Origin of the sequence: Vibrio profundi (assembly GCF_043642225.1) — a bacterium.
GTDB lineage: Bacteria > Pseudomonadota > Gammaproteobacteria > Enterobacterales > Vibrionaceae > Vibrio > Vibrio profundi_A.
In genome coordinates this window covers 461371-519041 of sequence record NZ_JBHZSF010000002.1, presented here as the reverse complement: position 1 = coordinate 519041, position 57671 = coordinate 461371, and the positions used below count along the sequence as shown (strand labels likewise).

Genomic DNA, 57671 nt, shown 5'->3' with positions numbered 1-57671 from the left:
GTATGGGTATTGTGCCTCAATCAGATGCCAACCCATTGGAGGTTGCTGCACTCGTTCACGAAGAAGTAGAAAAAATTCAAAAGTTCCTGCCTGATGGTACTCGCTTAGCAATCGATTATGACTCCACAGTGTTCATCGATCGTTCGATTAGTGAAGTATATAGCACTCTATTTATTACCGGTGGTCTGGTGATATTGGTGCTGTATGTCTTTATTGGTCAGGCGCGCGCGACATTGATACCGGCTGTTACGGTTCCGGTTTCCTTGATTTCCTCTTTCATTGCGGCTTACTACTTTGGTTTCTCGATTAACCTAATCACCCTAATGGCGCTTATTTTGTCGATTGGTCTAGTGGTCGATGATGCCATCGTGGTGGTCGAAAATATTTTCCATCATATTGAGCGAGGCGAGTCGCCGTTACTCGCGGCCTATAAGGGAACCCGTGAGGTTGGGTTTGCTGTAGTTGCGACGACGCTTGTACTTGTGATGGTTTTCTTGCCGATTTCGTTTATGGACGGAATGGTGGGCCTACTCTTTACCGAGTTTTCGGTATTGCTAGCGATGTCCGTTATTTTTTCTTCTTTGATAGCGTTGACGCTGACACCGGTTTTAGGAAGCAAGATCTTAAAAGCGAACGTGAAGCCAAATCGTTTTAATAAGCTCGTTGAGCGTGTTTTTTCAAAGCTAGAAGGCGGTTACCGTGGGTTGCTTCGCCGAGCGATATCTTGGCGTTGGGCTGCTCCCATCATCATTATCGCTTGTTTAGGTGGTAGCTATGGTTTGATGCAACAGGTGCCGTCTCAGTTGACGCCTCAAGAAGACCGTGGGGTTATCTTTGCCTTTGTGCGTGGAGCCGATGCGACAAGTTATAACCGCATGTCAGCCAACATGGATATTGTTGAAGACCGACTCATGCCATTGTTGGGAGAGGGCTTTTTGAAGTCCTTTAGTATCCAATCCCCTGCATTTGGTGGACAAGCGGGCGACCAAACTGGTTTCGTAATTATGATCCTCGAAGATTGGGATGAACGTGAAGCGACCGCGCAGCAGGCACTTGGTCAGGTGAGGAAAGCGCTTGTTGGGATCCCTGACGTTCGTGTCTTCCCATTCATGCCGGGCTTTAAAGGTGGCTCGAGTGAACCCGTGCAATTTGTGTTGGGCGGCTCTGATTACCCTGAACTGAAACAATGGGCCGAAGTATTAGAGCAAGCGGCGGAAGACTCTCCATTTATGGAAGGCGCCAACATTAACTACTCAGAAAAAACACCTGAACTGGTGGTTACTGTAGACAAACAACGTGCGGCGGAGCTTGGAGTCAGTGTTTCTGAAATCTCAGAGACGCTTGAAATTATGCTAGGCGGCAAAACGGAAACGACCTTTGTTGAGCGTGGTGAAGAATACGATGTTTATTTGAGAGGTGACGAGAATAGCTTTAACAACGCTAATGATTTAAGTCAGATTTACATGCGTACTCAATCGGGTGAACTGGTGACATTAGATGCGTTGACCAAAATTGAAGAAGTCGCATCTTCGATTCGATTGTCGCACTACAATAAGCAAAAATCGGTGACGATTACCGCCAATTTATCAGATGGTTATACACTTGGTGATGCCTTAGATTTTCTTGACCAGCAAGCCATCGAGCAGCTTCCAGGTGACATATCTGTGAGTTACTCGGGTGAGTCAAAAGATTATAAAGAAAACCAGTCGAGTATCTTGATTGTGTTTGCGTTAGCGATGCTTGTGGCATACTTGGTGCTTGCGGCTCAGTTCGAGAGCTTCATCAACCCGTTAGTTGTGATGTTCACCGTACCAATGGGTGTATTTGGTGGCTTCTTAGGGCTGGTGGTAATGAGCCAAGGGCTTAATGTATATAGTCAAATCGGCATGATCATGTTGATCGGCATGGTGACAAAAAACGGCATTTTGATCGTAGAGTTTGCCAACCAATTGCGTGACCGTGGTATTGAGTTTGAGAAAGCGATCATCGATGCATCTGCAAGGCGTTTACGTCCGATTATGATGACCGCATTCACCACATTGGCCGGCGCTATTCCTTTGATTACCTCTACAGGAGCAGGCTACGAGAGCCGAGTGGCAGTGGGTACCGTGATCTTCTTTGGTATGGGTTTTGCGACTTTGGTTACTTTGTTTGTTATTCCTGCAATGTACCGATTAGTGTCAGGTTCGACACGCGCGCCAGGACATGTAGAAGCAGAGCTAAACAAAGCGCTTCAACATGATACGGTAGGCCGAACCACTCATGGATAACAACATTTAATAGAAAAAGCCTGCGTTTGCTAATAGCGAATAGCAGGCTTTTTTTGTTATAACAGCTGAATAACAAATGATGGTGACACCACCAACAATGAATAAGGAAAGTAAAGTGGCTGAATTTAAATACAAAAACCTTTCTCAAGAAGAACAAGATAAGCTTGATGCAGCGACGTTTCGTCGTTTACTAGCACACCTGGATTCTAATAAAGATGTGCAAAATATCGATTTGATGATTCTAGCGGGCTTCTGCCGTAACTGTTTCAGTAAGTGGTACAAAGCAGAAGCTGAACAACAAGGTTTAGATTTGGATATTGATGACGCTCGCGAGCGTGTCTACGGCATGACTTACGATGAGTGGAAACAGAACCATCAACCAAAAGCGACACCAGAACAGCTAGCAGCTTTTGAGGCCCGTCAGAAAGCCAAATAAGAAGCATAGATTACTAGAAAAGCGCCCTCATAAGAGGGCGTTTTTATTTACAATGTTGCACGATTAACGGTGTGCATGGAATATGTCTAACTAGAACTTTTTTCGCCATAGATCATTACGCATTGGTGTCTATTTTAAGTGGTAGGGTAATAGTGAACTCGGTACCGACGTTAGTTTCGCTAATACACGATATAGTGCCGTTAAGCTTTTGCGTAATGAGGTTGTAGACGATATGCATGCCAAGCCCAGTACCACCTGCATCCCGTTTCGTGGTGTAGAAAGGCAGAAAAATATTGTCTCTCACTTCATCGCTCATACCACTGCCGTCATCTCTATAAACGATAAGCACATTACCGCCATCGAGTCTTGCAGCAATACTGATTGTGCCAGAATGTGCTTCGGCATACCCATGGATGAGGGAGTTCATGACTAGGTTGGAAAATACCTGCCACAAAACGCCAGGGTAATTGTGTAGCATAATCTCATCTCCACATTGCCAATCAATCGACACGTTTTTTTGCTTAAGTTTAGGCTGTAAGCTAAGCACGGTATTTTCAATGTATTCATTGAAAGAGAAGGTTTGTGGCTCTTCGATATGTTGGTCGGTTGCTACGGTTTTGAACGTTTTTACAAGCTTGGAAACTCGATTAAGATTACTCAAAGAGATATCGAGCCCTTGTTTATTCGCTTCTATAAACTGTTCAAAATCAGCACGTGTCATGGTGTTGTTGGAAAATAGCCCTTCCAAGTTGCTAAGCTGTTCTTTAGAAAAAGTTAATGAAGTAAGGCTTATCCCTAGTGGAGTATTGATTTCGTGGGCGACGCCAGCAACAAGCTTACCTAAAGCCGCCATTTTTTCACTTTCAATGAGCTGATTTTGAGTATGTTGGAGGTGCTCGTATGCCTCACGCAGTTGCACTGCCTGTTGGTTTCTGTGCTCGACGACTTCAACATATTTGTTGTACCAATAGACCAGCTCTCGTATTTCCTTTAGCTCGAAGCTTCCTTGATATTCACTCACACTTGGCTCGTTGCTGCGCATGGCAACGCTGAGCGATTGGAGCGGTAAAAGAACTCGCCGTTTCATGTTGAACCAAGCAAATAGGATGACGATCAAAGAAAGGATCACGAGGCCGCCTGCGATGGACAAGGTTTGGTACATACCTTGAAGGATTTGTCTTTCCGGGATCATCACGATAAAGCGCCACCCTGAGATATTCGAACTGTGGCTTACAAGAAAGTAAGGTTCTCCGTTTATGGATGCGTTGTAAGGGGAATCATCTTGAGGGGGCAAGATACTAGAGTCGGCGACTAACCCTGCCATTGCTGGGTTATCACTAAATACTACTCGATTGGCTTGGTCTATGACGATCAAAGGCATCTTGTCATCGCTTTCTTGTTCTAACATTCTACGGTATGCGAGAGGCGAAAAGGCCATATAGATATAGCCTACATGTTCATCTTGCATAGACTGCTCATTGAGGCGATAGATTTTTCGAATCGCTGGAATGATTAAGGTATGTCGCGAGCTTTGGTTAATGTTTGATTGAATGCCCGGCCAGCAAATTTGGTTTCCTGAGAGCTTAGGGCAACGGTCGACTTGGGCTTGAAAGAGAGTGGGGTTGATGCTGTTGAACTCTATCTCGATACTTAACGAATAACTACGGCCATCATTGAGAACAAGAGAAATGGCAGTTAATCCATCCAAACTAAAATAGTGTGCGAGATTACCTTCAATCAGCGCGTTGACTCTGATTTCGTTGATGGGGGAATGGAATGAACTCTCAAACAAGGCATCAAGCATATTGGAATCAGAAGCAATATGATGACTGACAGAAACGACGGGCTTTTGCAGGTTGATGACCGATTGAGCTTTCTCTTGGACAAGATCTCTGGCAAAGCGCGTGGCTTGTTCTTGAACATAATAGCCACTAATAAACGCGGTCGTTCCACCAAGTAGAGTCACAGGTACCAAGCTGCCTACCAACCAGAAAAAAATTAGCCGTCCATTAAGGCTGTTAAACCATTTAGTGAAGAAGCTCATTGAATGACTAATCGCGATTAATGATCAGTTCAGGGGATACCCAACTTTCTGCATCGACGGTTTCACCATTGAGTAATTTCACTGCGGTGTGTACGCCGATTTCACCTTGTTGGTAAGATTGTTGATCGAGCGTTGCTTCCATTTTACCTTGTTGAACGAGCGATTTGGCTTCTGGGATCGCATCGTAACCAATGACTTTGACATCCGTTCGACCTTTGTCTTGAAGCTGCTGCGTGATGGCGAGTGCCATCACATCGTTGGCACAAAAGAAAGCGTCGATGTCGGGGTATTCGCGAAGTAACCTCTCACTCAATTCATAAGCTTCTACGTATTGCCAATTTGCGGTTTCTTCACCAAGCAGCTGGCGCTGATGCTTTTGTAACGCGGCTCTAAAGCCGTTGGCTCTTGCATGCGATACCGATGATGATTGAGGACCTAAAATGATATAGGCAGAAGCCATGTCCGGGTTGTGTTCCAGTACGCGTTCTGCCATTTCTTGTGCCGCAGCTTCATTATTAATGCCGACAAATGGGATCGGTTCAAGGCTCACTTTGTTTGCTTGCTCGGCATTGATTTGGTCGTCCAAGTTGACCAACACCATTCCTTGATCTTGGACCTTCTTTAAAATCGGCAGAAGTTGAGTGGTTTTAGAAGGCACAAATACAATGGCATCAAACCCCTCGTCGACCGCACCGAGTAGCATTTTCTTTTGAAGCGCGACATACGTTTCATTGGGAGTGCCTTTGGCGATAAGTGTTATGCCTAGCTCATCGGCTGCTTTACGTGCGCCTTGCTCCATCATTACGTAGTAGGGGTTACTTTGAGATTTGGTCATCAACAGTATTTTGACCGGGTCATCTGAGGCTTTACTAGGCTCTGGAGAAGGGGAAAGAGATGTGGGCTCTTTGGGTTCTGGCGAACAGCCGAGCAGAAATATCACAATGAATGTAGAGATTGAAACAACCAAATGCTTGAAAGCCACAGTATCTTCCTCACTTAATGAGTATTCATTTGATACTAGGTTAGCCCTTTGATATACGCCAGTGCTGGATGGTGAGGTGAACTTAGAGTTTCACTTTGTCGGACGTGAAGTCTGTTATGAGATAAAACAGAAATTAAGCGCGCTAAAGCGCCCTCAGATTAGAGGGCACTTTATAGGAAATTATCATTCAGTTATGCACGTAATATTCCCGTTTTTTCAAAGGATTCAAGCAGCGATTCATACGCTTGTAAGTCACCAATGTTATCTTGAACCCATTGAGGGTTGAAATAAGTGTCTAAGTAACGTTCGCCACTATCACATAGCAAGGTGACGATAGAGCCGGTTTCTCCGCGTGATTTCATTTCACTGGCTAGCTGCAAAACACCATACATATTGGTGCCAGTTGAGGCGCCAACTTTTCGTCCTAGTATCTTCTCTAACCAATGAGCGGTCGCTACACTTGCGGCATCGGGAATACTGCGCATTTCATCAATGACACCCGGAATAAAGCTCGGCTCTACTCGTGGGCGACCAATACCTTCAATTTTGCTGCCGTTCTCACCCGTGATACTAGGATCACGGGTCTTAAAGAAATCATGGAATACAGAATTTTCCGGGTCGACCACACATAGCTGAGTCGTGTGTTGTTGATAACGAATAAAGCGACCAATTGTTGCGGATGTACCGCCGGTTCCTGGGCTCATTACCACCCATGATGGAATTGGGTGATCTTCCATTTCCATTTGACTAAAAATGGAGTTAGCGATGTTGTTGTTACCACGCCAGTCCGTTGCTCGTTCTGCGAAGGTAAATTGATCCATGTAATGACCATTTAGCTCTTTTGCTAAACGATGGGATTCAGCATAGATCTGATCTGAACGATCAACTAAATGCGCCTGACCGCCATAAAACTCAATTTGATCAATCTTTGTTTGAGCGGTCGACTTTGGCATAACGGCAATGAAAGGCAAGCCAATTAAACGAGCGAAATAGGCTTCTGATACCGCAGTGCTGCCCGATGAGGATTCAATCACAGTGGTTTCTGGGCCAATCCACCCATTACAAATCGCGTAAAGGAAAAGTGAACGTGCCAATCTATGTTTTAGGGAGCCAGTCGGGTGTGTGCTTTCATCTTTTAGGTAAACATCTATTCCCTCGATGCTAGGTAAGTCGAGTTTGATGAGGTGAGTATCGGCTGAACGTTGGAAATCAGCTTCAATTTTACGAATCGCGTTGTTTATCCATTGATGGTCGGTACACATAGTCAGCTCCATTTCAGTATTAGAATATTTGAACAGCATGTTTTGTCGATATACTTATAATTTATCTACCAAGCACGAGAAAAGCTTTGCTAATTTTGCTTTAATTTACTTATATTGTAGAAAAATTTTCTACTTAACTTTGGTTTTAAGAATGCTGGATTCAACCGATAAAAAAATTCTGAGTTTGCTTCAACAAGATAGCACCTTGTCTTTAAATGATATTGCAGAAGCGGTTAACTTGACGACCACGCCTTGCTGGAAAAGGTTGAAACGCATGGAAGAATCAGGGGTGATTGAAAAGCGCGTTGCGTTACTTAACCCTGAAAAGTTGGAGCTGTCTTTTACAGCGTTTGTGTTGGTAAAAACCAGTGATCACTCTCATGAGTGGTATACACAATTTGTGGATACAGTGTCGGAGTTCCCTGAAGTCATGGAATTTTACAGAATGGCGGGTGAGTACGATTACATGATGAAAGTGCTGGTTAAAGACATGAAGTGTTTTGATGAGTTTTATAAGCGGCTAGTCAATAGTGTTGATGGGATTTCTAATGTGACATCGACCTTTGCAATGGAACCATTAAAATACACAACGGCTTTGCCTATCTAAGTGAGAAAGGAACTCTCTATGTTTGCGAAAATTTCGACGGGGGTGCAATTTCTATTGGCTATCTCTATCTTCTATCTGGGCTACAGTATTCATAGCTTTACTTCAAAAGTGGGAGAGGTGGTCGACACCTACCCACAAGTGATTACTGATTTAAGTTCTTTTACAGACGATTTGCAGGTGAACGAATGGTTGTTGTTTGCTGATACGGTTGAGGCACTAGCGCCGCAATTGCTCACCACAGTGGAAGAGGTACGTAAGACGGTCGATGCTGTAAACAGCACGATGGCTTCTGTAGATAGTAAAATCCCAAGAATTCTTGATGAGGTAGAAGGCATTCGAACGGTCACTCTACCAGAAGTGCTCGATGAAATAGAAAAAGTTCGAATAGGAGTAATTCCACCAACGCTATCTGAGCTCAAGCGTTACAGGCTTGATGTTATTCCTCCGGCGCTGGTTGAGAGCAAAGCCTATCGCTCACACACGATTCCAATGGTTGTGACAGAGTCTGAGTCTTTACGACAAGATATCCCGGTTATTTTATCGAAAGCTGACCAAGTTGTTGAGAAGAGTAAAGTTTTGGCTCAACAGGCGACACAAGGTGCGGTAGAAGGCACGGTAAAAGGTGTGGTGCTTTCGCCAATTAATCTACTCCGCGATGCCGGAAATGAAATAAAGTCAAAGGTACAGGAGTAAGGCACTTATAAACGTAAAAAGGCTCTGAAAAGAGCCTTTTTATGTACTAGCTTTAATTTGGCTGGCAAGTCTATTTCGTAAATCGCATTACGCCCTCTTGAACAGCGGTCGCGACCAGTTCACCTTTTTGATTGTATATTTCACCACGAACTAAGCCTCGAGTGTTACTGGCTGTCGGGCTTTCAATAGCATAGAGCAGCCACTCATCCATTCTGAATGGACGGTGGAACCAAATGGAGTGATCGATGGTTGCCACTTGGAAATTTGGGGTCATCAAAGAGACTTCATGAGGGTGCAATGCCGTCACTAAAAAGCCCCAATCAGAAGCATAGGCCAATAAATATTGGTGAATGAGCTGATTGTCTGGCATTTCTCCGTTTGCTCGCACCCAAAGGTATTGTTTAGGTTCGGTCTTTTTCGGTTTTAGTGGGTTTACGATGGTTACCGGGCGCATTTCAATGGGTTTCTCCCCACAGAATGTTTTGCGTAACTTTTCAGGTAAGAACTCGGCGATATGGCTTGCGAGTTCGGTTTCGGATGCAAAGTTCTCCGGCCCTGGGATATCAGGCATGGTGTTTTGGTGTTCGAAACCTGGAGAATCACCATGATAAGAGGCAGTGAGGTAAAAAATTGGTCTGCCATTTTGGATGGCTTTTACCCGGCGAGTACTGAAGCTCTTGCCGTCTCGTAAATTTTCCACATCATAAATGATCGGTTTTTCCGGATCTCCCGGGTACAAAAAGTAACTATGGAACGAGTGAACGCTGCGTTCATCTTCTACTGTGTATCTAGCGGCAGACAATGCTTGTCCTAAAACTTGGCCACCGTAGACTTGTGGTAAACCAAGGTTTTCGCTTTGTCCTCGGAAGAGGCCTTCTTCAAGCTTTTCTAGTTGAAGTAAACTTAATAGTTCTTGTAGTGGCTTACTCATAGCCAGAAACCCTCATAATAAATACATAGATTAAATTGTTGTTTTTCTAACTTAGTCAAATATCTGTCAATAAATCATAGGGATTCAAGACAGATTAATAAAGCGCTCTTATACTTAGCCAAGTTTAATTATATGACTCCATTACATTTTATGAGAGAGACTTTATGAAAAAGGTACTGTTTTTAATGATGGCTGCTGTTATGGGTAGTGTTGCACTGGTTGGCTGTCAGTCGGCGGATCCACAACCGCAACTTCAAATTAGCACGGCTGAAACGATTAGCGGTACGGTTAGCTACAGAGAGCGAATTGCTCTGCCTGAAGACGCTGTAGTGACAATAATACTAGAAGATATCTCTCTCGCAGATGCACCTGCAAAAGTCATCGCGAAGCATCGCTTTATGCCAAACGGTCAGCAAGTACCACTGCCATTTGAACTGTCTTATGACCCTCGTAAAATACACGACAACCATCGTTACAATGTAAGAGCGAAGATAGAGATTGATGGGCGTTTACGCTTCACGACGGACACCATTGCTCCTGTTGTGACAGATGGGAACAAGACCAATGTTGTCGACTTACGTTTAGTTGGCGTTCGTTAATCAATAAGTCTGTCGAGTACAGATATTATTAACATGTCGAATTGATTAAAATGGCAGCGTTATGGCTGCCATTTGTATATTCTCAGCTTTATTTTTCCTACTTCTGAAACATCGACCTCTTCGGCTTCTAATAGCCGCTTTTGGCGTTCAAAAGACTCCCCCTTCAAAGAGATCTCTCCTTTACTGTTGATGACTCGATGCCAAGGCAGTTTACTTCCCTCTGGCAAGTTACCTAATGCTCTTCCTACATGTCTTGCGTAGCCAGGGAAACCTGAAAAACGTGCGATATCTCCATAAGTTGAGACTTTTCCATATGGAATTTGGTGAATTACAGCAAAGATTTGCGATAGAAATTGGTCCATACTAAATCGTCCTAGTTCAAAAGTGCCACGGAATGGTAGAAGGAGAGAGCTATGGTATTTTCAACATTTCAGTTTTTAATCACAACTCTCTTAGCAGTAGTTTGTGCTCGGGCTATAAGTTTAAGTGAAGGGGATATCCCAGTGCTGGCTTTAGTCATCCCCGCATTATGGATACTTCCTCAAGGGGGAATCGCAGGGTTATCGTTGTTAGCAGCGATGACCGTCTATGGACTCACCTTGCCGTTGCAACCCATTACCCTATCTGTCAGCGCTTGGGTACTGTTTCCACTCCTAATGGTCGTTTTTTCACGGCGTAGCAGTATCGGTGTACTGCTCACCGCAGGTCTCATTGTGATGACTTTACAAGTGGGGATCATGGTGACCCAATCGGCTGGGAAGTTGGCCGGTACGCCGTGGGTAACGATTCTACAAACATTAGCAATATGTGTAATTTGGTGGTCGGCGAATCATTTAAAACCGGTTAGTCGGCACAGCTGGTGGTCTTTAGGCCTGATCTTACCGTTATGGATCGCAGACTTGCCATATGCAGCCCTTATAGCATTGAGTATTACTGGCATAATGGCGTCTATGGAAGCGTTAACTAAATTGAAAACGTTTCGCTGGAACAAACTCCTTTGCTGGACTTTACCCACGGTCGCTTTTGCAGCCTTGGTCGTAACACCAAGTATTGAAGTACCTAGCCCTGTATTTGTGGTGTGGTTATGCTTGCTTGGAACAGCATGGATGACAGACTACATCATTAGAACTGAAGACGAACAAAATACTAATTAAAGATAACGTGCCTAGATATCAGGCACTTGTTCGTTGCTCAACAAATAAAGAGAACTACCTTGCGTCAATTAGTTAGGCTGACATGGCTTGCTGTCACGATTTTATTGTGCGGCTTGTCATTGGCTGTAAGTGCAAAAAATACGTCCTATATTGTAGCGACAGAAGCGGATGATATTGTTACTCGAGTTTTATTCGATTCAATTTCTAAAGAGTTTAATGTCGAAATCATTTATCAGGAATACGATAGCTTCGATGCGATCCTGAAATCCGTTGAGCTTGGCAAGAGCGATTTTGCTGCAAACGTCACTCACACCAAAGAGCGTGAGAAGCGCTTTGACTATTCCCACCCAACCAACATTGAATATACATTTCTTTATAGTTATTCAGGCAGTCATTTGGATCAGGTGGGTACCATAGGTGTCCCTAAAAACACGATCTATGGTGAACTGATCCAAGCGTTGTATCCGGAAATGCTTTTGATTGAGTACCAAGGACACGATGAAGCAAAGCAGCTTTTAAGCTCGAAGAAAGTTGACGGTGTTGTCGATGCCATTAATCAATTGAAACCAATGTTGATGGCAGGCTTTAGTTCACAACTGCTCAATGATGAGATTGCGATTAAGCCTGTCTCGATCGTCTCACCGAAAGGGGAGCATTCCGAGCAGTTAAAAGAGTTTACCGTCTTTGTTCATACCGAAAATGTGCAGAAGCTTCTTCGAGAAACCGTCAGTCAGTATCAATATGATCTCAGACGAGATGCACTTAGGAAATCAGCGAAACAGAGTGGTATTTCTTTTGAAACACCGGTCACGATTAAGATTGAGAGCGTTTTCCCTTTTGCTCAATATAATGCGGATGGAAAACCTAACGGGCTAACCGCGGACACGGTTTTTGAGGCTTGTGAATTACTCACGCTTAATTGCCAACTCGCAAGTACCGCTCACGAGACATGGGAAAGCATGTTCCACGAATTTGTAGCGCAAGATGTCGATCTTATCGCCCCTATTGTGATGTCTGAACCTAGAAAGTCGATTGCTTACTTTACTTCCCCTCATTTTGTGTCTGAGTCCATTTTAGTGAAACGAAGCGGCTACAAGGATAACGTCTACAAAAATATCTCAGAGTTAATTTCAGAAAGGATAGGTGTCGTTAAAGATGACTTCTTTGATGAGCTATTGAGCCAGTTGTTACCAAATAAAACCCTGGTTTATTTTGATAACAGACAACAGATGATTACGAGCTTATTGAATCATGAGATTGATTATTTCCCTGCAGGGAAGGCAGGGCTCAGTCATATATTCACTAATCAGGGTTTGTTACAGATTACTCAAGACTATGCGATTGGCTCAATTCACGAGACGGCGATTTCAATTGGTATCGCTAAAAATGAACGTGGTGCCATCTTAGCCCCTTTGTTTGAAAGAGCGCTGCAGATGATTGATACCGAGAGTATTAACCATCGCTATGTTCAGTTTCCTGATTGGAGAGAAACGTTACAAGCTGAGCAGAAGTTTGCCAAAAGAATTCAAAGCATTTTTATGTTAGTGCTTGGTTTCTTGGTGGTTGTGGCGATGTATTTACACAGTCAATCAAGGACTGATAGTTTGACTCGGTTAAGGAACCGACGCAGCTTACATCAAAAATACCGAAGAAAAATAAAGCCATGGCATACGGTGGTTTCACTAGACATTAACCACTTTAAGCAAATCAATGATACTTATGGGCATGAGGTCGGGGATCTGGTACTACAGCAATTTTCCAATAAGATTAGTTCTTTGTGGCGAGGCAGAAGCTATCGAATTGGGGGAGATGAGTTTGTATTGATTGGTGAAGTGAAAAGAACTGAGCTTGAACATATTGCAGAAAAGCTTAGTGAGTTTACTTTTATGAGCGATGACCATCAGCTTTACCTTAATATCACGGTTTCCGTTGGTATATCCACGGAACGTAAATCAGAAAGAAACTTGCGAGATGTACTTTCTAATACGGATTATGCAATGTATCAGTCTAAGAAAGACATAGGACGAATGTGTACTTTTGTTGATGAATCAGGGAACTGCATTGCGGTAATTAATCGTGATGAAGTAGAGGAACGCAGCAAATCGGCCTGATGCTGGTGGTTCACTAAACAGATTGTTTGAATAATCAACGTTTAAACAAAAAAGATCTGAATACGCCGCGTCAGCCCTTGCAATCCCATAAGGTATGCTTGATAATCCTTTCACTCTTTGAGGCAAGCCTCTCAGAAACAGAATCTATGGAGGCCCTGGTCCTCCCGCAACACTAACTTGTGAACTCGGTCAGGCCCGGAAGGGAGCAGCCGCAGCAGGCGACGTGTGTGCCGGGATGTGGCTGGGGTCTCCGCCCATTAAAAAAGCCGCTTATCATAAGCGGCTTTTTGCTATCTGAACGATTAGTATTTAGTGCGTTATTTGCGTGGGCAAACATTTTGAATGTGGCTAGCAAGCCCCCACCATTCTTCCTCATATTCCTAACTATCTATTTGGGCTGACTATCTTCTTTCACCCAGATGTTTTGCGTCATTGGCACGCTTGATTTATTTCCTATCAAATAGTTCGTCAATATTTTCTGCCTTTTATTGTTTCAGCTGCTTTTATCCAGTTGAGCAGTCACTAGCCCTAAGCAAAGTTATCCACAGTCCCCCCCCACCAATTCCATGAATGACATCAGGTGAACAAACTAATCTAACTCGCAGTTTTTAGATTGAAATTGACGCCTAATGTTAAGGTCTTGTGTCAATGTCATGGCCTTGTGAGTCTTAATTGATATTTATATAAATTATTAGAAAGCGAGATAAATAAAAGAGGTGTTTACAGTCAAAAAACCTAAATAAGGTGCTTTACGTTGTTGCCAGTAACGGTGGTGGGTATCGTTTGTTTCGCTCATTTAGGGAGTGAGCATTCAAATTATTGTCCATTTTAAAATGCACCTTAGGGTTAAAAAATGAAGAAAATTAGTTTTATAAGCGCTTCTGTTCTAATCGCATTAGCGTCTCACGCAAACGCAACTTCCATTGAAGTATATGGTGATGAGAATGATGTAATTGGTATTTATGCTGATTACAACTTTGGAGAGGAAGGTAAGCATTCCGTTACTGGTGAAGTGACGAACGATAGCTTTGTCGAACTTGGTTATGATTACAGCGTTAATGAAAACGTAGACCTAGGTGCTTCTTATGTTGAAGGTGGCTATGGCGGTTCGGATGAAGTACGAATTAAGGCGTCGACAGCATTCTCGGTTAGCCCTTCTCTAACCTTGTCGGGTGGTGTGGAGTATCACCACGGTTTAGATTTGGTAGGCGCTGATTACTGGAAGCCGACTTCGGGAGGTAATTCGGATGGTAATACTTTACCTGACAACGGTATTGATCCACATACATTACCGGATATTGGTATTGACCCGGAACCAGTTCCGCTCGCAAACAATTCTGATAGTGAGGTTATTCTTCCTGCTCCACCTCCTGAAGGCCATGTCTTGCCGGACATCGGTATTGACCCACATGTTCTTGGTGTCACGGTTAACGGTAACAATGAATCTCAAGTGATCAAAGCCAATTTAGGGATTGATTACAACATCGCGAGCGCGGTAGTGGTTTCTTATGACCTTGATGCTTATTCTCAGCTAGCTGATGGCATTTATGTGGATGGCGAAGAAGTTGATAGCGAATGGTCTACTTCTGCGCTTAAAGCAACTTACGTAGCTTCTGGTGAAGTTCAACCTTATGTAAAAGTTGCTGCTGACAACTCCGATATTGAAGATACAACTTTCTCTGCTGGTGTGGTGATTGCACTTTAGTTTTTGGAAACTGTTCTTAATTATTTATCGTTAGTAAAACTGTCTTTTGAGCTAGAAAGCTTGTTTTTAGGAAGAGTGACCAATGGTTATCTCCCTAAAACCTAAGAATTAAGTTTAGGAAGCCACTCAGGGATGAGTGGCGTTTTTGATTTCTGCATTCTAATGAGCTGCTACTTAGCTACGCTATTATGGGTAATCGCTGACTATATACAGAGTGCAATTACTCCCGTTATCATCAAGGCGATAGTGGCGTACCAAAAGTATTGAGTGACGTTTTCTCTCACATGCACTTTGATGTAATTGATTTCTTCGTTGGCAAACTCGACAAAATCAGCGTAGTTAATTGAGGTGCCTCGGTTTGCTCCCGCTAATTTTTGCTGGAGTTCATTAAATAAGTTGTCTATGAAAGTTTTGATGTCTGATGCGTATGGTGATTGCAGTGCATCCCAAACGCTCATTCGCGATTCATATTCGCTTTCGCTGACTCTATTCATTGCACGCAAGTCGTACTCACGTCTAATTCGCTCAGCTCCCATTTTTGCCGGAAGAACGCGCTTTAAACTTTCCACGGAAACACTCCAAAAATACATATAGATATAGGTTGTACGCTTAACGCACAAAAACTGTGATGAGCTAGGATAAAAAGGTAATCTAGTGATAGTGGGTGCGGAGAGGTATGTTAGACAGCGTGTGAATCTCCGACAACTTAGAGAATTTATCTAGACGATAAATAGTATTCATATCATGTCGTCTATTCTGGCTATTTTCGAACCGACAGAAAGTAGGGGTGTTTCTAGGATTGTATAAATGCTTTGTCTCGTCTTTAGTCGGCTTACTTTCTATTAGAACTTATCTTTTTATCGTCACTTCCCTCCTTAAGCGTTTAACTCCTTCAGCATAATATGCTGAGCGACTTGCTCTGAGTGTTCGCAATTCAATCAGTTAAATTAACAACTTCATCACTACCTCTTTGGTAGTATTAAATTCATCACTTTCTCATACTTAACATTACTTTCCCTGCTACGGTTAATTGATAAAAATAAATGCAAGTAAATTCATATTATTTGTGAATGAGAGCATGAAGTCAGAATCACTTAAAACTCATGGCTAGGAGAGACAGTTATGTTGAATACTCCGTTTAAAGAAATATCCATTGCAGTAAGGGCCTGGTCCATTCTTGGCTTATTCGCACTGGCATTATTGGTTAATACCTACCTGAACATTGATAAATCTCGAGAAAACATGCGCGAGAGTTATGAGCGGGGGGTGGCGACATTAGTCGAAAGTGCCGTTGGCATTGTTCAGTATCATTATGATTTAAGCCAAAGAGGACAACTTTCTGAAGGTGAAGCTCAAAGTAAGGCTCTGGCGGCCATTTCTGCGATGCGCTTTGATGGTGATAACTACATCTTTGCTGGTGATGAAAATGGTATTCAGATAGCGACGGGCGTGATTTCATTTTTAGGTACAGAGATCATGAACCTGCAAGATAGCACGGGGAAGCTTTTCGTTAAGGACTTGTATCGTGTTGCCGCGAATGGTGGTGGATTCGTAGACTATTACTGGCACAACCCCGAAAAAGGAACCAATGATCCAAAAACCAGTTACGCACTCATGTTTAAACCTTGGGGGTGGATGATTGGTTCTGGCATGAATATGAACGCGTTACAGGCGGCAACGTATCGTTCTGAAGTTGCATCGTTTAGCTATGCGGTCGGGATCCTCGGGGTGCTGTCTTTGGTAGTCGGCTATTTCATCAAAACGATCACTTCCCCTTTAAAGCGCACCGTAAAAGCGATGAGAACCCTATCAAAGGGTGAAGGCGACCTGACACAGAGGTTACCCGAAGAAGGGAGTAAAGAGTTGATCTATCTTGCTCGTTATTTCAATCAGTTCGTCGCTTCAGTCCAAGGGATAATGCTCAATATTAGTGATGTCGGTGCCCAAGTTTCCTCTTCTGCCACCCAACTTTCTACCTCAGTTCACCATATTGATGACAGCCTCAATCAACAACAAGACGACGTGGACATGTTGGCGACAGCAATGACAGAAATGCTAGCGACAGTCGAAGAAGTCGCAGGGCGAACCGTTGAAGCGAATGATGCCAGTCGGTTAGCGGCAAAAGAGACCCAAAATAGTCACGTGATCATGGACAAAAATGTGATTGAGTCGAATGCACTGAAAGAGCAGATTGAATCAGCAAGTTGCGTGGTTCGTCAGTTAGCGATGGACTCAAAGAATGTAGATACAGTCTTAGAGGTGATACGTGGGGTCGCTGAACAAACCAATTTGTTGGCACTCAATGCTGCTATTGAAGCCGCTAGGGCAGGGGAGCAAGGCCGGGGTTTTGCGGTTGTCGCCGATGAAGTTAGAACTCTGTCATTAAGAACCCAAGAATCGACATTAGAAATTCAGTCCATTGTAGAGAAATTGCAATCAGGGGCGGAGAACGTGGTCGTGGTAATGAAGCAAGGAGCAGAAAAAGCGGTGAATGCTTCTCAAATGTCGACAGAGGTTGGGGAAGTATTGAACCGAATCAATAAGGAAGTTCATACGATTGAAGAAATGAACCAGCACATCGCGACGGCCGCCGAGCAGCAAACTGTCACGGTTAATGATATAAACCGAAACGTGGTGAGCCTTAGCGATATGGCCAGTTCAGTGTCTTCTGAATCAGCGCAAATGGCCTCCTCTGGCAAAGAGCTAAGAAGAGTGTCAGACGATCTTATGTCTATGATTAAGCGCTTCAAGTTGGCATAAATGGGATTTGGCACTTGCTGGATTTCAGGTATTACCAATCCGGCAAGTGCCATGCTCTACAACTCAAGTTCTTGTGAAATAAAGTCGATGCAGGCTTTGAACTCTGGAATTTGATACTTGGCTTTTTGTTATTCAATTGGCACGACGAGTATATCGATCGGAGACTTATCAATTAAATGTTTGGAGTAGGAAATGATACGGCTCCAAAAGTCGTGGTGGTGACCACATATTAATAAATCAAATCCGTTTTCTGAAATAGTACTCTGTAATTTGTCGCCTAGGTCCCCGGTTCCGACTAGGAATCGATGTATTGGGTAATCTGGGTACTGTTTGAACGTGAGAAGCATTTCATTATTGTGTTCATTGATTGGGCTTTTTTCTGGTTCCTCCTGAATATCGATGAGGTCAGGATAAATTTCACCATGGGTGCCATCAATGTGAATGAACGAAACCTTAGCGCCAGTTAATTCCGCTAATGAAATCGCACGATCTATTAATGATTTACTTTCTTCAGTCAGTTCTAGTGCCACTAAGATATGTTTGTATTTCATGACCTTTCCCTTCTGCTTAGATGACTATTATTAGCATACGACGACATAAGAAAATAAGTGTCGTATTGCTCTCAAATTGTCTAAGTTAAGGTTTGATTTTGGTCAAAATCCGCTCAATTACTCTTCACCGCCTCAAACCTTTGTAGATTAACTTGAGGCGGCTAGGATTAGGTTGAATACGGCTAACCAATAAAGACTATCGACTAAAGTTAGTTCAGTTGATATTTGATCGCTTGAGATTTGACGCCATGATACTTAGTGATTAATTCAGGTTGAGATAAATTTTCATCGCCAAAAAACAGCGCTTGATTCTCTTTTAGAGAAGTGAAGCTGTTATTGATCATTTCCAAGACTAAATCAGCTTTTTTAAGTGTTGTTTTTGTGCAGGATTTACCGTGAACATCATCAAGGAGATCTAGCACGTTTGAGCGAAAAGTCTCAGTTTTCAATAGGGAATACAGCGCAGCGTCATTCTTCAGTGCGGTTTCCCAGGTGTGGTTAATCATCTCTTGTCGCTCAATTATCGGCGCATCAGCACCAAGGCTTTTTAGCTTGGAAAGTTTCACTTTATAAGCGGAAAGCGCGCAGCTCTTTTCTATTCGGTACAATTCAAATAGTTCGTCTTCACTCAACCCCAAAGGGTTCTTCAACAGGTAATCGAAAAAGAATCGAGTTTCAAACCTTTCAATACTGTGGAAAAGGGGAGTATCCAGTCCATTACTGTTAAATTGCGTCTTTGGATCAAATTGATACATATACCCAAAATCAAACAGTTTTATTTGTTTCTCAGGAGTTTGCAGGATATTGCCTGAACACAGATCCCATTCAAAAAGCCCATGAAGTTCTAAGTTGATCAGTACATCAAATATTTGCTGGAATGTGTGCTGGTCTAAGACCTTGAGCGGCTCGCCCACAATCCACGGAGAAAGCATTAATCCCCCTTGGTAGGAGGCGTAGTGTGTATCGACAATATTTCTAAAGGCGTCTGGCTTGGATTGCTTGAGCGCAGAGAGTTGGCTCCTACGCTGCACTTCATTCAAGAAGGAGGTCTCTCCATCGATGTTTTTGACAAGGCTTTTTGGTCGTTTGCATTTCAAAGTCCACTCTTTATCAGCAACTTTGATGTGATAAACCATAGCGGTTAGCCCAGACTCAAAAGTATGCACCACATAAGTTGAATTTGGCGTGGTGGACTGAAGTTGTTTTAGCGGAAGAGGTAGGCTGCTTTCATCCCCAATTTTTATCTCTTGTCCACTTTGCACGAACTTTAGTTGGGAAGCTTGGCGTTGTTGTTCTAGGTTCACATCGGTCATCCATTAACGATTAATCGCCTGAATATATAGATAGCTAGCCTCTACATACTGTGATGAATTTTTGGTTTTATAAAATCAGAGGGTGAAGGGCAACAAAAAAGGCTCCTAGGAGCCTTTAATAAAGTTAACATTGCGCTGTGGTTTATCTAGCTAATGGCTTCAAAACATTACGGATTTTGAAAAACTGTTTAGGTGTTTTCGTGAGTAATATCCCACCTAACAGAGGAAGCATTAATAATAGCGATCGTTCAGAAAGCATTTCACCGTTGATTGAAGCGGAAATCACCAATGCCACAACAGGGAAAATTAAAAAGCAGATTGAAGCTTGGAAAGGCGTCGAAACCTGACCAAGTTTGAAGTACGCCACGATACCGCCTACGCTGGCAACAAACCCTAAGTACAGCACAGCGGTAATTGAGTCCCAAGTGAATGACTCTATATTAATGTTCTCGCCGACAGCGGATACCGCGAATAGAAATAAAGAAGCGACAAAGCAAGGTACCGCGTTGTAGGTAAGCACTTGAATATCTTTGCAATGCTTTTGTACCAACACATACATCACAGCATGAATCGCGACCGCTAGCCCCAGTGCCACGGTACCAATAAGGTAGTCTTGGCCACCCATCTGCATTTCATTGCCAAGAATCAAACATAAGCTGATCACTGCGGTTACCAAGCCAACCACTTGGTGTGGCGCGAGTCGTAAGCCTAGGAAGAGCCCGGACATCAGCATCACTGCGACAGGCATGTTAGCGAAAATAATAGAGGCCAATCCAGATGAAATGTATTGCTCGCCATAAATCATCAAAGTAAACGGAATGGCGAAGTACATTAGCGCGACGATCAAGATCCACTGACGTTTCCCTTTAGGGAAAAGCAAAGGTTGACCAAAGGCTTTTGCCAAAATGACTAATAGCGGAGCGGCAAGAAAAAAGCGCATTGCAGTAGCAAAAATGGGAGGAATGGAATGGAGAGCAACTTCCATTGCAAACCAAGTGGTTCCCCAAATCAGGCAAACCGATACAAATAGTAAGAAAGTTAAAGACTTCGCATTCATGGTGACTACTCATTAATAATTATTGTAATTCATAGGCTTGTGGAGCCTTAATGATGTGCCACAGTATAAGGAAGAGTTTGGAGAAAATGTTTGCTTTGTTATCTACCTTTCTATTAATTTGTGGAAAATTGATGTGCCAATATGTGTATTTGTGGAAATAATTTTCTATTCAATATTGGCTTGGTAATAGCCTTGTTCTTTGTGGGGGAACGTTTAGATGTTTTCGCCAAGGCTGAAATAGGCGAGCACTTCGTTTTCGTTGTTATAGGTAATATCCATGCGTACGTTGATTCTTTCTTGGCGCATCAGACGATAGCGTAAGCCTACTTCAATCATAGAAAGCGTATCGCTTTCACTGAAACTTTTATCTGGACCTATTACCTGATTACCAAATACCTTACCGACACCAGCGAGCGAAACGATAGATAAATTGTTTAACACTTGGCTAGAAGTATGTTGAATAGAATAACGGTACTCTAGCTCAAGGTTGGTCATATGAGAGGCAACATAATCGCCAACAACAAACCCACGTTGTACATCTCGTCCTTGACGACCATAGGTTGTATACGCACTACTTGGGGCGTTATCGGCATCGAGTAAGTAGCGTTCTACCCACTTGCTGGCGAGAATGTGGTTGTCGTCTTGGCTTAAGCTATAAAAGATCCGATAGTCGGAAAACAAGGATGAATAGGTGTCTTCTTTGTCATTGCCTAGCCATGCCCCATGATCTTCATAAGAAAGCTCGAATAGGAAACCATGGTAGGGGTAATAGTAGTGTTCACGAGCATCCCAAAGAAAAGAGATTTTTCCACCAGTATCTGATTCAAATTCACCGTTGAACCCAAGGATTCTGAGCAAGGCTCGATCAAGCCGAGTTTCAGCGGTATAGCGGTTTGAACTGTAGTTGAGCCCAAGCCCAAGATACATGTCTTCTTGGATCGTATCTATGGTATTAAGTAGTTCGAACTTGGTATAGGAATAACCGAATTCACTAACCAACCGAATAGAGTCGTTATTCAGAAGTAAGTCTGTATTTCCTTTCAGGTAATAGCTTTCGTTACGTGTGTATGTGAGCGTTGCAGACAGAGTGGAAGAGGTCTCGCTGTTCTCGTCGGCATAGAAGCTGTATATAGGCACCACCGACGGTCCCGCATCTACGCTTGGGTCATAAAATGGAATGGCAATGACTTTCCACTGAGCCTGCTTATTATTTTCAGACTGTGTTTTTGCTTCTACGTCGAATGCGACACTTTCAAATGAGGTAAGTACAAAAAAGCAGTAGATGAGAAAGGCGGTTTTCTAAACAAGCGTATCCTAATGAATAGCATGAAGTGATCTTATAAAAAACTATTATAGAACATATCAATGTATGCGTACACCATACCTTTTTTGTGGGGGATCTATTCATAGTTGAGTTCATGCCATAAGTGTTGCTGTTTGCTTAGGCTATAAAAAAGCCCTAATGGGTATTAGGGCTATATGTGATTGGGAAGTATGGCGTTATAGAGTGAGCAAGTAATTCACAAGTTGGTTGTATTCGTGATAGCTCTTAATGTTGTCTGGCTTCACGATGTATTTATTGTTAACTAATACCCCAGGTACACCAGTGAGTGTGCTTGCTTCAAACTGTTTATCGAAGCGTTTTTGCATTGAGTTCACGGCAAAGCTGTTATAGGCGGCGTCGAATTTTTTTGCATCAACACCGTTATCGATGAACAGTTGGCGAAGTGCGGCTTCATCTTTAGGCGCTTTACGCAGCTGGTGGATTTGACTAAACATGGTTGGCACCATTGTTTTTTCAACATCTAAGGCAATCATTGTTGCGTAAGACTTGGCCATCGGTACGGCCATATTGTTTCCCATGAAGGCTACGTGTACTTTCTCGAAGCTCGCGTTCTCTGGTAAAGATGGCTTTAAGTTTTCCACCACTGCCTCAAACTTAAAGCAATGTGGGCAGTAGAAAGAGAAGAACTCCGTCACGGTTGGTTTTTTCGCTTTATCCACGTCTAACACTTGGTAGTGCGTACCTTCTTCAAACTGAGCGGCGTGAGCAGCGAACGATAGAATAAGGGTGCTAAAAAGAGTAATGAGTTTTTTCATTGTAAATTTCTCGTAAATTCAAAGTATTAAAAAGCTCGCCTTCCTGAAGTCAGGCGTAATTAAATAAGTAAAATGTTTGAATTGTTAAGAGATAGGAGGGCGGTAAAGCAGCTGGGCTCTAATGACAGGTTTGGAAGAGTTGTTAGATTGAATGAGTGCCAGTGACTCAGGTTGCTCGATAGGGTTCACTATTGAGCGGATCGACGGCATTTTTAATAAGCAGCTAGATCCGGAGCAGTGCGGGTCTACTTGAGCTTCTTCAGAAGACACTTCATGTTCAGGACAAGTCGTATGCAGGTCAAGATCTTGATTAGATTGAGTAGTGCGTACTTGAGCTTGTTGCGCTTTCAATAATGCACGGCTATTCGCATCGGCATCCACAAAACTTGTGGTTAGCATGGCGAAGAGCGTGAATACAGTAATCCAAATTGTTTTTATCAATTTTGGCATTGCGCAGTACTTGAGATTAATGAATGCCAATCATACATCAACTTTATCGTTTGATATGGATTGAAACGAAATTATTTGAACTGCTTTACAGACCAACGAAGATTCAGTTATTGCGATTGATATTGTTTCAAAAACATTTCTACAGCGGATTCGACAATTTTTCGCTGCTCTTCTTGGTTTGGGAAAGGGGCGTGTCCCATAACTTGGGGCCAGAATGCGAAAGCCTTTATCATGCTAATGAATTGCGTTGCGGCGAAGTCAGGACAATCAACATTTAGTCGTTTGGCGTCAGTGGCCGTTTTTATCCAGCGGTTCAGGCCACTTTCAGCTTGAGCAAATTTTTCCATCCCTTGCTTAGCGAGTGCTTCGTTATGAAAATATTCAGCAAGCAATACACGCGATAAACTCAAGAAACCTTCAGAACTGAGTAATTCCAACTCTTGATAGGCGATGGCGGAAAGCTGAGTAGGTAATGGCTCATCATCATTGTAAGCATAGTTTGTTGCGGTTAAGCCTTTGTTCCACATTTCGGTTAGGATGGTGTTGAACAGAATATCTTTACTTGAAAAATGGTTGTATACGGTTCGTTTTGACACTTCAGCACTAAGAGATATTTTATCCATGCTGGTATTTTTGAACCCATTCTCTTTGAACTCAGCGACGGCCGCACTCAGTATGGCTTCGCGTTTTTTTTGGCTTAAGGTCTTTTTTACAGTCATGATTCTGCTCATTGGTAAGATACGAGTTTATTTTACACCAACAAGTATACTTTTTAATGCCTTTGCTCTCATTTGCGGTGAACCATTTAGGGGAGATTAATATGATTACTATTAGCAATTACCAAGAATCGGATGCGCCCGCTCTTTGGGAAGTCTTCTTTAATACCGTCAGGTATGTCAACGTGCGAGATTATTCTCAGGCGCAAGTTGAGGCGTGGGCTTGTCAGTCGATCTCCCTCGAACTGTGGAAAACGCGAACAGATCGCATAAAGCCATTTGTTGCACGTATTGATGAAGTAGTCGTGGGCTATGCAGATTTACAACCGGACGGGCTGATAGACCACTTTTTCTGTCATTATCAGTATCAAGGTAAAGGTATCGCGAAAGCTTTGATGTTACACATATTGAGCGTAGCTGATCAAAAGCAGATACCGGTGTTACGCTCTGAGGTGAGCATTACGGCTAGGCCTTTTTTTGAACACTTTGGATTCCATGTCATCGAAGAACAAACCATTCAAATCAGAGGTCAATCGATGAAAAACTTCAAAATGGAGCGAAGCCTAGTTAAATGAGCGGCAGGCTACATCCAACGCTACTCGGCTTATTTTTAATCTGAATTCATAGATTTATGAGATGAATACTTTGCTGTTACCCGACATAAAAATCACGTATGGCTGACATGGTTGAACCGTGAGTTGTCAGACTAGTAGTAATAGCAATTTTCGAGAATCAGATTATGGAATTTACCGAGCAAGATAGAGAAGCACTGTATGATGTGTGGATGTCTCAAAAAGCCAAAATGCACATGACGCAAATGGAAATGGCAAAAAAGATGGGTATGACTCAGATTGATTTTTCTAATTTGATCCGAGGCTCTGCCCCAATCACTATGGGTTTTATTGCAGAGTTCTTTCGTTTAATGCGTATTGACCCTGCCCATCACCTCCCTTCTTTGATGCGCAGTGCGTCTGGGGCTCCTCAAGTTGTCTATTTGAGCAATCGAATTGCAGTAGATGGCGAGATTCAAAACGTATATGTAGACGGCAATCAAGTGGTGATCGAGTATGTTCACGCCTTACAAGCTTAACGGTTTTGCCTTTGATGTGTCCTCTTCTATGAGTTAACACTCGGGCCGTTTGTTAAAGATATGCACTGTGCCCCGTTCAAGATTTTTGGCATGGAATAGAGCTTGATCAGCGATCGCTATGAACCGTTCAATATTGATGTTCTCTGGGATCTGCTCACAGTGTTCTATGCCAATAGTTATGGATAGCCTTTCTCCCACTTCTGAATTCTTGTTCGGGATGTTGAGGTTCTTTACTGCTCTAGATAGCTCCCAGCCTAACTTTAAGCACTCTTCACGAGCTAACCCTTGTCGAAAGACTAAAAACTCATCACCGCCGAACCGAAAGCAATAACCATTGCTACCACACCAGTTCATAATCGTGTGTGACACTTGGGCTAACGCGTCATCGCCTTTTAAGTGACCGTATAGATCGTTGAGATCTTTAAAGCAGTCAATATCGATCATAAACAGTGACGCGCTGATATTGTTCTTTTCAGTATCAATAAGAGCTTGTGGCAATAACTTTTCGAGCGCAAAGCGATTATACGTTTGAGTGAGGTGGTCAATGGTGCTTAAGCGTTCAAAGCGTTTTTGTTGTTCGACAAGCTCTATTTGTGAAAGCTTGTATTCGGTGATGTTTCTTACTGTCCATAGGACATGGTTATAGCCCGCTAAAGGTACGACAAAAGCACTGAAATATTGAACTTGAGTAGGGCCTTCAATGCCTTTAAAGCAGGGAAGTTGTTTGGGGTCGAGCTCATACTCCAATTCGCAAGCTTCATGGGTTTCAAGTGCTTGCTTAATGACTTGGCTAAACCACTCGATTTTGTCCGCGGGTAAAATATCGCTAAGGTGGAGCCCAACGAGTAGCGAAGGATTGTGATGGCGTTTGGTGTCTGTGCCACCCCATGTTTCGACATAGTACCCTTCATGGTTGATTAAAAAGGTGGGCTCAGGCAAAGACTCAAAAACCGTTGCAATGATTTCTGGGTGCTTCGTGATTGCTTTGAAAAAGATCGAATCCAAACCCCTGACCTTAATATTGAGTAATTTGTCATTACTTATAGATATAGCGCATTTGTAGGTGTAAAGCATAGAAATGGGGTAGGGTCATAGGAAGATCAAATTGGTTACCCTTTTCGTTTGATTTGAAATCGAGACCGTTGCATAGTGTTGCGCAACCATAAAGCAGGGATACAAACGCTTGTTTATAGGTAGAACTGATTACCTAGATAAACCGTCGATAATGTAGAGAGTTAGGATTAATGAGTAGTATTTTAGATTGTATTCGCACAGTTGGTCGCGGAGAACGTGGCCGCAAACCGCTCACGTTTGAGCAAGCACGCCGAATCATGGAAGAGTATTTGGATGGGCAAGTGGGCGACGATCAAATGGCAATGCTGTTAATGTTGATCCGAGTACAAAATGAAACGAATGAAGAAATCGCAGGCTTCGTTAAAGCATTTCAATCTCGTGTGCCGGACTTAGGTGCGGATATTGACTGGCCTTGTTATGCCGGCAAGCGCAATGATAAGAGTAGTGGTAAGCCTTGGAATCTATTAGCCGCTAAGATTTTATCCTCGAATGGTTACAAGATCTTAATGCATGGTTATATGGATAAGCCGAGTGGTCGAGAACATGTAGAAAGCTACCTTGAACAAGTGGGCGTTCGTTGTGCAAGTGATGCACAAGAGGCGAAGCAGATTCTTGACTCGGACGGTATCGCTTATTTACCGTTAGCGAACTTCGCGCCTGAAGCTAAGACAATGATAGGTTGGAAAGCCCGTTATGGCTTGCGCACCCCGATTAATACTGTGGTTCGAGCTTTGAACCCAGGTGGGGGCCGCTTAGGTCTAAGAGGCAGTTTCCACCCAGGTTTCCCACAGTTGCATGCAGAAGTAGAACATGTGATAGGGGAAAAATCTCATTCAGTGATTTCCTTTAAAGGCCAAAATGGTGAATCCGAGTACAACCCAAAAGTTAGCCAAACAGTATGGATGAGTACGCCTGACAAAGTTGAGTCTTTCTACTGGGAAGGGGCAATCTCTGAAGACCTACCTATGCCGACTGAGTGTGTTCTTGAGACGCCAAAAGAAGAGTTTGAATTAATGGCGAACAGCGTTGTTGAAACGATGACAGCAATTCTTTTTGCAGAGTCACACGATAGATCAGCTGCGCACGCTAAAGCACTATCGTTATGGACGAGCTATTGTTCGTAGTTATTGATTTACGGAAGTGATGTATGAAAGGTCGGCTCAATGCCGGCCTTTTTTTATTAATGGTAGATAAATCGAAACCTTGCCAAAGCCAGCCGGTGTCGAATATTTCTGGGTTTACAGAAAAAGCGTTCATACTTTGATTTATGTTTGAGCGATATGGCAGTTGGCATGAATAAGACGTTAATCAAAAGAGCTGTGATCATTGCGATGATAGTCGGCTCCATTCTAAATGTAATTAACCAGTTTGATGCGATCTTCGGTGCTGAGCCGATTGAGTGGTTAAAAGTGACACTTACCTATTGTGTGCCATTCATTGTCTCGCTTGTCAGCAGTTACATCACCATCAAAGAGATGAATAAAGAAAAAGAGCCTAATTAGGCTCTTTTTCTTAGTTAAGTGGTTAAACCCACTCAATCTAGAGGATGTATTAAAGCGATGAAACTAGAACTTCAGTATCGGTGAACTTCAGCTTTTCGATTTCATATAACATATCGTCGTTGGTGTTAGGGCAGCTAATTAGAACGTATAGCCCTTGGTGTGCCGCTATCACACATTCAGACATCTTGTTGTTGATGATGTAAGTATCGGTTCCGCCAAGGCCATTGATGACGTTTGGTTGGTTGTTACCTTCCAGAATGTTGTCTTCATTGTTAGCGAATAGGTTCATTGGGTTATCACCAATAATTTTTGCGTTTAAGTAGTACTGAGATTTATAGGTGTATGCTTCAATCGGTGGTACCACTTGGTAGGTATTCATCACAAATCGTGAGTCTAAGTTTCCTTTCTTATTGTGGTACTCAGCGACGCCATTTGAATCGATGCGCACTGTGGTTTGAACCATTTCATGGAACATGCCTGTCACAAAGTCTAATCCCGCATCGTCCGTGATTCCGTTATCACCCAGTGTCATTTTTTCACGGCTGTTAAGTTTGTAACCGTCTAGCCCTTCGTTTTGGTGTTGCCACATGCCCATGTAAGCGTCGAATACCGAAGCCAAGTATTCATGTGAATAGCTTTGACCAATTTCTGGGTTGATGTCATCGCTTTCCCAATCGTCCCAACTGCTTTGAGTTGGATTCCACGCGACAGCACCACCATTGTTCATGTCAGTGTATTGACGTAATGCTTCTGCACGTACTGCTTCTTGGTAAGGTTTTGTTGGGGCGTTAGGAGCGATGCCCTGAGCTTGTACTAGGTGAAGGATTTCTTCGAATGCCGCATCACGGTCTGCTTCGTCGCCGTCGTTATTTGTGCCTAAAGACCCACAAGAATTTGGAATGTCGAAGTTTGTCATGTAGTGGCAGTCGCCAACAACGGTTAACTCTCGATAGTATAGGCCTTGGCTATTGAGGATCCATTTAGGGAAACCGGCTTCATCTGGTAACTCAGTAAAGAAGGCTTCGATGATCTTTTCTTGGTCTTCTTCTTCCAGAGCCAAGAAGTCATCGCGAAACGCAATGAGATCCGTGGTACTGATTGGGTTTTGAGATTGAAGGTTTGCATTTGAAACTAAGTCGCCTAATACGCCCAGCTTGATAGCGTTGTCGGCAAATAGGCCAAGTAGTAAGGCGGTATTCTCATCTTCATTTGCGGTCAGCATCAGTGTGGCTTCACGCGTCGCCATTGTGTTAGCAATCGAAGATTTATCAGAACCGTATTTTGAGTTTTCTTTATTAGTTAGCAGGTGAGCAAGAATGTTTGCCGCACGAAGAATTTTCTCACCGTTAGCATTGTCGTCAGTCGCGATGATACGAATTTTTTGGGTTGGAGAAGCGTTACCTGAACGTGTGGTTGCGCCTGATTTTACTGTTAATTCAGCGTAGTGTTTGAAACCAACTGCTTTGGCAGATTCAAATTCAGTAGGGAATGTATCAGACAGTTCACCAGCAAATTCTAGATTTTGACCTTTGGCATAATTATTGATTTTGCTCGTAGAGCCAGAACTTGCGCCTGTACCAGAGCTGCTTCCTGTAGGTGTCGTTGTTGTCGATTCACTTCCGCAACCAGTTAAAGCTAGTGCTAGAGTTGGGATTACCCATGTTAATACTCGGAACATATTCTTCATACTCAATAAAATAGGGGCTGTTTGTTATTACTCTTCAGTAATCGCAATTTGCTTCATCCGCTGAGTGATTGGTGAAATCTATATTCTCACCCTAACCAATTCCCTTGGTGATTGTGATGATACTCACAAGAATTGTTTCGTCTAGTTGGCGAGATTTTGAACTTTGTTCTGTAACGCTGTTTGTAATTTAATCAATTAGTTTGTAAGTAAATTGAGTTGTCTAACTGATTGTTTTTAAAAGAACCTAGTTTGGTTGTTGCGGGCTTGGGAAGGCAGAAGTCGACTTTGTAAGCGCAGGTAAGCAGGGGCACGCTTGGGCTGAAGAAAGTTAAGTGGGAGCCAGTGACTCCCACGCTTTTAAAACGGGCTAGTCGTTGTTTTTAATAAAACATCCAAAGTCTATTTCTTGGACTTTTTCGAATTTAGCGAGTTTTATTTTTAGGTTGTGCTCTGCCGCCGCATTTATTGCTAAGCTCGACATTGCCTCAATATCTTCAACCTGATAGGCGAACAGTGCCTTGCTTTCCCCATTGACCTCAGTTTTGACCATAGTGTCAGTTCCATTCTCGTCTTCATAAATGAACGCATACATTTCTAAGGTTCGAGTCATAATATTCTCTTTCTGATTGGTTGTTGCTGTGTTTGTTTTTATAAGGGGGCGCATGATACGCAAGGGCTGAGCAAAGGCTAGAGTGGGCGATTTTCATTATTGAGACTGTAAGGGACTGTAATGGATTATTAGGTGAAATCAGGTATTAAGCTTATGATTTTAATGCTTTTAATTGAGTGTTTTTATGGTGCATGAAGATTGGATCTCATTTGTAATGGGGTGTAAGTTCGGTGAACAAACAGATTAAGAATCAAGAGAATTGGCATTAAATATGCCTTGATAACAATACGGACAGAGAGAAATCTCAAATTGAGAAAATGGCGACAATTGTTCTTGAACTTAGATCAAATAATTAGCATCCATTTGAGGATGAGATATTTATGGCAAGCCTTTCTCTATCTAGCTTTCCCTCTTAAAAAGGTTTTACCTATCAATAAAATTGTTGAAATCCATTTAGTAAAATCAAGATTTTAGACAACAATTAACTTATAGGCATAACCAAGATATCGCAGTTGTTTGAAGGATTAGGGAGAATGTTATGGAATCGCTAAAAGTAAAAGACTATATGACACATCACGCAGTAACATTTACCGTGGATATGCCATTAAGTGCGGCTCTAGACCGAGTAATGAAAAGTGATCACATGGGTGGGCCGGTAATTAACGATAGAGAAGAAGTGATCGGTTTCTTATCAGAGCAAGATTTGTTGGATAAGTTGGTTAAGGTGAGTTACTTCTGCCAAGACACTCATATCGTGGGGGACTGCATGCATGGCGAAGTCTTATCGGTTGGTCCTGACGTTTCTATTATCGAACTGGCAGATATGATGAAAGTAGGGAAGCCAAAGGTTTACCCTGTTATTGATAAGAAGAAGTTAGTCGGGATCATCACTCGTCGTGACGTGTTGCGAGCCATTGGTAAGAATATCGATGATTGCTTTAAGCACCCTGTATAATTAAATGTAACGAATTGTTATAGTTATTCTTATTATTAGAAATCAAAAGGCGCATTTGGCGCCTTTTGTTGTTTTGAGTTTGAATATTACGGGAGAGCAAAGATGACAGCACAAACTGCAAAGTTTGTTGAAGGTTCAACGATGCGACACATACTTGTCATGTCTGGAGCTGGCTCTGTTGGGTTGATGGCATTATTTGTCGTCGATTTATTGGATATGCTCTTCATCAGTATGCTTGGCCAAGTAGAGTTGGCGGCAGCGGTTGGATTTGCGGGCACGCTGACTTTTTTCTCGACCTCGGTTTCCATCGGGACCTCGATTGCAATGGGCGCTCTCGTTTCAAAATCAATAGGAGCTAAACAGCGATTAACTGCTAGGCAGCTGAGCAGCAGTATTTTAATGACTGCGTTTGTGATCAGCTCTATCGTGACAACCGGAATGTACATCCATATTCCAGAACTGCTTGCAGCAATTGGTGCTCAAGGCGTTGCTGCTGAAAGGGCACAAGCTTATTTGCAAATCCTTTTGCCAAGCGGGCCTATTTTAGCCTTGGCGATGGCTGCTGGTGCTGGTTTAAGAGCGGCAGGTGATGCAAAGCGCTCGATGTGGGCGACACTGTCTGGTGGTATTGTTAACGCTATTCTTGACCCTATTTTCATCTTTGGTTTTGGATGGAATGTTGAAGGGGCGGCGTTTGCTTCGGTACTAGCCCGCTGCACAGTGTTGTTTTTCTCTATTTATCCCCTGATTAAGAATCATGATTTAGTATCACGACCTTCCTTTTCTGTTTGGCAATCCAATATTCGCTCAATACTGAAAATTGCATTACCCGCGATTATTACTAATGCGGCGACGCCGATAGGCAATGCGATTGTAACGACCGGCATCGCTCAATATGGTGAAGATTTTGTTGCGGGTTTTGCTGTCGTTGGGCGCCTGACCCCCGTGTGTTTTGCGGTGATTTTTGCGCTATCTGGAGCTGTAGGGCCAATAATCGGCCAGAACTTTGGCGCGGAAAGAATGGATAGGGTTAAAGAGACGCTGAATAACTCCCTGTTAGTGACCACGCTATATACCATCATTGTTTGCGCCATCTTATTCTTCCTGCAAGATTACATCGTGCTAGGGTTTAGCCTTGAAGGTGATGCCGCAATCTTAGTGGGGGCATTTTGTACCTATGTGGCTATTACTTTTATCTTTAACGGCGCGTTGTTTGTCGCGAACACTTCTTTCAATAATCTAGGTAAACCTCTTTATTCGACAGCTCTCAATTTGAGTAAAGCGACTATCGGTACGCTACCATTTGTGTATTTTGGTTCACAGTGGTTTGGAGCATTGGGTGTGCTGTATGGGCAAGCGCTGGGTAATATCATCTTCGGTATTCTTGGTGTCATCGTATTACGTCACCATATTGCTGAGCTGATGTCGGGTAGTGAAGTGGAGCTTGAAGAAGATGATGTTTCAATGACGAGTCTAAATACTCAGCCATTTTGTTCTCATGATGCAGTATTGATTGACGATGTGCCCAAAGGGCATGAAGAAACTTCCCCAACTAAGACATAAAATTCAAATATCCCCTTGACCTTGGAGCTAGCTCCAAGGTTTATACTTTAGATATCCGATAAAAGTGAAGTGTCCTATCTTTCAGTTTTTATTCTATCGGTATCGAGAGTATTAAGGAGATATATTATGTGTGCGAAACATAACGCGTGCCGTTCAAATAAAATGAATGTTAAGGCTGTGAGCCCAACAAGCTGCTCTAGCTCAAAAATTGCGAGTATTAAGGCCGAAGGCGCAACTAGCTGCGGTGCAAGTAACGAATCTACATCGAATGGTGATAGTTGTTGTGGCTCTGATGTTGGAGAAGAAGACAGTTCGTCATTAATTGGCGCAACTTCAAATACATTAACTCAAAGCTGGCAAGTCGGTGGCATGGACTGTCCTGCTTGTGCAAAAAAGATTGAAAATGCAGTTCGCAATATCGACGGTGTTATTCAGGCGAAAGTCCTTTTCGCGACCGAAAAATTAGTTGTGAATTTTAACGATCAGTCACTGTCAGAATCCATTGAGCAAGTCGCTCAAAAAGCGGGTTTCCCTCTTACTTCAAGTTCTTCTAATTCGAAACCTCAGAAGCCTACTGGCTGGTTATCAGTTCTTAAATCGAACCTGCAAATTATCGCTATTTCATTCGCGATGGTTGTGGCGGCAATGATTAAATCCCCTTATCCAGAAGCCAGTGAAATTCTCTTTACCCTTACTTGCCTATTAGGTCTCTACCCGGTTGCTAAAAAAGCGGTGCAGTTGGCTAAATCGGGGACTCCATTTGCTATAGAAACCCTAATGAGTGTTGCAGCTCTCGGCGCACTGTATTTAGGCGAGACGGTTGAAGCCGCGATGGTATTACTGTTGTTCTTAATTGGCGAAAGGTTAGAGGCATTTGCTTCATCACGGGCTAGAAGTGGTGTTAAGGCTTTAATGGCGTTAGTACCCGAAACAGCGACCAAAATAGTAAATGGCGAGCGTGTTGAATGCTCTGCGAGCGAGTTGTCTCCAGGCGATGTCATTGAAGTATCTCCAGGTTCTCGTTTGCCTGCTGATGGGCAATTAAACTCAGTGTCAGCCGCCTTTGATGAAAGCGCGCTAACTGGTGAATCGGTACCTGTCGAACACGTGAAAGGCAATAGTGTCATGGCGGGGGCTGTGGTTGTCGACCAAGTCGTGCAACTGACGATCACTTCAAAACAAGGTGAGAATGCTATTGACCGTATTTTACATCTGATTGAAGAAGCTGAGTCCCGCAAAGCGCCATTAGAACGATTCTTAGATAAGTTTAGTCGTTGGTATACGCCACTAATGATGCTGGTGGCATTACTTGTGATCATTACACCACCGCTATTATTTGCTCAGCCTTGGGAAACATGGGTATACCGTGGGCTTGCGTTACTGTTGATTGCTTGTCCATGTGCACTGGTTATTTCTACTCCAGCCGCGATCACTTCTGGGTTAGCCGCAGCAGCGAAACGTGGAGCGCTTATTAAAGGCGGCGCTGCGTTAGAGCAATTAGGCAGAATCGAAACTATCGCATTTGATAAAACAGGCACGCTAACGAAGGGTAAGCCTCAAGTGACTGATATTCAGCCTCTATCCGGCTGGGATACGAATCAGATGCTACGTGTTGTTGGTGCGATTGAAGTAGGCTCAACTCACCCTCTGGCAAAGTCTCTTGTTGAAAAAATAGAGATGATGGACGTGAAGATCCCTGATGCTCAAGATAAGAAAGCCTTAATTGGTAGTGGAGTAGAGGGTTGGGTCGACGGTATTCAATACCGAGTGCTTTCTCCATCAAAGGCAGAATTTCAACTTGCGGCAAATGTTTCTGAAACGGTTTCTACGCTAGAAGGTCAAGGAAAAACGGTTGTTATCGCATGCCAAGGTGAGCAGGTGATAGGGGTGATTGCATGGCAGGATACATTACGTGAAGATGCCAAGCAGGCCGTGGATAGTTTATCTAAGTTAGGTATCAATGCGATCATGCTTACCGGTGATAACCCACGCAGCGCCGCAGCGATCAGTGAAAAAATTGGTATTCAATACAAAGCCAGCTTGTTGCCAAGCGATAAAGTAACGTATGTAGAAAAGTTGTCTGAGCAATCACATGTTGCGATGGTGGGTGACGGCATTAACGATGCACCTGCAATGAAGACAGCAAATGTCGGCATTGCGATGGGCGGAGGTACTGACGTTGCGTTAGAGACCGCTGACTCTGCACTCACTCATAACCGATTAACTGAACTTCCGGCAATGATCGAGCTTTCTCGTGCGACAATGAACAACATTCGCCAAAACGTAACGCTAGCGCTTGGTTTGAAAGGGGTATTCTTAGTGACTAGCTTATTTGGTATTACCGGTTTATGGGTTGCAGTACTTGCAGATAGTGGTGCAACGGCTCTGGTGACTTTAAATGCGCTAAGGCTTTTGAAGTTCAAGCCCAAAACAATCAAATAGTCGCCTAAACCTGATTGAAAAGAGAGAAGCGCCCCAAGTAAGTTGTGTCTGAAAGTTACATACACTGAATTAATGTGACGAGCTTCATGTAAGCGCCTCAAGCAACCTGTTGTGTGAGGCGTTTTTTATCTCACCAATATGCAACAGAACTGCAAGATATCGCAAGAAATGTGATGCCAACCGATTTTTTGTGCAAGTTTATGATACATGACATTGTTCAGTGTGAGCGTGATCACTTCATTACCCTTTTAGGTTAGTTAAAGTGCTCTTGTACCCCACAAACTTATTATGAGCTTATCTAAGGGCGAAAACCCCACTAAGCCAAAAGGAGCAACATATGTCTCAAGCTGTTTTTCATTTAGGTATTACTGAAGCGGATCTAAACGGTGCAACGCTAGCAATCATCCCTGGTGATCCTGCGCGTGTACAAAAAATCGCAGAAATAATGGAAAACCCTGTGTTTCTAGCGAGCCATCGCGAGTACACACTTTACCGCGCTGAATTAGACGGTAAGCCTGTTGTTGTTTGTTCTACTGGTATTGGTGGTCCTTCTACATCTATCGCAGTGGAAGAGCTAGCTCAGCTTGGCGTACGTACTTTCCTACGTGTTGGTACAACTGGTGCAATCCAGCCTCACGTGAATGTTGGTGACATGATTGTTTCTACTGGTTCAGTTCGTCTAGACGGTGCAAGCCTTCACTTCGCTCCAATGGAATTCCCAGCAGTGGCTGACTTTGAAGTTGCAACGGCTATGAAAGCGGCGGTTGAAGAGTCTGGTGCGACAGTTCACACAGGTGTAACTGCATCAAGCGATACGTTCTACCCAGGTCAAGAGCGTTACGACACTTTCTCTGGCCGCGTTGTTAAGCGCTTCCAAGGTTCAATGCAAGAATGGCAAGACATGGGCGTTTTAAACTTTGAAATGGAATCAGCGACACTATTAACTATGTGTGCAAGTTCTGGACTAAAAGCAGGCTGTGTTGCAGGCGTGATCATCAACCGTACTCAAAAAGAGATTCCAGATCACGATACACTAAAAGAAACAGAAGCTCGTTCAATCAAAGTTGTAGTAGAAGCTGCTCGTAAGATGCTTTAATAGAATTTGATTCAGTGAATGAAAAACGCCCGCATCAATGATGCGGGCGTTTTGTTTTCAGTCGACTAAAGGACACAGAAATTAAATCTCTTCTTGGCCACCAGCCGCAGTAAACCAAGCTTTTAGATGTGTTTTAAGATCTTTAAGTTCATCAGGGCCAATTAAAGCAAGGCCAAGATCTTCAGCTCGAGTGATATCGTTGTGGCGAAGAGGACGGAAACTCACAAGCATGGCACGCGCTTGTAATCCACCGAGTAGATCTCTGAGCGATTCCAACTTGTATAATGTGTCATCCCCATCATCACGCATGCCTTTCGTCTTACATTCTATGATGTGGAGTTTGTTGTTAACGACCGACGCGACATCAAGCTCATTTCTAACTTCACGTTCACCTAATTGGCGATACACTTGAACATTTAGTGAGCGGTCTTGAATAGTGGGTAAATCATCTTGTATTTGCTTAACTGTGCTATGTACGAGCGTTTCAAGCCATTCGCCATTTGAGAATCGGCGAGCATCTTCATTTGCAAAGGTCAGCACTCCATTGTCGTAGGTTGCGATTTGCGCCTCGACTAAATCAGACAGCAGCATATTGAGTTCACGGTAACCTTGTTGCTTCTCTGATAGTTCAACGTCCAGCTTTTGCTCTTTTCGGCATGTCGTCGCCAAATAATTAAGCGTCGCAAGACCAGGACCCAGTTCGAGCGCGTTGCTCGCCCAACGTTCGCCAAGAGTGTATAGCTTTTCGTCAAGTTGAGGTGGCAGCTCATAGTCACTGAATTCACCACGCGCACCGAAAACGGTTAGGTAATCGGAGATGGTGATTCTGTCTTGAACTTGAGCGTCTTCTTTTTCATTCGGGTATAACCAACAAAGTTTGTCACTGTTTGGCTCTACAACAAAAATTGGCCAATGATAAGTTCTAAATACTTCATAGACCGACAGCAAACGGTGACGCAGACCACAACTTGCGTTGAGTTTGACTTCTTCTCCGCGTGCTTTTAAATCTTGTGCAAGTACTTCAATTGACTGCTTGATAAGAGAGGTATTCGCAGCAGTTGGTATCTCAAAAAACTCAGTCGTAATTTCGCGTTTTGCCAGTACCGAATGTAAGCGCAGGTACATGGATTCCTGAGTCTTATCACCAATAAATACAATATGAGTACTGATAGTGCGATTATCTAGTAGGGGAGTCACTAAGCGAATCGGATCTTGATCGATAATACCGACATGAACAGCCATAAAATTTCCTTAAAAATTGGCTCGCTCAAAAGGGAAGTAAAACGGAATAACAGCAAGCCCTAATAACCATATAATGACAGAGGGCACAAAAAACAAGGGCGACCTCGTATAAAAGTCGCCCTGATTCAAATATATATACTAATACGGGTGCGTATCCCCTTGGAATTTGCCTAGAGTTTGAACCTATGAACGAGGTCACCTTGCTGGCTGGCTAACTTAGTCAGGCTTTCACTCGCCATCGCGATAGAAGACATTGCTTGGTAGCTTGCATCAGCAATGTGGTTGATGTCTTCAATGTTACGTGCGATGTCACCGGAAGTTTCGCTTTGCTCAGCCGCCGCTTGAGAAATATGAGTACTCATATGGCTAATTTCCAATATGAGGGCTTGGATTTCTTCCATCGCGCTGTTCGCATTCGAAGCTTGTTGAACCGACATATCCATATCACTCATACAGCTTTCAATCACTTTACCCGCGACTTTGGAGCTTGATTGTAAGTTGGCAATCATGGTTTCGATTTCAGTGGTAGATTGAGTGGTGCGCTGTGCAAGTACTCGCACTTCATCGGCAACGACCGCAAATCCACGACCTTGCTCACCGGCTCGTGCGGCTTCGATTGCTGCATTGAGTGCAAGTAGGTTTGTTTGTTCAGCGATATTACGAATTACATCTAAGATTGAACCAATTTGGCTGCTCATCTTTTGAAGTTCGCCTACCGCATCGACAGACTCGTTTAAGCGTGACTCAAGCTGATTGATGGTGCTTATATTGGTATTCATGATTTGACGGCCGGACTCTGAAGCCGTTTCCACCTGTTGAACCATTTCCAAAGAACTCTGCGCGCTCTGAGCAACTTCTTGTACCGAGTGTGACATTTCTGTCATTGCTGTTGCGACGTTGGCGGTTTGCTCACGTTGCGAACTTAATTGAGATTGTGTTTGGCTAGAGGTCTTTTGGTTGGTACTCGCAGTGTCTGTAAGGTTGTCTGCGGCATCGTTTAGTTCAACCAGAATGTTGTGTAGGCTATCTGCCAACGTATTGATGTGGCCACTTACACGGCTAAATTCGTTATTGTAGCGAATCTCAATTCGCTGGGTCATATCACCTTCAGTTAATCCTTCCAGTGTAGAAAGGATACGAGTTAAAGGGTCTCTTACACTTTGAGCAATGTGGTAACCGATGGCTGCAGCAAACAATGTCACTACTACACCGATACCAATCGCATTGACTAGACCTTGGTCGTATACTTCTCCCGCTTCTACAAGCGACACATTCAGTTGTTCACCGGCTGCCGCATTGAAAGAATCAAGGATGCCCATGGCGTTATCAACTTCGACGGCAAGGTTAGCGATATTGATGTAGAGCGCTTCTTTGGCGTGTAGGTAGTTGTTGTGTTTATCTAACACACCGCCTTTCTTACCGACATCTTTACTGAATTTTTGAACAGACTCGTCAAACACTTTCTTGAGAGGAGGCAACTGAGTTGAAAGACCACGGTATGCGTAATTTAAGTGCGTTACTGCTTTCTTGTTTTTGTTTACCGCTTTTTGTACGAATTCAATGTCTGAACTTGCAAGTGCATCTGAAGTGATCATTTCAGCATCTTTCAATTTAATGAAGTAGCTTTTTGCCATCACTTTCACTGAGATACTAGATTGGTCATCGACATACTCTTTCATGCCAATGCTTAATTCGGAGTGAAGCCTTTGGAAGTCACGTGCTGCCTTTTGTACTTGAGCTTGAGCAACAAACATCGCTTCGTAGTTGTCCATGGCTTCAGCAGCTTCGGTAAAGTAGCGTTGCTCCATTTCTCTTAATTGCGTGATACGTTCAAGTAGCGCCGTATCATTAGCACTTGCGGCTTCTAGCTGAGAAAGTGTGTTAGCAAAGTTTTCTTGTGATACGCCAAACTCGCTGCGCATGGCAGTCATTCTTTCACTGCTTTGGGTAGTAAGGAAATCTTTGAAAGACTTATCGGCTGAAAGGAGCTGAACGCTCGTTTGGTTTGAAAGAGAGACCAAAGGTAATGAAGTATTAGAGACGCTTTCAAAGTTTTTGTGTATCTGATTCATGCTATTCATCATGATAGTAATCGTGATAGCAAACATGATGATGATCAGTGCAAAACCCGCGTACATACGCTTAATCACTGAACCCTTCATAGAACTCTCCCTGTAGAAAATATAAATTTACTGCATGTCTTAAGAAATTAACAAAACTATCAGGATTGTATTCAGTTTGTGATGCACATTTTATGACGCACTCTGCAAAAATAGTTAGAGGCTTTCACTGAATAGTAATCATTCCTAGTGAACAGTGTTTTTTATTGAGCTTTACTGTTGCATAGCGCATACTCTAGAGCGAATAAATTATAAAGAATCAGTGGAGATAAAAATGGCTGAAGAAACCATCTTTACCAAGATCATTAACAAAGAAATTCCTGCCGACTTGCTGTACCAAGATGACTTAGTGACTGCATTTCGTGATATCAATCCTCGTGCTCCAAGTCACATTCTGATCATCCCTAACAAGCTCATCCCTACAACCAATGATGTTGAAGTTGAGGATGAAGCGATGATGGGCAGAATGTTCACTGTTGCTAAAAAGCTCGCTAAAGAAGAAGGCATTGCTGAAGATGGTTACCGATTGATCGTGAACTGTAATTCTCACGGTGGGCAAGAGGTTTACCATATTCATATGCATCTAGTAGGTGGTCGCCCACTAGGTCCTCTTTTAATGAGTTAGCCTCCGTTTGTAATGAACGTTTGCAGTATTTTTCGACGAACAACCATTCGTAAATTAAATATTGCGACGGCTGCCTAACTTTTCTCTGTATGTGTTGTCCTAACTGGCAGATGTAAAGTGGGTAGCCTTTTAAGGCGGTAAGTCAGCAATAGTGAAGAAGTAAATAAGCGTGAGGGAAATTGGTGAAGCGAAAAATTAGATTAGCTTCCATTGCGATGATGTCAGCTGTTGTGACCGGGTGTGCCAGTTTATCCGCAGGCAACTTATTTAGTCATTACAGCGCACAAAATCAATCTGTCTATCAAGCAGTAAAAGCAGGACAGTATAGTGAGGCTCAACAAGCGCTTCCTGATTACGTAGCGGGTGATATTCTCGATAATTTTGAGAAAGGACGGATTAACTTTTTGGATCAGCAATATCCAGAGAGTAAAGCGGCGTTTGAATCAGCAGATACAGCGGTGAGGGTTCAACAAGACAAAGCGGTGATTTCAGTGTCAGATTCAGCATCAAGCGTTGGTGCTCTGGCGGTAAATGACAATATTACCGAGTATACGCCATCGGATTATGAATTAGGCTTCTTGCATTTGTATCTGGGTTTGAATTACCTAAAGAAAAATGATTTGGAAGGTGCTGTCGTAGAAATGCGCCGAGCTAACCAAGTTCAAGAGAGAGCCAAGCAAGAGCGAGAGCGTGAATTACGCTCTGCTGAAAAAGATATTCGCGCTCAAGGTCTGTCAGCAAACTTAGGCAGTGTACTGTCAAACTACCCTGATGCAGGCAAAAAATTACAAGCCGTCCAGAACGCCTATTTAATGTATTTATCTGGCTTGCTTTACGAAGCATCTCGAGATTTGAACAGTGCTTATGTGGATTACCGACGTGCACTTGCCGTAATGCCAGAGAATCAGCAAATCATTGAACGCACAATGGCAGTCGCCAAGCGTTTGGGAATGCAGCAGGACTTAGCAAAATTAGAGAAACGTTATGGGAAGTTAACTTCCGCAGCATCGGGTAAAGGTCGTGTAATTGTTCTTCAAGAGCAAGGTGTAGTCAATGCAAAGGATAGTTGGCGTCTGGATTTACCTGTTTATGACAGTCGAGACAATGGCGCAATATATTCTTTAGCGCTGCCATATTATAAGAAGCAGACCAAGCAAACTTTTGCCCCGATAAAGTTAGATGGTAAGTCGTTGTCTGAAGATGTGCTGACCAATATTAATGTGATGGCGGAAAATGATTTGTCTGAACGTATGCCAAGCATTGTTATTCGACAAGCGCTACGAGTTGTCGCTAAAGATCGCATTCGAAAAGAAACAGCAAAAGGCGACGATGTTGGTAACTTGCTTTTAAATGTATGGAATACATTAACTGAGCAACCTGACACGCGTAGCTGGCAGTCGTTGCCGGGGATGGTCTATAGCAGCAGTTCGGAAGTGACCGCTGGCAATCACACGCTGAACATTGGTGAACAGAGTTATGAATTCGAAGTTCGAGAAGATCAGACGACATTAGTTTGGGTTTCTCGACAAGGGCAGAATGCTACAAGTTGGCATAAGCAGCTGGGGAGATTGTAATGAAAAAATGGTTAATTGGCTTAGTGGCATTAATTGCACTAGCGGGTTGTGCTGATAATACAGCGGGCGTCAGAGTGGATAGCTTGACTCAAAAAGTATTCTTTGGTGACAGAGTTTTGGGCAGCCGACTACTTATTGATGACATTTCGACGGATCAAGTTGATGGGCATACTCGTGGCTTAGTGCGAGTAACAAGCAACTACAAAGCGAATCAAAATGTTCTTTACCGCTTTTATTGGTACGACGATGCTGGATTAGAAGTGAATACGAAACAGGGACCTTGGCGACAAGCGGTAGTCTATGGCTTCGAAAGTATCACTTTATCTGAAGTTTCGGTGAACCCGAATGGGACTCAATTCCGAGTTCAGATAAGAGAAGAATAATTGTTTATTACTTACGTCTACGAAGTTCGTGTGGACGTTATTCAAATTTTTAGTGAGTCTTAACACGCGGTTTTAAGCAATGTTAAGCGTTGAGGAAGAAAAATGAAAAAGAGTGTCATTGCATTATTAGGCCTGGCTGTCATCCTTGGTGGCTGTTCAAACAAAGTAAGTTACGGTGATGCGCAAGCAGTCGAAACCACTACTATTGATTTCGGCTCAACTGACTTACAGCGTATCGCGGGTGAAATGGTAGACAGCATGATGGCGTCAGGCTCAGTTGCTTACATTACTCGTGAACAGCGTCCGATTGTGTTTGTAGAACGTATTAAGAACAAAACCAGTGAACATATCGATACAGAATCGATTACTGATTCTATCAGCACTAAAATGTTGAACTCTGGAAAATTCCGTTTCGTTGATATGGACCGCGTCGAGTCTGTCCGTGAGCAGCTGAACTTCCAAAACAATGATGAATTGGTTAACCAAAGCTCAGCGATTCAGTTTGGTAAAATGGTAGGTGCTCAGTATATGCTGTATGGCAACCTATCTAGCATTGTGAAAAATGCAGGAAGCGATAAAGACGTTTACTACAAAATGACAATGCGCTTGATGGATTTAGAGACTGGCTTAATTGAATGGGCTGACGAAACAGAAATCCGCAAGCAAGAGTCGAAGAGCCTTCTTGGCCTATAGATTGCTTTAAATGAAAGACCAATAGGATAACAAGGAGTCATCTATGGCGATTTTTGCCTGGCCTGAAGCGAAGCAACTAGACGATAGCTTAAGTTCTTTGGATGACTTTTTTGATATCCCACCAGTGGGCGTGCAAACGCTCACTGGTGGACTCACCAATCGATGTTGGAAGCTAGTTTCCGCCGATGGTCATGCTTATGTCTGGCGGCCAACTACGTTTATCACCCAAGCCTTCTCTATTACCCGTCACCAAGAGTATCAAATTCTTTCCGCCATAGAGCCTTTACAACTAGGCCCTAGGCCCGTCGTGATTAATGATAAGGGTCTGCTTGTTGATTGGATCGATGGGGAAACACTGTATGAAAATGTAGATTTGGATAACTTGCTAAGAACGGCAGTTTCTGTCCACCATGTGAATACGGCTCGTCTCCCTTTAACCCCTTTTAGTTTTACTGCAAGAGTTGACCATTATTGGTTTCAGCTCGATGAGCAGCATCGCCTGGAAGACTATCGAGAAATTTACCAACAGTGGCGTTCGGCGCCTAACGTGAAAGATGTTGGTCTAGCCTTATGCCATTTTGATTTAGGTGGATATAACCTAGTTAGGAATGAACAGGGAATAAAAATCATTGACTGGGAATACGCAGCACTTGCTGATCCTAGACTAGACCTGATTCTTACCATTCAAGCGTCACAGAAGCCAATGCTTGAATCCGTTTACCGATATTGTCAATTGAAAGGCATCGATGACGTTGATGCGTGGGTAGAGGGTGCAAAAGCGTGGCAGCCTCGTAGTCAGATGATGGCTATGTTGTGGTATTTACTGGCGCATCAGTTGTGGGGTGATGCTCATTACTTACAAGAAGCGGAAGCTCTAAAGGCTGCATTATGCAGTTAGGATCACTGTTTAGACACTCGATGACACTAAATCGACATCGCTGCCTTTAAAACCCTAGCTTTCGTGGTAGATTTATCGAATCCGTACCAGCATTCAAAAAGGGAGGTACAATGATTATTTATTTACATGGCTTTGACTCGACGAGCCCTGGTAATCACGAAAAAATTCTACAGCTACAATTTATTGATGATGATGTTCGTTTCATTAATTACAGCACACTACATCCGAAGCACGACATGCAGCACTTGCTCAAAGAAGTCCATAAAGTGATCGGGCAATCTGATGATCCAAACCCAATTATCTGTGGTGTTGGGCTCGGTGGTTACTGGTCTGAGCGTATTGGCTTTTTGTGTGGTATCAAGCAGGTGATTTTTAACCCGAACCTACACCCAGAAAAGAACATGGTAGGTCGCATTGACCGCCCTGAAGAATACGAAGATATTGCAACAAAATGTGTTGAGCAATATAGAACGAAAAACAAGAGTCGATGTTTGGTCGTGTTGTCTCGTGAAGATGAAGTTCACGATAATAGTAAAACTGCGGAAGAGCTTGAGCGATTTTATGAAGTCGTTTGGGATGAAAAAGAGTCCCATAAATTCAAGAAGATCTCTCAGCATCTACAAGCGATGAAAGCGTTTAAAGACGCTTAACTTTATCGACTCAAGAATGCTCAGTGACCACCTTAAATAGGTGAACACTGAGTTTTTTTGCCTGAAACTCGCAAGTGCTGCAAATTCCAACGAAACCTCAGAACTATTAAGGATTTTTGTTGCGGACATCGAATTGCTCTATATAATGTTCGATAACAAAATAATTTGATAAATATCAAAAAAAATTGAGAGCGAGTAATAAACTTGCCCATATTTTGTGCGATGTCCCCAAGGCGCACACTTTTAATTTGTATAACGTGAATGTGAATCTTCGACGTATTCGTTGATTTTATGCCCTCTCACTGCCCCAAAGCTGGACAGTTAAGAAAAAGAATTTATCGGTTGGAGTGATCGAGCCGAACCCCATTTATTCATTTTTGTAGAGGATTGTCATTGTGACAAAAATTATCGTTGTAGGCGGTGGTGCTGGTGGTTTAGAACTAGCAACCAAATTAGGCCGCACTCTAGGGCGAAAAAACCGCGCTCAAATTACCCTTGTCGACCGTAAAGCAAGCCACTTGTGGAAACCTTTGTTACATGAAGTTGCGACGGGTTCTCTAGATGAAGGTGTTGATGCTCTTAGTTACCGAGCTCACGCTAAAAACCACCACTTTGACTTCCAAATGGGCAGCTTAGAAGACATCAATCGTGATCGTAAAGTGATTGTATTAAGCGAGCTTAAAGACGAAGCGGGCGAGTTGCTAATGCCAAGCCGTGAGCTTGAATACGACATCCTTGTTCTTGCGATTGGCTCTACTTCTAATGATTTCAACACTCCTGGTGTTCGTGATAACTGTATTTTCTTAGATAGCCCAGAACAAGCTCACCGTTTCCGTACTGAAATGAATAACCAGTTCTTGAAGCTTCACGCAAAGAATGGTCATGGCACAGTTGATATTGCGATTGTAGGTGCTGGTGCGACGGGTGTTGAGCTTTCGGCTGAACTACACAATGCAGTTAAAGAACTTCGAACTTATGGTTTTGGAGATCTTGACTCGAGCAAACTTAATGTAAGCCTTGTTGAAGCGGGTGAGCGTATTCTTCCTGCATTACCACCGCGCATCTCAAGTGCAGCGCACTCTGAACTGACAAAGCTTGGTGTGAATGTGCGTACCGCGACAATGGTCACTCAAGCGGATGCTGACGGCTTAACCACCAAAGACGGCGAAAAAGTACCGGCGCAAATTATGGTTTGGGCAGCAGGTATTAAGGCTCCTGACTTTATGAAAGATATCGGCGGGCTTGAAAGCAACCGTATTAACCAGCTAGTGGTTAACGAGAAGCTTCAAACGACGCGCGATGAAGATATTTTTGTTATTGGTGACTTAGCACAGTGCACTCAAGCTGATGGTTCATTTGTTCCTCCTCGTGCTCAAGCTGCACACCAAATGGCAAGTTGTGCATTCAGCAACATTATCGCTAAGTTAAACGGCCGTGAGCTAAAGGCTTATATATACAAAGATAAAGGCTCACTGGTTTCTCTAAGCCGTTTCTCAACCGTTGGTAGCTTAATGGGTAACTTGACCAAAGGTTCGATGATGGTAGAAGGACGCATAGCACGTGTTGTGTATATTTCTCTGTACCGTATGCACCAAATGGCTCTGCACGGTGTGGTAAAAACTGCATTAATGATGTTAGTTGGGCGTATTAACCGAGTACTACGACCTAATTTGAAACTGCACTAATTCTTGCTGTAGATATGAAAATGGCAAAGGGCTCTTAGATAGAGCCCTTTTTGATATCCAACAAAAATTTTAGCCTAGGGGATGATTGAGAAAACGACACCATCTTTGGGCTTATTGTTAAAAATAAACCGATTTTTTGCGATGCATTCCTTTTCAGCTCCGCACTTCTCGATAAGCGCTTGGCTTGGTAAGTTTTCAGGATCACAAACGATCTCTAACCTTGATAGTTTGAGCTGCGAAAAGCAGAAATCAAACAAAGCTTCCATGGCTTCTTTTGCAATACCCTTCCGTTGGTATTCATCCCCAACCCAGTAGCCGAGACTTGCCATGTTAAATGTGTGATAGAGCTCATTGATAGCCACCATCCCAAGTAGTTTTCTGCTGTTTTTCTCGAAGACACCGAAGCCAAATGCTTCTGCTTTTACCCAGTTTAGACGAGTGGCCAAAATAAACTTGTTCGCTTCATCAAGGGTATAATCGGGGTGACACCAATCAACCCATGGGTAGAGCGATGGTGAGTTCTGGATTAATGACGTAAAAACGGGAGCATCTTCCGCCTCTATGATACGCAATGCTAATCGCTTTGTGAGAATGTGAAAGTCTGGACTCATGGGCTCCCCAATAAAAACGCCCTCTATAGAAGAGGGCGATCCTAATCATTATAGAACGCTTACTGTTCAGCGACTCGGCGTACTTGAATAATCATGCCTAAAAGTGGGTGATCTAGGTAGTGTGTTTCCGTACTACGCATGCGTCGCTTCTGGTCCATACGGTAGCTTTTTAGGAATTCTTCAACTTCAACCGTAGGGCTCACTTCAGTAAGGTTACCGACTTGAATTGTACTATCAGCGTCACTGACTGGAGAGTCCAATTCAATGGTTTGATCTTGGAGCGTAATTTCGCGGACACTTGGTGCTTTTAAATCTAGTGTCGTTTCAGTATATAGGTAGTGCTGAACGTAGATTTGCAGTTTGCCATCAAGTTCGTAAAGAGGAGCATCGATGGTTTCTTCTGAGATATCCGCGCTTGTGGTGTCTAATACGACTTTTTCAGAGCCATCAATGTTGAATTTTTTAGAGTAATCTTTACCTGCTTGGATATGAAAAACAGGAGCGGCTGCTTTTCCTTCATCGCCTTGTCGCCAAGCTGTGTGAAGTAGCACTTTAAACCCTGCGTGTTTTTTCAAGGATTCTTTTTGCTCGGTCATTGCATACTCAGAGTAAGGGAGCATTTTGACGTTTTTCTTTTGGCGATATTCAGCATCCTGGAATGAACCGACTCGAGTTAGGTTAATTTCAGGTAGGGTATTTGGCCAAGACTCATTCATTTTTTCGGCATCTACCGCGCGTTTAAAAATGATCACTTCAATATCAAACTGTCTTTGAGCCAGACTTGGCATTGAAACCATCAACAGTAGAAGTGGTATCAGTTTTTTCATTGCTACTCCATTTTCTGGTCAACCTAGGCAGGCTGACCAGAGTCATTATTCTTAATCAGAAGCGGATTACTTGGAAGGTAATAAGTTCTGTCTAAATTCGCTTAGCAGATCGCCAACAAATTGAATTCTCTTGCGTCTATCTACCAATGGTACCGTAAACTTAAATTTGGTTGGACCTTCCATTGCAAATTTTTGGGGTTGCGACTGCAATAGTTTAACCAGATATGTTGGATTTATGTCAGCATCAGGGTAGAACTCTAAGAATCCGCCTTTATCGTGAGCCTCAATCTTCTTAGCTTTGATACTTGCTGCAGCAATCTTCAGTTCTGATACAGAAATGAGGTTTTTGGTTGCATCAGGCAGCACGCCAAAGCGATCGATGAGCTCTACTTTCAGTTCGGCAAGTTCATCGGTATCACCAACGCTCGCAATACGTTTGTACATTGAAAGGCGAGTATTAATATCCGGAATGTAGTCATCTGGAAGCAGAGCTGGTAATCGCATTTCAATCTCTGTTTGCTCTCTTAGAAGGTCATCCAAAGATGGCTCTTTCCCTTCTTTTAATGCTTCAACGGCTTGTTCTAACATTTCCATGTATAAGGTAAAACCAACCGATTGAATTTGACCACTTTGCTCATCTCCTAGCAGCTCACCTGCGCCACGTATTTCTAAATCGTGAGTTGCTAAGGTAAAGCCTGCGCCCAAGTCTTCTAGCGACGCAATTGCATCTAAACGCTTGATGGCATCTTTGGTCATCGCTTTAGGGTGAGGCGTTAATAAGTAGGCATAAGCTTGATGGTGAGAACGACCAACACGGCCGCGCAGTTGGTGCAATTGCGCTAAGCCCAGGTTATCTGCACGGTCCATGATGATCGTGTTTGCTGTGGGAACATCAATACCAGTTTCAATAATGGTGGTACAAACCAACAAGTTAAAACGCTGATGATAGAAATCGTTCATGATGCGCTCAAGCTCGCGTTCACGCATTTGACCGTGCGCTACGGTAACACGAGCTTCAGGAATGAGTTTTTCTAAGTCTGCAGCAACTTTTTCGATAGTGTCGACTTGGTTATGCAAGAAGTAAACTTGACCACCACGCATGATTTCACGTAAGACAGCTTCACGCACGACAGCATCATCACTCTCACGAACAAAAGTTTTGATTGCTAAGCGACGAGCGGGTGGCGTAGCAATAATGGATAAGTCACGCATACCACTCATTGCCATATTAAGCGTTCTAGGAATTGGCGTTGCCGTGAGTGTAAGGATGTCGACATCTGCTCGCATCGCCTTTACTTTTTCTTTTTGGCGCACACCAAAGCGGTGTTCCTCATCGACGACCAATAAGCCAAGGTCTTTAAATTTAATGTCGCTTGAAAGCAGTTTATGTGTGCCAACCACAATATCGACTTTGCCGTCAGAGACATCCTGCAAGATCTGCTTCTGTTCTTTGGCTGATTTAAATCGAGATAACACTTCGACGCGAATTGGCAGGTTTGCGAATCGGTCACGGAAGTTCTCGAAGTGTTGCTGAGCCAGCAAGGTTGTCGGAACTAATACGGCCACTTGCTTTTCATTATTGGTACAGACGAAAGCGGCACGCATTGCGACTTCTGTTTTACCAAAACCTACATCACCACACACTAAGCGATCCATGGCTTTGGGTTGGCACATATCAGACATGACGGCGTTAATCGCCATCGCTTGGTCGTCAGTTTCTTCAAATGGAAAGCCCGATTTGAAGGTGGCGTATTGCCCACGGTCTAGCACAAATTTGTAGCCAGGCTTCAGTTCTCGCTTGGCATAGACATCGAGTAGTTCGGCTGCGACATCTCTGACTTTTTCGGCAGCGCGTTTACGCGCTTTTGTCCAAGCCTCTCCACCGAGTTTATGTAACGGAGCAGACTCTTCAGCGCCACCTGAGTAACGGCCAATCAGGTTTAATGAAGCTACGGGAACATATAGCTTAGCGTCGTTTTGATACTCTAAGGTCACGTATTCGGTGGTCAGACCGCCGGCCTCAAGAGTTTGCAGCCCGATGTAGCGACCAATACCGTGGTCGATATGTACAACAGGTTGTCCCGGCTTGAGTTCAGCAAGGTGACGAATGACGGTGTCGCTGTTGACACTTTTTTTGTCTTTCTTACGGCGTTGTACAACGCGATCACCTAGTAAATCGCTCTCACAAATAAATGCAATATTTTGCTCGGTATGAATAAATCCGTGCTCGGCAGAACCAAGTACTAGGAGATACTTGTCTTCGGCAGTGAGTGCATCTTGTAAGCAAGAAATTGGTTGAGGGCGAACTTTGATGGCTTGCAGTAATTCTGTAAGTGCTTCACGACGGCCTTCTGACTCGACCGAAAATACGACTTTACCGTTAAATGTCTCGGTGAACTTTCTTAGGTTCGCAAGCGGTTCTTTGTTTTGATGCTGTGCGCCAAGCTCTGGCAATGCTGTTACTGGTAGATTGGTTCTGCCCTGCTTCGATTCAATCTCATCGGTGCTGAGTTGCACTTGCGCTTTTTGTTTGAAGTGACCAAACAGCTCATCTTTTTTAAGCCAAAGCTGATCTGGTGTTAATAGAGGACGTAGTGGATCAACTTTTCTTTGTTCATAGCGGTGCTCGACATCATTGAGGAATGTGTCGACAGCGGATTCGACATCACCTAATACAAGAAGTTGGGTGTCATCAGCGATATAGTCAAAAAGTGTTTCTGTTTCTTCAAAAAACAGTGGCTGCCAATACTCAATTCCGGCAGGCCATGTCCCTTTTGATACTTGCATGTAGACAGACTCTGGCTCACGGCGAGCATCAAACTGCTGGCGCCAACGAATTCTAAAGTCTTCGATTGCGGATTCAGAAGTTGGGAATTCGTGCGCAGGCAACAAGCGTATTTCAGCAATGTCTTCAATGGAGCGTTGGTTTTCTGGGTCAAATGTTCGAATGCTGTCGATTTCATCATCAAAAAAGTCTATTCGGTATGGATCGTTGCTACCCATAGGGAATAGGTCAAGAATTGACCCTCGACTCGCATACTCGCCAGGCCCAAATACTTGGTCAACATAACGGTAGCCAGACTTTTCTAACTGCAGGCGAAGCTTTTCTAGCGAAAAATTGTCACCGTTCTTCACCATCAAAGTATGTTGCATCAAAAAGTCACGAGGAGACTGACGTTGCAATAGGGTACTGATTGGGACGATAGTGATGCCATCGGTTTGTGTTGGCAACGCGTACAAGCGCGCGATACGATCCGAAATGATCTCTTGGTGAGGTGAAAAACTATCGTAAGGTAAGGTTTCCCAATCCGGGAAAAGTGCAACGTCCTGAGTAGTAAATTGTTCGATTTCAGCTTGTAGCTTTAGAGCAATTTGAGGGTCTGGCACTGCAATTAGAGTATGGCTAGGGTGTTGAGTTGCCAATTCAGCAATAGACAGAGCCAAAGAAGAGCCAACTAAGTTGCCAAGTGATTTTTTATCACCAGCACCTTTCGGCTTTGGCAAAGTAAGAATAGTGGTATTGGTCATGATGATTTATTTGTTGTCGCGATCGAGTGAGCGTTGGCGAAGTAATTTTTGTTGTTGGTGAAGTGCGGCCTTGATCAATAAATCTTGGTCGGCATCGCGCAATGAAATATACTTTAAATTCACTTCATAGCCTGCGTCTTTTTCTTTGCATTCTGTTACTTCTGCATAGCAATAAATCGCAGCGGCAGGGTATTCCAAAAAGAGTTTCGCCCTTACTTTCATCCCTGTCTGGACTGGCGAAGACGCACTGTAAGAAAATTGGCTGGCACCAAACGTATACGTGTGAGTTCTAAACTGAGCTTCATCTTGTTGTGCCAACATAAAGCTCAGTAATAAATTGAGTTTGGAGTTTTGAGTATCCAACAAATTGATGACATGTTTCAGATCGCTGTTCTTGAGCTCTAGTCTTGCGCTGTCTGCCATTAAGTCTAGTTGGCTGAATTCACTCGCGACGATAAAAGGGGCTGGAATTTCAGCTTCGAACTGCTGTTGAGTCGGTAAAATAAAGTCTTGAGCAAGGGGCTCAATGTTGACGGTAAGACTATGGTGAACCGTGAAAAACTCTTGTTCTGTCATGCTTGGGTTCCTTGGATATTTCTATTGATTATCGCCATGTGGGCTAAGTAATCAAGGTTCGTAGCACTAATTGACTTATTTGACTGGATATTTTCAATTTAGACCTACAAAGTGAGTAGAATTCTCGTTACATTAGGTCGCATCCCAATTGCTTGGTTGTGAACATGTTTCATCCTATTTCTATTTACGTCGGACTCCGGTATTTGAAAGGCCGATCTGGCGATCGTTTCAGTCGATTCGTTTCTTATATGTCGACAGCGGGTATTACGATCGGTGTGCTTTCATTGATCACCGTGCTCTCCGTTATGAATGGCTTCGAGGCGCAATTAAAAGAACGCATCTTAGGTGTTCTTCCTCAAGCTGTTATTTCCAATGAAAATGGTAAAACCCCTTTATTGGATAACGCCCCTACGTTTATTCAAGAGCTTTCTACGTATAAAACGGTAGAACCGATCGTTCGAAGTGAAGCTGTTATTCAAAGCTCAGCACAATTAGCAGCAGGTCTGCTGATTGGTATAGAAGCTAATCATAATGACCCGATTCAGGAACATTTAATTGCAGGTCAGCTGTCTAATTTACAAGCTGGTGGATACCAAGTGTTTCTTGGGCACACTTTAGCTCGCAACTTAAAAGTCTCTGTTGGTGATAAGGTTCGACTAATGGTGACAAGTGCAAGCCAGTACACACCGTTAGGAAGAATTCCTAGTCAGAGAAACTTCACGGTGGCGGGTATCTATAACACTGGTTCAGATATTGATGCGCAATTGATGGTGACACATATTCAAGATGCGGGTCGGCTGATGCGCTTTAAGTCTGATACTGTCTCAGGATGGCGTTTGTTTTTTGAAGATCCGTTCTCAGTGGCAGACTTGTCGCTATCTTCATTACCTGATGGCTGGGTTTGGAGTGATTGGCGTGAACAGCGCGGTGAGCTATTTCAAGCTGTCAGAATGGAAAAGAACATGATGGGCTTAATGCTTAGTCTGATCATTGGTGTGGCCGCGTTCAATATCATTTCAGCGTTAATCATGGTCGTGATGGAAAAACAATCGGAAGTCGCGATCTTGAAAACACAAGGTATGAGTGACTTTCAGGTGATGAGTGTCTTTATGGTGCAAGGGGCGAGCAGTGGTGTTATCGGCTCGGTTGTCGGAGGCGCATTAGGTGTGCTTTTGGCGAGCAACCTAAATCTATTGCTTGAAACTTTTGGAGTGGCGCTGTTTACATTCGGTGGTCACTTACCCGTTTTAATTAATCCGCTACAAATTGTAGTGGTCGTTGTATTAGCGATTGCACTAAGCCTAGTTGCGACGATTCTTCCTTCTTACCGTGCATCTTCTGTAAAACCTGCTGAGGCACTTCGTTATGAATAATTTTTTGCAATGCCAAAATGTCCGTAAAACCTATCGTGAAGGGACATTGGATACGGAAGTGCTTAAAGGGGTGAGTTTTTCGATTGATAGAGGAGAGCTAGTCTCCATCATTGGTACGTCTGGCTCAGGGAAAAGCACGCTTTTACATATTTTGGGCGCATTAGACGATGCGTCGGAAGGCTCTGTACATTTTCTGGATCAGGATTTATCTGCGCTTAGCTCAAATAAACAAGCGAAGTTACGAAATCGGCATTTAGGATTCGTGTATCAGTTTCACCATTTGCTAGCGGACTTCTCTGCTGTGGAGAATGTTGCGATGCCGTTACTGATTGGTGGTGAAAAGCCTGCGGTAGCAAAGCAAGCTGCAATGGATTTACTTGATAAAGTTGGGTTATCTCATCGTGTGGACCACCGCCCATCAGAATTATCTGGCGGTGAACGTCAACGTGTCGCCATAGCTCGAGCGCTTGTGAATAAGCCTGACCTTGTTTTGGCTGATGAGCCAACTGGAAACTTAGATCATGCTACAGCACTAGCGATTTATGATTTGATGCGAGAGCTGAATCGAGAATCAGGCACGGGCTTTTTGGTGGTGACGCACGACGGTGAACTTGCCGCAAAAATGGACCGCCAGTTGCACATGCAAGATGGCTTGCTATTGAATGTTAACGAAGAGGTGAGTTAAGTGTTTACCTCATTATCTTTGTTAATTGGTGGTCGATTTAGTCGAGCAAAGCAAAGAGATAAAATGGTGTCGTTTATCTCTCTTTCTTCTACCATCGGAATAGCGATAGGCGTTGCCGTGATCATTATTGGCTTGTCTGCGATGAATGGCTTCGAGCGTGAACTCGAATCTCGCGTGTTGTCTGTGATTCCACACGGTGAATTTGAAGGCGTGAATGAACCGATCACGTTATGGCCTCAAGTTGTTGAGCAAGCTGTTAAGCATGAAAATGTCGTGGCAGCCGCACCTTATGTTCGCATTACTGCATTAGCTGAAAAAGGAAAAGAGCTGAAGGCTATAGAAGTCAGGGGGGTAGATCCTCAAGCCGAGCAGAAGGTGTCGAGCTTATCTAATTTCATTGATTCAGAAGTATGGGACAATTTCCGACCAAATGAACAACAAATTATTTTGGGCTCAGGGATCGCGAAAACTATCGGCGCAGAAGTTGGTGATTATTTAACGTTGATGATTCCGAGTGCCGGAGTTTCATCAAAAGTTCAGACGCCCAAGCGAGTCCGCGTACAGGTTGCCGGATTACTATCGTTAAGTGGTCAAATTGATCATAACTTGGCTTTGGTTCCTATCTCCGATGCTCAAACATACGCTAACTTGGGGGATGGTGTGACGGGTGTTTCACTTAAAGTTAACGATGTCCTAAATGCTAATTCGATTGTGCGGCAAGTTGGTAACCAGCTCGATGTATACGTGTATCTGCGAAGCTGGCAGCAAAAGTATGGTTTTTTATATCGTGATATACAGTTAGTGAGAACAATCATGTATCTCGTGATGGTACTCGTGATTGGAGTGGCGTGCTTTAACATTGTTTCCACATTGATGATGGCGGTGAAAGATCGAGCAGCTGAAATCGCCATTCTCCGCACTATGGGTGCGAATGATGGATTAATAAAGCGGATATTTGTTTGGCAAGGCGTGTTCTCTGGTGTGTTTGGCAGCATTGTAGGAAGTGTTGTTGGTGTATTCGTCGCATTGAATTTAACCCACCTTATTAAAGGGCTAGAATCGCTAGTTGGGCACCAATTTCTTTCGGGCAACATTTATTTTGTCGACTTTCTACCGTCTCAACTGAATGTGATGGACGTTGCGGTAGTGTCAGGTACAGCGATAGTACTGAGCTTGTTGGCAACTTGGTATCCAGCCTCAAGAGCGGCGAAACTTAACCCTGCGGCTGTATTGAGTTCTAAGTAACTATCTTTCTTCATCAAAAAAAGGACCTCAAGGGTCCTTTTTTGTTATCTACTGTTCAGTTTAACTTCTCGTTAGCTCATACCGAAAATAAATCTGTTTCAGTTATTTATGAGCGGTCAGTTGAAAGCTATGAAACATGTAATGTTATCGATTTAGCAATCACACTACCTTGCACGACGTTTTTGCCAGCTTCTTACCACTGAATAACGCCATAATCCTTTGATTCCAAAGTAACCGATAATCGCGGATAAGGTGCCGCAGATCAGGCAGCCCAGCAAGAATGGAGGGCCGATGGTTGTCATCTGTGCCACGATAAAGTCCCATTCCAGTTCAAAGTGAAAAGGTTGTGGGGGAACATGCATGACGAAAGCGCCAACTTTGTAAGCAAAATAGAAAAGCACCGGCATAGTGACAGGATTACTGATCCAAACCAGTGCCACAGATAAAGGCAAGTTTACCCCGCATAGTACCGCTAACCCGGCCGACATGATCATTTGACTCGGGAGTGGGACGAAAGCCATGAACAGACCAACGGCAAACGCTCCGGCTGCTGAACGGCGGTTCAAGCACCAAAGGTTAGGGTTATATAGAACATTGCCAAAAACTTTTAATGCCTTCTGACGCTTGATCAGCTCATGGTCTGGCATAAATCGCTTAATAAACTTTCTTGGCATAGTAGGAAAGGACTCTCTTGTTTAGCTACTGGTTTCTATTATCTTTTGTTGTAACCATTATCACGGCTGAATATTGGCCGTGGTTACCAAGGACCGAGTGGTTAATGCTCTTGTTCGTGGTGGCAATGACCTCGATTAAGTATAGGGCTTTACGCTTTACCGTAGGAGCTCTTTTTGGGGTGTCCTTGATAATATGGCAAGGAAACCTGCTGAAGAACCAATCAGATTACCTATTCGAATCAGGCAAGAATACTACCATAAATGCTTCGGTTGTTAGCCTTTTTAAGCAAAATAGACACGGCTTTGAAAGCGTAATTATAGTTAGATCAATAGAAGAACAAAAAAACACCAGCTTTCGACGAGGTAAAGTCCGTTTATTTACCCCGTTTCCACTGAAACTGGGAGATAACATTACTTTGGATGTCGTGTTTAAGCCAATCTATGGGAAGTTAAATACGGCTGGTCTTGATAAAGAAAGGTACCTGTTTAGCCAAGGCATAATCGCTGAAGCTATTTATGTTAAGAGTTCGTCTTATTCGATACATTCAGCGTTCAACTGGCGTAACTATTTATTTGAGTCGGTTAATAAAGCCATTGTTGATTTAGAGCATGCAGGGCTTATTCGCGCATTAGCTTTTGGTTATCGTAGTGATATTCATGCTGACACTTGGGACGGTCTGAAAGCGAGTGGTCTAATTCATCTTATTGCTATATCTGGGCTGCATATTGGAATGGCTTATGGAATCGGTTATTGGCTGGGAGGGTTAGGGAAGTTAGTTGAACCTCGTTTGATTTGGGCTCCCATTATTATGGCCTTATGCAGTGCGATGTTTTATGCGTGGTTAGCAGGGTTTTCATTACCGACAAAGCGCGCACTATTAATGTGTTTCATTGCGACAATGATGGTCGTTAAATCTGTTCATATATCCAAACCTAGATTCTTTGTTATAGGTCTTGCTTGTGTGCTTAGTGTTGATCCTTTCTCACCGATGAGTATGAGTTTTTGGATGTCGTTTGGTGCGGTAATCGCGGTGCTTTATTGTGTCTCTAGGCTAGAGTTAACTTCAAGTTCATGGAAGCAGAAAGTGTTGTATGCCGTCAAAATACAGGCTCTAATCAATGCATTACTGATGCCTGTGACAGCATATTTTTTTTCTGGGGTTAGCGCTGTTTCCATCGTTTTTAATCTTCTGTTCCTTCCTTTGTTTACTTTTATTGTTATCCCGCTGTTGTTCTTCTCGATATTCTCAACGATTCTGTTACCGGCTATTAGCGAATCGTCGTGGTGGATTGTCGATAAAGCCCTTGCATTTGTTTTATGGAGCTCTGAGCTATCAGAGTACTTTTGGGTAGAGATGAACCAAGACGGTATAGCACTACTGTCTTTGATAGTACTCTTCATACTATTAACAAACTTTGTTCAAAGTCGATTTAGCATAGCAATGTTCGGATTTGTTTCTATTTGGTTTTTGGCAAAGCCGACGAACCCAAACCTAGAAATTGATGTATTGGATGTTGGACATGGGTTAGCGGTTCTTCTGACGAAGGGTGGAAAAAGTATTTTGTATGATACGGGAGGGGCTTGGGAAGGCGGTTCAGTTGTCGAGACTATTATCAAACCCGTAATGCTTCACAAGGGGGTTAACAAACTTGATGGGCTTATTATCAGTCATTTTGATTTGGACCATGCTGGTGGGTTCGCAGATGCCTTTGTTAATTTAAATCCTACTTGGATCAAAAGCAGCAAATTAGATTCAGGACAACTACCATGTATTGCGGGCGTAAGCTGGAATTGGCAATCAATAGAGTTTGAAGCGTTATGGCCACCTAAACTATCAAATAGACCCTATAATCCACAATCATGTGTGATCAGAGCTCGGGACAAATCTAACCAATTCTCGCTGCTATTAACTGGAGATATTGATGCGCTAAGTGAGTGGTTACTTATACGTCAGCCAAATGCACTGGCGAGTGATGTTATGATTGTGCCCCATCATGGAAGTAAAACCTCATCAACCCAACGATTTATCAGTGCGGTAGAGCCGAGTATCGCGATAGCTTCATTAGACAAGGGGAATAAATGGGGGATGCCTCATCGTGAAGTGTTATCTCGATATGCCGTTAATGGTACTGAGTGGCTAGATACGGGCGATTCTGGTCAAATTACAATCAAGGTGACAGGGGCTGGTTGGAGTTTTGCTACCTTGAGAGACGATACAGGGGCTCCGTGGTATAGGCAGATGCTACGTAACCGAGTAGAATAGATAGATTATTGTAAGAAAATAAAGCACTTCTATGTCAACACAAACTGATGAAACGACCTGGGTTACTTTCAAAAGACTCTGGACTTATATCCGACTGTATAAGTCAGGCTTGGCGGTGGCTGTAGTCGCTCTGATCGTCAACGCTATCTCTGATACTTATATGATCTCTTTATTAAAGCCTCTGTTAGATGAAGGCTTTGGTAATGCAGAATCTGATTTCTTACGTACCCTGCCGATTATTATCTTTGCCATGATGTT

The 57671-nt window shown here is 43.3% G+C and carries 52 protein-coding genes and 1 other RNA gene (2 of these 53 only partly in view); 30 read left to right on the top strand and 23 right to left on the bottom strand.

The genetic code is table 11. The features are described 5' to 3' along the window. Window positions 1-2270: the 3' portion of a vibriobactin export RND transporter permease subunit VexH gene (gene vexH / locus ACHUFI_RS05855; protein ID WP_394247409.1), read on the top strand. Its footprint begins 844 nt before the window's first position; 2270 of the gene's 3114 nt are visible here — the last part of the coding sequence; its start codon lies beyond the left edge, outside the window; its stop codon occupies window positions 2268-2270. Between the two features lie 115 nt (window positions 2271-2385). Continuing rightward, window positions 2386-2706 carry a DUF1244 domain-containing protein gene (locus ACHUFI_RS05850; RefSeq protein WP_394247408.1) on the top strand — a complete coding sequence of 107 codons (321 nt, stop codon included), beginning with the start codon at window positions 2386-2388 and terminating at the stop codon, window positions 2704-2706. 115 nt (window positions 2707-2821) lie between these two features. On the opposite strand, the gene ACHUFI_RS05845 is transcribed toward ACHUFI_RS05850, so the two are convergent. From ACHUFI_RS05845 to ACHUFI_RS05835, 3 genes are all read right to left on the bottom strand, one after another. After that, the gene (locus ACHUFI_RS05845; protein WP_394247407.1) at window positions 2822-4672 is read right to left on the bottom strand and encodes a sensor histidine kinase; all 1851 of its coding nucleotides are present in this window, start codon (window positions 4670-4672) and stop codon (window positions 2822-2824) included. Between the two features lie 85 nt (window positions 4673-4757). Then, window positions 4758-5732 (bottom strand): substrate-binding domain-containing protein, encoded by a 975-nt coding sequence (locus ACHUFI_RS05840; protein WP_394247406.1) that lies wholly within the window; start codon window positions 5730-5732, stop codon window positions 4758-4760. Between the two features lie 191 nt (window positions 5733-5923). Next, window positions 5924-6994: a PLP-dependent cysteine synthase family protein gene (locus tag ACHUFI_RS05835; RefSeq protein WP_394247405.1), complete on the bottom strand. Its 1071-nt coding sequence runs from the start codon at window positions 6992-6994 to the stop codon at window positions 5924-5926. Between the two features lie 151 nt (window positions 6995-7145). Here ACHUFI_RS05835 and ACHUFI_RS05830 point away from each other — a divergent pair, with 151 nt between their 5' ends. Together ACHUFI_RS05830 and ACHUFI_RS05825 are read left to right on the top strand one after the other, a co-directional pair. Then, a complete protein-coding gene (locus ACHUFI_RS05830) occupies window positions 7146-7601 on the top strand; it encodes an Lrp/AsnC family transcriptional regulator (protein ID WP_394247404.1) in 456 nt (151 codons plus the stop codon). Between the two features lie 18 nt (window positions 7602-7619). Continuing rightward, the gene (locus ACHUFI_RS05825) at window positions 7620-8294 is read left to right on the top strand and encodes a hypothetical protein (protein WP_394247403.1); all 675 of its coding nucleotides are present in this window, start codon (window positions 7620-7622) and stop codon (window positions 8292-8294) included. A 70-nt stretch (window positions 8295-8364) separates the two neighbouring features. Here the strand turns inward: ACHUFI_RS05825 and tesB are convergent, their stop codons facing one another. Continuing rightward, window positions 8365-9225 (bottom strand): acyl-CoA thioesterase II, encoded by an 861-nt coding sequence (gene tesB / locus ACHUFI_RS05820; RefSeq protein ID WP_394247402.1) that lies wholly within the window; start codon window positions 9223-9225, stop codon window positions 8365-8367. A 164-nt stretch (window positions 9226-9389) separates the two neighbouring features. On the opposite strand from tesB, the gene ACHUFI_RS05815 reads away from it, so the two are divergent. Next, window positions 9390-9824, top strand: a complete 435-nt coding sequence (locus ACHUFI_RS05815) for a YbaY family lipoprotein (protein WP_394247401.1) — start codon at window positions 9390-9392, stop codon at window positions 9822-9824. Between the two features lie 59 nt (window positions 9825-9883). Here the strand turns inward: ACHUFI_RS05815 and ACHUFI_RS05810 are convergent, their stop codons facing one another. Beyond that, on the bottom strand, window positions 9884-10186 hold the full coding sequence (locus tag ACHUFI_RS05810) for an MGMT family protein (protein WP_394247400.1): 303 nt from the start codon (window positions 10184-10186) through the stop codon (window positions 9884-9886). 51 nt (window positions 10187-10237) lie between these two features. On the opposite strand from ACHUFI_RS05810, the gene ACHUFI_RS05805 reads away from it, so the two are divergent. The 4 genes from ACHUFI_RS05805 (at window position 10238) to ACHUFI_RS05790 (ending at window position 14794) form a co-directional block, all read left to right on the top strand. Next, entirely contained in the window at window positions 10238-10978 is a 741-nt protein-coding gene (locus tag ACHUFI_RS05805; protein ID WP_394247399.1) for a VP0952 family biofilm-associated protein, read from the top strand. A gap of 59 nt (window positions 10979-11037) precedes the next feature. Continuing rightward, window positions 11038-13089, top strand: coding sequence for a GGDEF domain-containing protein (locus tag ACHUFI_RS05800; RefSeq protein ID WP_394247398.1), 2052 nt, complete (start codon window positions 11038-11040; stop codon window positions 13087-13089). Window positions 13090-13242: 153 nt separating this feature from the next. Beyond that, window positions 13243-13339, top strand: an RNA gene (gene ffs, locus ACHUFI_RS05795) — signal recognition particle sRNA small type. Window positions 13340-13942: 603 nt separating this feature from the next. After that, the gene (locus ACHUFI_RS05790) at window positions 13943-14794 is read left to right on the top strand and encodes a hypothetical protein (protein ID WP_394247397.1); all 852 of its coding nucleotides are present in this window, start codon (window positions 13943-13945) and stop codon (window positions 14792-14794) included. 203 nt (window positions 14795-14997) lie between these two features. On the opposite strand, the gene ACHUFI_RS05785 is transcribed toward ACHUFI_RS05790, so the two are convergent. After that, window positions 14998-15330 carry a thiamine-phosphate diphosphorylase gene (locus tag ACHUFI_RS05785; RefSeq protein ID WP_394247542.1) on the bottom strand — a complete coding sequence of 111 codons (333 nt, stop codon included), beginning with the start codon at window positions 15328-15330 and terminating at the stop codon, window positions 14998-15000. Between the two features lie 586 nt (window positions 15331-15916). Between ACHUFI_RS05785 and ACHUFI_RS05780 the strand changes: the two genes are divergently transcribed. Next, window positions 15917-17554, top strand: coding sequence for a methyl-accepting chemotaxis protein (locus tag ACHUFI_RS05780; protein ID WP_394247396.1), 1638 nt, complete (start codon window positions 15917-15919; stop codon window positions 17552-17554). A gap of 128 nt (window positions 17555-17682) precedes the next feature. On the opposite strand, the gene ACHUFI_RS05775 is transcribed toward ACHUFI_RS05780, so the two are convergent. The 7 genes from ACHUFI_RS05775 to ACHUFI_RS05745 all read right to left on the bottom strand — a co-directional run bounded on the left by ACHUFI_RS05775 (window position 17683) and on the right by ACHUFI_RS05745 (window position 23744). After that, window positions 17683-18105, bottom strand: a complete 423-nt coding sequence (locus ACHUFI_RS05775; protein WP_394247395.1) for a universal stress protein — start codon at window positions 18103-18105, stop codon at window positions 17683-17685. Window positions 18106-18314: 209 nt separating this feature from the next. Then, the gene (locus tag ACHUFI_RS05770) at window positions 18315-19409 is read right to left on the bottom strand and encodes a protein kinase family protein (RefSeq protein ID WP_394247394.1); all 1095 of its coding nucleotides are present in this window, start codon (window positions 19407-19409) and stop codon (window positions 18315-18317) included. Window positions 19410-19560: 151 nt separating this feature from the next. Beyond that, window positions 19561-20475 carry a DMT family transporter gene (locus ACHUFI_RS05765; protein WP_394247393.1) on the bottom strand — a complete coding sequence of 305 codons (915 nt, stop codon included), beginning with the start codon at window positions 20473-20475 and terminating at the stop codon, window positions 19561-19563. 213 nt (window positions 20476-20688) lie between these two features. Beyond that, the gene (locus tag ACHUFI_RS05760; protein WP_394247392.1) at window positions 20689-21612 is read right to left on the bottom strand and encodes a BamA/TamA family outer membrane protein; all 924 of its coding nucleotides are present in this window, start codon (window positions 21610-21612) and stop codon (window positions 20689-20691) included. Between the two features lie 363 nt (window positions 21613-21975). After that, complete coding sequence (locus ACHUFI_RS05755) at window positions 21976-22575, bottom strand: thiol:disulfide interchange protein DsbA/DsbL (protein ID WP_394247391.1); 600 nt, start codon at window positions 22573-22575, stop codon at window positions 21976-21978. 84 nt (window positions 22576-22659) lie between these two features. Next, complete coding sequence (locus ACHUFI_RS05750; protein WP_394247390.1) at window positions 22660-23025, bottom strand: hypothetical protein; 366 nt, start codon at window positions 23023-23025, stop codon at window positions 22660-22662. Between the two features lie 107 nt (window positions 23026-23132). Continuing rightward, window positions 23133-23744: a TetR/AcrR family transcriptional regulator gene (locus ACHUFI_RS05745; protein WP_394247389.1), complete on the bottom strand. Its 612-nt coding sequence runs from the start codon at window positions 23742-23744 to the stop codon at window positions 23133-23135. 101 nt (window positions 23745-23845) lie between these two features. On the opposite strand from ACHUFI_RS05745, the gene ACHUFI_RS05740 reads away from it, so the two are divergent. Then, on the top strand, window positions 23846-24316 hold the full coding sequence (locus ACHUFI_RS05740; RefSeq protein ID WP_394247388.1) for a GNAT family N-acetyltransferase: 471 nt from the start codon (window positions 23846-23848) through the stop codon (window positions 24314-24316). Window positions 24317-24480: 164 nt separating this feature from the next. Continuing rightward, on the top strand, window positions 24481-24831 hold the full coding sequence (locus ACHUFI_RS05735) for an XRE family transcriptional regulator (protein ID WP_394247387.1): 351 nt from the start codon (window positions 24481-24483) through the stop codon (window positions 24829-24831). A gap of 33 nt (window positions 24832-24864) precedes the next feature. Here ACHUFI_RS05735 and ACHUFI_RS05730 read toward each other — a convergent pair whose 3' ends face one another. After that, window positions 24865-25836: a sensor domain-containing diguanylate cyclase gene (locus ACHUFI_RS05730; protein WP_394247386.1), complete on the bottom strand. Its 972-nt coding sequence runs from the start codon at window positions 25834-25836 to the stop codon at window positions 24865-24867. A 239-nt stretch (window positions 25837-26075) separates the two neighbouring features. Here ACHUFI_RS05730 and ACHUFI_RS05725 point away from each other — a divergent pair, with 239 nt between their 5' ends. Then, a complete protein-coding gene (locus ACHUFI_RS05725) occupies window positions 26076-27029 on the top strand; it encodes a glycosyl transferase family protein (protein ID WP_394247385.1) in 954 nt (317 codons plus the stop codon). 168 nt (window positions 27030-27197) lie between these two features. Beyond that, on the top strand, window positions 27198-27407 hold the full coding sequence (nrtS, locus tag ACHUFI_RS05720; protein ID WP_394247384.1) for a nitrate/nitrite transporter NrtS: 210 nt from the start codon (window positions 27198-27200) through the stop codon (window positions 27405-27407). Window positions 27408-27456: 49 nt separating this feature from the next. Here nrtS and ACHUFI_RS05715 read toward each other — a convergent pair whose 3' ends face one another. Both ACHUFI_RS05715 and ACHUFI_RS05710 read right to left on the bottom strand, forming a co-directional pair. Further along, a complete protein-coding gene (locus tag ACHUFI_RS05715; protein ID WP_394247383.1) occupies window positions 27457-29085 on the bottom strand; it encodes a hypothetical protein in 1629 nt (542 codons plus the stop codon). Between the two features lie 376 nt (window positions 29086-29461). Continuing rightward, window positions 29462-29704 carry a hypothetical protein gene (locus ACHUFI_RS05710; protein ID WP_394247382.1) on the bottom strand — a complete coding sequence of 81 codons (243 nt, stop codon included), beginning with the start codon at window positions 29702-29704 and terminating at the stop codon, window positions 29462-29464. Window positions 29705-30242: 538 nt separating this feature from the next. Between ACHUFI_RS05710 and ACHUFI_RS05705 the strand changes: the two genes are divergently transcribed. The 4 genes from ACHUFI_RS05705 to udp all read left to right on the top strand — a co-directional run bounded on the left by ACHUFI_RS05705 (window position 30243) and on the right by udp (window position 35760). Continuing rightward, window positions 30243-30659, top strand: coding sequence for a CBS domain-containing protein (locus ACHUFI_RS05705; protein ID WP_394247381.1), 417 nt, complete (start codon window positions 30243-30245; stop codon window positions 30657-30659). 102 nt (window positions 30660-30761) lie between these two features. Next, the gene (locus ACHUFI_RS05700; protein ID WP_394247380.1) at window positions 30762-32222 is read left to right on the top strand and encodes an MATE family efflux transporter; all 1461 of its coding nucleotides are present in this window, start codon (window positions 30762-30764) and stop codon (window positions 32220-32222) included. A 126-nt stretch (window positions 32223-32348) separates the two neighbouring features. Next, window positions 32349-34664, top strand: a complete 2316-nt coding sequence (locus tag ACHUFI_RS05695) for a zinc/cadmium/mercury/lead-transporting ATPase (protein ID WP_394247379.1) — start codon at window positions 32349-32351, stop codon at window positions 34662-34664. Window positions 34665-35001: 337 nt separating this feature from the next. Continuing rightward, the gene (udp, locus tag ACHUFI_RS05690) at window positions 35002-35760 is read left to right on the top strand and encodes a uridine phosphorylase (protein ID WP_137355823.1); all 759 of its coding nucleotides are present in this window, start codon (window positions 35002-35004) and stop codon (window positions 35758-35760) included. Between the two features lie 81 nt (window positions 35761-35841). On the opposite strand, the gene ACHUFI_RS05685 is transcribed toward udp, so the two are convergent. After that, on the bottom strand, window positions 35842-37002 hold the full coding sequence (locus ACHUFI_RS05685; RefSeq protein WP_394247378.1) for a DUF1887 family protein: 1161 nt from the start codon (window positions 37000-37002) through the stop codon (window positions 35842-35844). A gap of 170 nt (window positions 37003-37172) precedes the next feature. Further along, a complete protein-coding gene (locus tag ACHUFI_RS05680; protein WP_394247377.1) occupies window positions 37173-39164 on the bottom strand; it encodes a methyl-accepting chemotaxis protein in 1992 nt (663 codons plus the stop codon). Window positions 39165-39396: 232 nt separating this feature from the next. On the opposite strand from ACHUFI_RS05680, the gene hinT reads away from it, so the two are divergent. The 7 genes from hinT to ACHUFI_RS05645 all read left to right on the top strand — a co-directional run bounded on the left by hinT (window position 39397) and on the right by ACHUFI_RS05645 (window position 45630). Next, window positions 39397-39747, top strand: a complete 351-nt coding sequence (hinT, locus tag ACHUFI_RS05675) for a purine nucleoside phosphoramidase (RefSeq protein WP_394247376.1) — start codon at window positions 39397-39399, stop codon at window positions 39745-39747. 215 nt (window positions 39748-39962) lie between these two features. After that, window positions 39963-41321, top strand: coding sequence for a COG3014 family protein (locus tag ACHUFI_RS05670; protein WP_394247541.1), 1359 nt, complete (start codon window positions 39963-39965; stop codon window positions 41319-41321). Beyond that, window positions 41321-41704, top strand: coding sequence for a YcfL family putative periplasmic lipoprotein (locus ACHUFI_RS05665; RefSeq protein ID WP_394247375.1), 384 nt, complete (start codon window positions 41321-41323; stop codon window positions 41702-41704). Before ACHUFI_RS05670 ends, ACHUFI_RS05665 begins: the two co-directional genes overlap by 1 nt. A 102-nt stretch (window positions 41705-41806) precedes the next feature. After that, the gene (lpoB, locus tag ACHUFI_RS05660) at window positions 41807-42397 is read left to right on the top strand and encodes a penicillin-binding protein activator LpoB (RefSeq protein WP_394247374.1); all 591 of its coding nucleotides are present in this window, start codon (window positions 41807-41809) and stop codon (window positions 42395-42397) included. Window positions 42398-42440: 43 nt separating this feature from the next. Next, window positions 42441-43295, top strand: a complete 855-nt coding sequence (locus ACHUFI_RS05655) for a phosphotransferase (RefSeq protein ID WP_394247373.1) — start codon at window positions 42441-42443, stop codon at window positions 43293-43295. A 110-nt stretch (window positions 43296-43405) separates the two neighbouring features. Beyond that, window positions 43406-43945, top strand: a complete 540-nt coding sequence (gene ycfP, locus ACHUFI_RS05650; protein ID WP_394247372.1) for an alpha/beta hydrolase YcfP — start codon at window positions 43406-43408, stop codon at window positions 43943-43945. A gap of 395 nt (window positions 43946-44340) precedes the next feature. After that, entirely contained in the window at window positions 44341-45630 is a 1290-nt protein-coding gene (locus tag ACHUFI_RS05645; RefSeq protein WP_394247371.1) for an NAD(P)/FAD-dependent oxidoreductase, read from the top strand. Between the two features lie 74 nt (window positions 45631-45704). On the opposite strand, the gene ACHUFI_RS05640 is transcribed toward ACHUFI_RS05645, so the two are convergent. The 4 genes from ACHUFI_RS05640 to ACHUFI_RS05625 form a co-directional block, all read right to left on the bottom strand. Then, complete coding sequence (locus ACHUFI_RS05640; RefSeq protein ID WP_394247370.1) at window positions 45705-46241, bottom strand: GNAT family N-acetyltransferase; 537 nt, start codon at window positions 46239-46241, stop codon at window positions 45705-45707. A gap of 59 nt (window positions 46242-46300) precedes the next feature. Beyond that, window positions 46301-47068 carry a peptidoglycan binding protein CsiV gene (locus ACHUFI_RS05635; protein ID WP_394247369.1) on the bottom strand — a complete coding sequence of 256 codons (768 nt, stop codon included), beginning with the start codon at window positions 47066-47068 and terminating at the stop codon, window positions 46301-46303. A gap of 66 nt (window positions 47069-47134) precedes the next feature. Further along, window positions 47135-50596, bottom strand: a complete 3462-nt coding sequence (gene mfd / locus ACHUFI_RS05630) for a transcription-repair coupling factor (RefSeq protein WP_394247368.1) — start codon at window positions 50594-50596, stop codon at window positions 47135-47137. Window positions 50597-50602: 6 nt separating this feature from the next. Continuing rightward, window positions 50603-51172, bottom strand: a complete 570-nt coding sequence (locus tag ACHUFI_RS05625) for a PilZ domain-containing protein (RefSeq protein ID WP_394247367.1) — start codon at window positions 51170-51172, stop codon at window positions 50603-50605. Window positions 51173-51336: 164 nt separating this feature from the next. Between ACHUFI_RS05625 and lolC the strand changes: the two genes are divergently transcribed. Genes lolC through lolE form a run of 3 tightly spaced genes read left to right on the top strand, consistent with a single transcriptional unit; the run spans window position 51337 to window position 54475 of the window. After that, window positions 51337-52545, top strand: a complete 1209-nt coding sequence (gene lolC / locus ACHUFI_RS05620; RefSeq protein WP_394247366.1) for a lipoprotein-releasing ABC transporter permease subunit LolC — start codon at window positions 51337-51339, stop codon at window positions 52543-52545. After that, window positions 52538-53230: a lipoprotein-releasing ABC transporter ATP-binding protein LolD gene (gene lolD / locus ACHUFI_RS05615; protein ID WP_394247365.1), complete on the top strand. Its 693-nt coding sequence runs from the start codon at window positions 52538-52540 to the stop codon at window positions 53228-53230. Before lolC ends, lolD begins: the two co-directional genes overlap by 8 nt. Further along, window positions 53231-54475, top strand: a complete 1245-nt coding sequence (gene lolE / locus ACHUFI_RS05610) for a lipoprotein-releasing ABC transporter permease subunit LolE (RefSeq protein ID WP_394247364.1) — start codon at window positions 53231-53233, stop codon at window positions 54473-54475. It abuts the gene before it with no gap. 164 nt (window positions 54476-54639) lie between these two features. On the opposite strand, the gene ACHUFI_RS05605 is transcribed toward lolE, so the two are convergent. Further along, window positions 54640-55149: a DUF2062 domain-containing protein gene (locus ACHUFI_RS05605; RefSeq protein WP_394247363.1), complete on the bottom strand. Its 510-nt coding sequence runs from the start codon at window positions 55147-55149 to the stop codon at window positions 54640-54642. A 17-nt stretch (window positions 55150-55166) separates the two neighbouring features. Between ACHUFI_RS05605 and ACHUFI_RS05600 the strand changes: the two genes are divergently transcribed. Next, the gene (locus tag ACHUFI_RS05600; RefSeq protein WP_394247362.1) at window positions 55167-57413 is read left to right on the top strand and encodes a DNA internalization-related competence protein ComEC/Rec2; all 2247 of its coding nucleotides are present in this window, start codon (window positions 55167-55169) and stop codon (window positions 57411-57413) included. Between the two features lie 31 nt (window positions 57414-57444). Beyond that, a protein-coding gene (gene msbA, locus ACHUFI_RS05595) for a lipid A ABC transporter ATP-binding protein/permease MsbA (protein ID WP_394247361.1) crosses the window boundary here: on the top strand, window positions 57445-57671 show its start. Its footprint extends 1522 nt past the window's final position; the window shows 227 of its 1749 coding nt (coding positions 1-227); the start codon lies at window positions 57445-57447; its stop codon lies beyond the right edge, outside the window.

Excerpts from the sequence above, each read along its gene's own strand:
- ACHUFI_RS05835 (WP_394247405.1), bottom strand. The coding sequence starts at position 6,994 with ATGTGTACCGACCATCAATGGATAAACAACGCGATTCGTAAAATTGAA.
- ACHUFI_RS05830 (WP_394247404.1), top strand. The coding sequence starts at position 7,146 with ATGCTGGATTCAACCGATAAAAAAATTCTGAGTTTGCTTCAACAAGAT.
- ACHUFI_RS05825 (WP_394247403.1), top strand. The coding sequence starts at position 7,620 with ATGTTTGCGAAAATTTCGACGGGGGTGCAATTTCTATTGGCTATCTCT.
- tesB (WP_394247402.1), bottom strand. The coding sequence starts at position 9,225 with ATGAGTAAGCCACTACAAGAACTATTAAGTTTACTTCAACTAGAAAAG.
- ACHUFI_RS05815 (WP_394247401.1), top strand. The coding sequence starts at position 9,390 with ATGAAAAAGGTACTGTTTTTAATGATGGCTGCTGTTATGGGTAGTGTT.
- ACHUFI_RS05810 (WP_394247400.1), bottom strand. The coding sequence starts at position 10,186 with ATGGACCAATTTCTATCGCAAATCTTTGCTGTAATTCACCAAATTCCA.
- ACHUFI_RS05805 (WP_394247399.1), top strand. The coding sequence starts at position 10,238 with ATGGTATTTTCAACATTTCAGTTTTTAATCACAACTCTCTTAGCAGTA.
- ACHUFI_RS05790 (WP_394247397.1), top strand. The coding sequence starts at position 13,943 with ATGAAGAAAATTAGTTTTATAAGCGCTTCTGTTCTAATCGCATTAGCG.
- ACHUFI_RS05785 (WP_394247542.1), bottom strand. The coding sequence starts at position 15,330 with ATGGGAGCTGAGCGAATTAGACGTGAGTACGACTTGCGTGCAATGAAT.
- ACHUFI_RS05780 (WP_394247396.1), top strand. The coding sequence starts at position 15,917 with ATGTTGAATACTCCGTTTAAAGAAATATCCATTGCAGTAAGGGCCTGG.
- ACHUFI_RS05775 (WP_394247395.1), bottom strand. The coding sequence starts at position 18,105 with ATGAAATACAAACATATCTTAGTGGCACTAGAACTGACTGAAGAAAGT.
- ACHUFI_RS05765 (WP_394247393.1), bottom strand. The coding sequence starts at position 20,475 with ATGAATGCGAAGTCTTTAACTTTCTTACTATTTGTATCGGTTTGCCTG.
- ACHUFI_RS05755 (WP_394247391.1), bottom strand. The coding sequence starts at position 22,575 with ATGAAAAAACTCATTACTCTTTTTAGCACCCTTATTCTATCGTTCGCT.
- ACHUFI_RS05750 (WP_394247390.1), bottom strand. The coding sequence starts at position 23,025 with ATGCCAAAATTGATAAAAACAATTTGGATTACTGTATTCACGCTCTTC.
- ACHUFI_RS05745 (WP_394247389.1), bottom strand. The coding sequence starts at position 23,744 with ATGACTGTAAAAAAGACCTTAAGCCAAAAAAAACGCGAAGCCATACTG.
- ACHUFI_RS05740 (WP_394247388.1), top strand. The coding sequence starts at position 23,846 with ATGATTACTATTAGCAATTACCAAGAATCGGATGCGCCCGCTCTTTGG.
- ACHUFI_RS05735 (WP_394247387.1), top strand. The coding sequence starts at position 24,481 with ATGGAATTTACCGAGCAAGATAGAGAAGCACTGTATGATGTGTGGATG.
- ACHUFI_RS05725 (WP_394247385.1), top strand. The coding sequence starts at position 26,076 with ATGAGTAGTATTTTAGATTGTATTCGCACAGTTGGTCGCGGAGAACGT.
- nrtS (WP_394247384.1), top strand. The coding sequence starts at position 27,198 with ATGAATAAGACGTTAATCAAAAGAGCTGTGATCATTGCGATGATAGTC.
- ACHUFI_RS05715 (WP_394247383.1), bottom strand. The coding sequence starts at position 29,085 with ATGTTCCGAGTATTAACATGGGTAATCCCAACTCTAGCACTAGCTTTA.
- ACHUFI_RS05710 (WP_394247382.1), bottom strand. The coding sequence starts at position 29,704 with ATGACTCGAACCTTAGAAATGTATGCGTTCATTTATGAAGACGAGAAT.
- ACHUFI_RS05705 (WP_394247381.1), top strand. The coding sequence starts at position 30,243 with ATGGAATCGCTAAAAGTAAAAGACTATATGACACATCACGCAGTAACA.
- ACHUFI_RS05700 (WP_394247380.1), top strand. The coding sequence starts at position 30,762 with ATGACAGCACAAACTGCAAAGTTTGTTGAAGGTTCAACGATGCGACAC.
- ACHUFI_RS05695 (WP_394247379.1), top strand. The coding sequence starts at position 32,349 with ATGTGTGCGAAACATAACGCGTGCCGTTCAAATAAAATGAATGTTAAG.
- udp (WP_137355823.1), top strand. The coding sequence starts at position 35,002 with ATGTCTCAAGCTGTTTTTCATTTAGGTATTACTGAAGCGGATCTAAAC.
- ACHUFI_RS05685 (WP_394247378.1), bottom strand. The coding sequence starts at position 37,002 with ATGGCTGTTCATGTCGGTATTATCGATCAAGATCCGATTCGCTTAGTG.
- ACHUFI_RS05680 (WP_394247377.1), bottom strand. The coding sequence starts at position 39,164 with ATGAAGGGTTCAGTGATTAAGCGTATGTACGCGGGTTTTGCACTGATC.
- hinT (WP_394247376.1), top strand. The coding sequence starts at position 39,397 with ATGGCTGAAGAAACCATCTTTACCAAGATCATTAACAAAGAAATTCCT.
- ACHUFI_RS05670 (WP_394247541.1), top strand. The coding sequence starts at position 39,963 with ATGATGTCAGCTGTTGTGACCGGGTGTGCCAGTTTATCCGCAGGCAAC.
- ACHUFI_RS05665 (WP_394247375.1), top strand. The coding sequence starts at position 41,321 with ATGAAAAAATGGTTAATTGGCTTAGTGGCATTAATTGCACTAGCGGGT.
- lpoB (WP_394247374.1), top strand. The coding sequence starts at position 41,807 with ATGAAAAAGAGTGTCATTGCATTATTAGGCCTGGCTGTCATCCTTGGT.
- ACHUFI_RS05655 (WP_394247373.1), top strand. The coding sequence starts at position 42,441 with ATGGCGATTTTTGCCTGGCCTGAAGCGAAGCAACTAGACGATAGCTTA.
- ycfP (WP_394247372.1), top strand. The coding sequence starts at position 43,406 with ATGATTATTTATTTACATGGCTTTGACTCGACGAGCCCTGGTAATCAC.
- ACHUFI_RS05640 (WP_394247370.1), bottom strand. The coding sequence starts at position 46,241 with ATGAGTCCAGACTTTCACATTCTCACAAAGCGATTAGCATTGCGTATC.
- ACHUFI_RS05635 (WP_394247369.1), bottom strand. The coding sequence starts at position 47,068 with ATGAAAAAACTGATACCACTTCTACTGTTGATGGTTTCAATGCCAAGT.
- mfd (WP_394247368.1), bottom strand. The coding sequence starts at position 50,596 with ATGACCAATACCACTATTCTTACTTTGCCAAAGCCGAAAGGTGCTGGT.
- ACHUFI_RS05625 (WP_394247367.1), bottom strand. The coding sequence starts at position 51,172 with ATGACAGAACAAGAGTTTTTCACGGTTCACCATAGTCTTACCGTCAAC.
- lolC (WP_394247366.1), top strand. The coding sequence starts at position 51,337 with ATGTTTCATCCTATTTCTATTTACGTCGGACTCCGGTATTTGAAAGGC.
- lolD (WP_394247365.1), top strand. The coding sequence starts at position 52,538 with ATGAATAATTTTTTGCAATGCCAAAATGTCCGTAAAACCTATCGTGAA.
- ACHUFI_RS05605 (WP_394247363.1), bottom strand. The coding sequence starts at position 55,149 with ATGCCAAGAAAGTTTATTAAGCGATTTATGCCAGACCATGAGCTGATC.